Genomic DNA, 52503 nt, shown 5'->3' with positions numbered 1-52503 from the left:
TGTTGTGGAACTTAATCCGGAGAGCAAAAAAGAAGCAGCTTAACGGCTTAGGCGACAACTACCTTGAAAAACGCCGCTTTCATGGCGTAAAAGACGCCGACGGACATTGCTTCAACGATGAAGGCACGTCTGGCGTGATCGTCTTTGAACTGATCGGGAAATTGCGTGCGAATGGTGTCTTCTTCTTTGATGGCATCCGGTTCAAAGGCAACAAAAATTTCTTCCATCACCGGCGGCGCTTTCGGATTTAGCTCTTTGAGCAGATCGTAAATACGTCGTGAATAATCACCGCTGGCCGCAAACAATGCCCGGCTGTTTAGTGTGTCTGGTGGTTCTGCACCAAACGAAAACAGGTTTTTAAGCCTGGAATGGCTGCTGGGGGCGGTCATGGCATGAGGCATCATGGCGGCACCGTCTTTAATGATGTAGTAGCCAATATTCAGTATGTTTGAACAATAAATATTTCTCAAGGCTTCTCCCATGCCGGGTATGCCTTCATGTTCAGTGTCACTTTTGAGCTTATTCTTGTTATTTTTGAGCAGTTCAGTGAAAAATATTTGACCAGGATGAGGAATTTGTTCGGATTCCTGATGAATTTTCAAATTGATAATAGTTTTATCTTTGGAAATATTGCGCACTTCATAAGGCAATTCTTTTAGGGGGATTTGCCTGGTCATGCGCTGTAATTCCGGGAACGCCACATCCACAATCGAAAAGTTGACCCCTTCAAAGGTTTGTTTTAACTCGATACTCAAACCACTTGGAGAAACATCTTCGGTAACGCCTTCCAGTTCACGCTCGTTAAAGGTGACCACTACTTTTGAGCGCAACTGGTAGCGCGACTCGGCGCGTAAATTCTGGTATTTGAAGCGATACAGGGCGACCGGCTCTATCGTTTCGTTTTTATCATGGGCGAAGTTTTTAAGGGCCGGCAGGTGTTTATCTACCAGCTGTCGGCGTTGGTAGGCCTGGTTGCTCATGGAGTCCGTGATGTTGGTGATCAAAACCACATGACTGAGCTTATTCAGGGCTGACATCAATCTGGGGGCCGGCGGGGAGTTTTGCTCTTTTACACTTTCGCCCACCGAATCTGGCAGAGAAAGTGGACGGTAGCATTGTTCCGGATTCATGTGGGTCATCTGCACTTTAAACACCCGCCAACTGGCCTTTTTGGAGCCAAACGCAAAAAACACGTCCTGTAATGCTTTTTTCTGACGCAACTCAGTGTGAGTAGCAGAATAGAAAAACACCTGTCCCGATTCGTAGTGATTGAAGCTGTACAGGTAAGCTTCTTTCAACGGGCTTTCATAAATAGCCTTCAGTCTTTTGGGTGTCAGTGCCTGACTAATGAGAATTTGATTGCTGTCATCCACCCAATAAAACACATTATCTTTATTGTTGTCATTGGTGAGTACAAAGCGGCATTGCAACTTGTTGCCATGATTTTCAACAAATACCGGAATAGAGCAGAAATAGGGTACGTAGTATTGTTCAAAACTCTTGCTGCGGATAGCGTGCAGAGTATTGTCAATATTGACCTTATAGCGGCGTTTGTTGCCCTGGATAAAGCGACGCAGAAACTCATCAAATTGCACATCCGGAGAGCGGATATCGCGCTTCAAGGCGATATGATGCTCATGATCAATCTTCTCTGTTTTAACCACCTGATAACGAATTCCGTTTTTTCGGTCCAGGGCGAATTCGACTTCCAGGCCCCGGAAGAAAACGGCAAGCTGTTCTCCGGTTGTAAATTCGTGTTCGGTTACGGCTTTCACTTTGACACCGCTGACAGACATATCAACAGTGCTGGCTTTGATCACCTTTGGTCCGGCGTGCAATTCCACCCTGACCGCAAAGTTCATACGTTCTTCGCTGCGATGAGCGGAATTGGAAAACTGAAAAGCAGGTACCAGGTATTTGTCCGGAGAATCTTCCTCTTCCTCCTCGTAATAATCAGTCTCGCCAAAGGGATTGCTTTCACCGTTTGTGGCGGGGTCGGCGATGCTGTTTTTCTGGAAGCGCTCAACATCGTCCATGACAGCTTCATAAACACCCACACAATACTGACCAAAAGCCCGTATCTGGCGCTCAAATACATCCTGTGCAGAGGCACTGAGATAATGAATTATTTTTTCATTTTCAAAAGGCTGACATTCCGCCCCGGATATTTTGCGCATATCGATGGCAACTTTGCAGGGGCGCGCCTGGCGTTTTAATTCCAGTTTTAAAATATGCTTGTGAGGGCGGGGCAGGCCTTTTGCGGTTTCGTCGACGATCTGATTAAAGTCAGGCTCATAAACCACGGGTTTAAGTTGCTCAATGATGTCTTTAAAAGGCTCTAATTCACGACTCATTGTGCATCACCTTTAGCAAGGCTTCCCGATTAATCCAAACCCAGACGGATTTTCACTTCTTCTGTGATATCCAGCATGTCCGTAAAGCTCATGATTTGCCATACGTGATTTTGCAACGACTGGGCTTTGTGTGGGGCATACACCTTAATGTAGTTAAGCTCGGCACTGATGTTTTCCGGGTCCGGTTTACCGACCTTGACCATAAATAACTTGATGGCGTAAAACTGTTGCTCGCGATCTTCCAAAATGGAACGCACAAAAGCGATTTTTTGTTCCGTATTGGCAAAATCCACATCCGGCTTCACATTAAATGCTTCCGGACCTTCCAGTTTCGGGTTAAACCCGATATAGACTTCGTGTTGTTTGGGCTTATCTTTGGTTTTCAGATCCCGCATTTCACGGGTTAACCAGTTAGCATGGACATTCTCATGACCGAATAGCGGTAAAATATTGAATTCGCTGCGCTCCAATTCACCATGGGTAAACAAAGGCCAAAGTTGGTTGGGCACATCGCCGCACACCATAACATCGTGTTTCAGGTTCAGGCCATCTTTGGCATAGAACAGCGCCATGTTAAAGATATTGGCCGCAAAGATGTTGCGCAAAGCCTTGCTGTGGTTACTGGTATCTTCAGTAATTTTGGCTTCCAGTACATCGCGGTTCTGGCGGATCAAATCATTGAAAAACTGTTTACCCTGATGGGGTTTGGTTTCTTTGTCCCGATTTTCCAATATCTTTAAATGCAGGTGGTTACCGTGCTCGCTGACATTGACCAGTTGATAATTCATCCGGTCCAGCGTGTATTTGGTGGTCATGGACTGAAGTCCGGGCAAGGATACCTTAATCAATGCGCCTTTGCGGGCCGGAAACTCTTCGTCCATTTCTATCATCATGCCGCTGTATGAGATATCAATGGTGCGGCCATCATAGTAACCTTCGTTCCATTCCAGTCGCGCCTTTTCAGTCAAAAAGTACCGCTGTTCCAGGCGGTTATCGATATATTTATAGGGATGTATTGTCAGCGCGCTGGGTGTGGTTAATTTGGGATGAATCGCTTTGCTGACTCGCGGTAAATCGGCTTTATTCGGAGCGGTATTTTTAAATTGGTGTATCAGCTCAGTGGTGGTGATATCTGTTACCAGAGCCACAAATTTAAGGGTTTTTATATCAGCCATCACACGCGGTGCGGGCGGAGCATTGAGCTTTTTCACCTTCTCACTGACCGATTCAGGTATGGTCAGGGGCGCGTGAGCCTGCTGTGGATGCACATCCGATAGCTGTATTTTAAAGACTTTCCAACTTTCGCGTTTGGTACCTAACGCAAAAAAGGACTGTTGCAGGGTTGGTGTGGCGGCTAATTCTTCGATTGTGGCCGAGCAAAAGAACACCTTATTTTGCTTGATTTGTTTAAAGCAATACACCAGAAAATCACTGGTTTCTTTTTGCATCGCGGTTTTGATCCGCGATGCTGACAACAAATATTCGATACGCACCTGGTCAGCTTCATCTGTCCAGTATTGTACAAAATCTTTATTGGCATTGTTCGTCAGCAAAAACTTGGGGAACAATTTGCCTTGCCTGACTCCCAGAAAAACCGGCACAGATTCCATGTAAGGCGTGTAATATTGCTCGTATATCTTTGAGATGACCGCCTCTTCGGTGTTTTCCAGATTAATTTTATAGCGGCGTTTATATCCGTGAATAAATTTCTGCAAAAAGCTGTTTACTGAGGCGCTGGAGTTTTCAATGTCACGCTTGAAGTTGATTCGTTGTTCGTGACCTTCTTTTTCAATGCGCATGGCCTGAAATGGGATCGGGTTTTTTCTGTCCAGTGCGTATTCGGTTTCCAGGCCTCTGAGGAATACACCGTACTTTTTGTCTTTGAAAAAGGTGATGTCCTCATCGCATTTAACCCGCATACCGCCCACGGAGATATCCATGGTGGTGGCTTTGATTTTTTTGCCTTCTTCGGAAATTATCTCTACCGCAATCGCAAAGTTCATGCGTTCTTCTTTACGGCTTATCACATGAGAAAAGAGGATAGATTTGACAATGTGATCGGCTTTCTCCGTTGGAACGTCTTCATCGGACTTGTCTTCCACCACATCCTTGGTTTGCAGTATTGCTTCTTTTTCTTTTTTGTAAATTTGCTTAAAGGTATTTTCTGAGTTGTTTACCGATTCCCAGACACCCACGGTGTAGCCACCATAAGACATGGTTTCTTCTGCGAAAACGCGCTTGGCTGTCTCATCCAGAAAATGGGTAACACCTTCATATTCAAAGGGTTTACATTCACCGTCTACTTTACCTCGTAAATCGACGGGCTTTTTGGTAGGCTGCGCAAGGCGCTTGAGTTCCATCTTGATCAGGAACACTTTTTGTTTTGGCACACCAACGGCATGCTTGGTGACCATCTGCGCAAAGTTTGGTTTATTGACGAACGGCTTTAACTTATCAACAACTTCGCTGTATTCTTCGAGTACTTTATCCATTACGAAGAGTCGAAACCTCAGAGTTTTTTATTATATTACCCAATGTTTCGGCAAGAAGCGCTAAAACATTGAGGGGAATCGAAATTTTTATAATCCCATACTTTATTAAATGTACTGACATAAAACAATCTCCTCATTAAGGATTGTACGACATAAATCATGAAAAAAAACAAAACTGCTTACGTTTGCAACGATTGTGGCTCTGAATATTCAAAATGGCAGGGCCAATGCCATGATTGTGGTGCCTGGAATACCATAGTGGAAATGCGCATCCCGGGGGGCAGCAGTGCCTCAAAAGGGGGGTATTCTGGCCTGACCAAAGCAAAAGTCGAAGTATTGTCTGAAATTGACCTGCAAACGGTGCCGCGTTTTAGTTCTGGCTTTAAAGAACTGGACCGGGTTTTAGGCGGTGGCATTGTGCCTGGCTCCGCTATTCTTATTGGCGGTTCCCCGGGGGCAGGTAAAAGTACTTTGCTGCTTCAAACCATTTGTCACTTGTCTCAACATCAGAACGTGCTCTATGTGACCGGTGAAGAGTCATTGCAACAGGTGGCAATGCGGGCGCAACGACTGAGCTTACCAACCGCGAAAGTTAAGGTATTAGCGGAAACGGAAGTGGAAACCATTTGTCAACTGGCATTAACCGAGAAACCCGGGGTGATGGTGATCGATTCTATCCAGGTTATGCACATGGGGGATATTCAGTCGGCGCCGGGCAGTGTGTCACAGGTGCGTGAATGTGCCGCCTACCTGACCCGCTTTGCCAAACAGCACAATGTGGCCATGTTTATCGTGGGGCATGTTACCAAAGAAGGCTCTATCGCTGGCCCTAAAGTACTGGAACACTGTATCGATTGTTCATTGATGCTGGACGGAGACGCCGACGGGCGTTATCGCACCTTGCGGGGCCATAAAAACCGCTTTGGCGCGGTGAATGAATTGGGGGTGTTTGGCATGACCGAATCGGGTCTTAAAGAAGTAAAAAATCCTTCGGCCATTTTCCTCAATCGCAGTGAAGAGGCCGCCCCTGGTAGTGCTGTGATGGTTGTGTGGGAAGGGACTCGTCCTCTGTTGGTGGAAATCCAGGGGCTGGTGGATTACAGCCAGACCGGCAATCCGAGACGGGTAGCGGTGGGACTGGAGCAGAATCGCCTGACCATGCTGCTGGCGGTGTTGCATCGCCACGGTAGTGTGCAGATGAACGATCAGGATGTGTTTGTCAATGTGGTGGGCGGTATTCGGGTAACGGAAACCAGCGCCGACCTGGCGTTGTTAATCGCATTGCTCTCCAGCTTTCGCAACAAAACCTTGCCACGAGATTTGATTGTTTTTGGCGAAGTGGGCTTATCCGGTGAAATTCGACCGGTTAACAACGGCAGTGAGCGCATATCCGAAGCCAAAAAACACGGCTTTACCCGGGCTATTGTGCCCAATGCTAATGTACCTAAAAACCCGCAAGGGATAACGGTTGTGGGGGTGAAAAACCTGCAAGAGGCATTAGAGGCGATTTAGCGTTTTGAGTTTCCAGTTCGAAGTTTAATCGAAGTGTCCAAAATTCCCTATTACGCGACTTAATCAGTGGTTACGCGGAAAAGGGTAACTTCTCCATTCTTCCAGCTTAGTCTCTGACAACTAAAAAAGGCCACACAGCTTGCGCTGGTGGCCTTATAAATTCCTAAACTTTTTGTAAGCTTACTTAGTAATCTTCTTGTATTTCAGGCGGTGCGGCTCTACCACATCTTTACCGAAGTTGTCTTTCAGCCAGGCTTCGTAATCGGTGTAGTTGCCTTCGTAGAAGTTGATCTTACCTTCGTCACGGTAATCCAGAATATGTGTGGCTACACGGTCCAGGAACCAACGGTCATGCGAGATAACCATGGCGCAACCGGGGAATTCCAGTATCGCGTTTTCCAGGGCACGTAAAGTTTCTACGTCCAAATCGTTGGTGGGCTCATCCAGCAGTAATACGTTGCCGCCTGCTTTTAACAGCTTTGCCAGATGCACCCGGTTGCGCTCACCACCGGATAAGTCTTTAACAAACTTTTGTTGATCATTGCCTTTGAAGTTAAAACGGCTGCAGTAGGCGCGGCTGTTGATTTCAAAGTTGTTGATGCGAATGATGTCCTGTTCGTCAGAGATTTCCTGCCAAACGGTGCGGCTGTCATCCATGTGGTCACGGAACTGCTCTACGCTGGCGATTTGTACGGAATCACCCAGCTTGATTTCACCACTATCCGGTTGTTCCTGTCCGGTGAGCATTCTGAACAGTGTGGATTTACCTGCGCCGTTAGGACCGATGATACCTACAATCGCACCTTTGGGGATTGAGAAACTCAGATCGTCAATCAGCATCCGGCCGTCATAACTCTTTGTCAGATTGGTGACATCGATAACCTGATCCCCCAGACGTTCACCTGGTGGAATAAATAATTCATTGGTTTCGTTACGCTTTTGGTAATCGGAGGTATTCATTTCTTCAAAACGGGTCATACGGGCTTTGCTTTTAGCCTGACGACCTTTGGGGTTGCTGCGCACCCATTCCAGCTCTTGTTTCATGGACTTTACGCGGGCATTTTCAGTGCGCTCTTCCTGCTCAAGACGTTTTTCTTTTTGCTCCAGCCAGGTCGAGTAGTTACCTTCCCACGGAATACCATGGCCGCGGTCAAGTTCCAGAATCCAGCCGGCAACATTGTCGAGGAAATAACGGTCGTGGGTAATGGCCACAACAGTGCCTTCATAATCGTGCAGGAAGCGTTCTAACCAGGCGACGGACTCGGCATCCAGGTGGTTGGTGGGTTCGTCCAGCAACAACATGTCAGGTTTTTCCAGCAACAACCGGCACAGGGCCACACGACGTCGCTCACCACCAGATAATTTGCTGACATCAGCATCCCAGGGCGGTAAACGCAGGGCATCAGCCGCTCGTTCCAGGGCGTTGTCCAGATTGTGGCCGTCTTTACTTTGAATAATGGCTTCCAGTTCACCTTGCTCTTTGGCCAGGGCATCAAAATCGGCGTCAGGCATTGCGTATTCAGCATAGACTTCGTCCAGACGCTTGAGGGCGTGCACCACATCGGCAACGGCTTCTTCGATATTGCCGCGCACGTCTTTGCTTTCGTCCAGTTTTGGCTCCTGCGGCAGATAGCCAACATTTAACCCAGGTTGCGGACGCGCTTCACCCTCAATATCAGTATCGATGCCCGCCATAATGCGTAACAGCGTAGATTTACCGGCACCGTTGAGGCCCAAAACACCGATTTTGGCGCCAGGGAAAAAGCTCAGTGAGATATCTTTCAGAATTTGTCGTTTTGGGGGCACGATTTTGCCAACCCGAGACATGGTATAAACGTATTGTGACATGTAAATACTTTTGGTCAGTTAGATTAGCGATATTGTAATCCAAACCGGGTTGATAAGTCAGGCCCAAATTTTAACTCCTGCATATCCGACCTGTCAGCTTATCTATGCGATTGCTGTATAACTCAGTGTATATTGATTCGGTACTGCATATGTACAAAAGCGGGAAAATCGCTATCATACCGAAACCCTTGAGGCGGGCGCTGGATATGTCATCCCCCCGGCTTTTCTTTTTCCTATTAACCTGAAGGAAGTGCGATGCTGTCCAAAGACATGAATATTGCTGATTTTGACCCAGAATTGTGGGATGCCATCCAGGCCGAAACGGTGCGCCAGGAGCACCATATTGAACTTATTGCCTCAGAAAACTATACCAGTCCACGCGTATTGCAGGCTCAGGGTTCGCAATTAACCAATAAATATGCTGAAGGTTACCCGGGTAAGCGTTATTACGGTGGCTGTGAACACGTTGATGTGGCAGAAGAGCTGGCCATTGAGCGTGCTAAACAATTATTCGGTGCTGATTACGCCAACGTTCAGCCGCATTCGGGATCTCAGGCGAACTCAGCGGTCTTCATGGCGTTGTTAGAGGCCAACGATACTGTATTAGGCATGAGCCTGGCCCACGGTGGTCACCTGACTCACGGCTCGCACGTTAACTTCTCAGGTAAGTTATACAAGGCTGTGCAATACGGATTGAACGAAGCAACCGGTGAAATCGATTACGAGCAGGTTAAAGCGTTAGCTGAAGAACACAAGCCGAAAATGATTATCGGTGGCTTCTCGGCTTACTCAGGTATTGTTGACTGGGCAAAATTCCGTGAAATTGCTGACAGTGTTGGCGCTTATTTATTAGTGGACATGGCTCACGTTGCAGGTTTGGTTGCCGCGGGCGTTTACCCGAATCCGCTACCACACGCTCACGTTGTTACTACAACTACTCACAAGACTTTAGCGGGTCCTCGTGGTGGTCTGATCTTATCAGCCTGCGGAGATGAAGCTATTTACAAGAAGCTAAACAGCGCAGTATTTCCGGGTGGCCAGGGCGGACCTTTGTGCCACGTTATTGCGGCTAAAGCGGTTGCTTTTAAAGAAGCCTTGCAGCCTGAGTTTAAAGTTTACCAACAGCAAGTTGTTAAAAACGCGAAAGCCATGTGCAAAGCGTTTCAGGATCGCGGTTATAAGATTGTTTCCGATGGTACCGACAATCACCTGTTCCTGTTGGATCTGATTGATAAAGACATCACAGGTAAAGATGCTGACGCGGCATTGGGTAAAGCTTATATTACGGTGAACAAAAATGCGGTACCAAACGATCCGCGTTCGCCCTTTGTGACCAGTGGTTTGCGTATCGGCACGCCAGCCATTACCCGTCGTGGTTTTGGTGACGAAGAAGCGGCTCAGGTAGCCAACTGGATTTGTGATGTTCTGGACAACATCGAAGACGAAGCCAACATTGCCAGCGTGAAAGAACAGGTAATGGCACTGTGTAAGCGATTCCCTGTTTACGCTTAAGTTGTAAACAAATCTTTCAAAAGCCAGCTTATGCTGGCTTTTTGTTAGCCTTTCTTTATTGCCTGCTATTTATTAAAATCCACGTCGTTTTCTAGTATTAACCAGGGAAAGGTCGTGAAAAAGTTAATCCTGTCTTTTATCTGCGCGTTGTTTTGCCTTAAAGCGATAGCTTCAGATTCATTAGTACCACTAGATATTTACGGCGCACTGCCGAATGTCAGCATGATGGAAGTATCACCCAGCGGTAAACTAATTGGTTATCGAATGGCCAAAGAAAATCGTGAAATGTACATCATTCATGATTTGGAAAATAACAAGATGCTGAGAGGGGTTGATATCTCCCGTATTCGTCCCAGCCACGCCTGGTTTGTGGACGATGACACCCTGATCCTGGTGGCCGTAGACAATACCCGTATCTTTGGCTTTCGCGGCCGACACGATATCAGTGCTGCCTATTCATTTAAAATCACTGAAAACCGGGTACGCCAGATACTGGTGTTAGGGGAAGGCATTTACAAAGGCCAATCGGATTTAGGCACCATTGTGGGGTTGAGCAGCGACGGTAAGTATGCCTACATGCCTGCCTGGCATACAGAGAGTGCCTATGCCCTGATGAAAGTGAAACTCTCTGGTCGGCGCACGCCACGACCGGTAAAAAGAGGCGTTCATGACGCTATCGATTATTTTATTCACAACGACAAAATGATTGCCAGAGAGCGTTACAATAACAAAACGAATCAGCATCGGGTCGATGTATTGATTGATGATGACTGGCAGAAAATTTTTCAGGAGGAAACCGAAGTTCGCACCCGATCTTTTGTGGGGCTTACCGCGGATTTAAACAGTCTGGTGATGTTAACCAAGGGCGAAAATGGTCGCCGCGCCTATTTCACGATGGCGCTAAAAGACGGCACTGTGTCAGGACCAATTTTTAATCCGGAAGACAAAGATGTGGGGTATGTGCTGACTGATCACAACCGCGTTGTACACGGTGTCAGTTATGCTGGGTTTAAGCCCAGTTATGATTTTTTTGATCCCACAGTGCAAAAAGTCGTGGATCAGGTCATTAAAGATTTACCGGACCATTCGGTCACTTTGGTGAGCTATTCATCTGACTGGCAACACATGATTTTTATGTTGGAGGGTATTGATAGCCCCGGGGATTACTATCTCTACAGCAAAGGCGAGTTTAAATTTATCGCTTCCGGTCGACCAGACTTACCGGTAAATCAAATTAATCAGGTTTTTCAGACGGAGATAAAAGCCAGAGATGGTCTGCGCCTACCTACTCTGTTAACGCTACCGGCGGTGGAGGAATTAAAGAACTTACCGGCGATTATGCTGCCACACGGTGGCCCTGAATCTTATGATCGCATTGAATTTGACTGGTTGGCTCAGTATTTTGCCAGTCGCGGTTACCTGGTGATGCAACCGCAGTTTCGCGGGTCCCGTGGTTTTGGCGCAGAGTTTACCCTGAAAGGACGCGGTGAGTGGGGTCGTAAAATGCAGGACGATTTAACTGATACAGTAAATACCCTGGTAAAATCCGGTTATGTTGACCCCAATCGGGTGTGTATTGTCGGTGGCAGTTACGGAGGCTATGCCGCCCTGGCCGGCGCGGCGTTTACACCGGATCTGTACCAATGCGCCGTATCCTTAAATGGCGTCGCAGACATCGAACGCATGTTGCGGGATGAACGCTATGACTATGGCAGCGATCACTGGGTGGTAGCCTACTGGCAAAAACTCATTTCTGAAGGTGACGTTGATGAAGACCATATCGAGGCAATTTCACCGATAAATCACGCAGATAAAATTAAAATTCCGGTGTTACTTATTCATGGTACGCAAGATGAGGTGGTACCGGATCACCAGTCTGAAAACATGTTTGATGAGCTGGAAGATGCCGATGTCGATGTAAAATATGTGGAGCTGGAAGAAGGGGATCATTACCTCAGCAAAGCAGAGCACCGTATGGCGGCCCTTAAGGCTATCGATGATTTTATCAATCGACATTTGCCGGTAACCCGCTGAGCAACAGAAGCAGAGCATGAAACTGTGGCGGACTGCCTTTTTAATCCAGCCCGATGCTAAAGCAATTTTGCAATTTACTCAGTTTCGGTTATGTTGTGTTAATAAGTTTGACAGTAAAACATTGATAGAATGACAGAAATAACAACCCTGCCGGAAGATCAGAAGCTACATGTGTTGTTTCGCGTTGAACCCGGTTGTATGGGACCGGCAGGTATTGATCATATTCAGGACTACTGTAAGTACGCGCAGCAAAGGGTGCAGTACCTGCATTCTGACTTCGTCAGATGGGAGATTGTTGCACGCATGAACAAGAAATTGCCGGAAATGCAGTTTCGGGCTCTGAATAAGAACCTGACACACGCACAGGCAGAAAAATACCTGGCGATATTCGGACAAAATCTCGAGGAATTTGAAGAACATCTGCACGATATGTTGGCGATATTAGTGGATGAGTTTTGGGAAAAGGACGTCAAACGGGGGCTTTAATATGCAAGGCAGAGAGCGTCAGAATTTGCTTTGCTGAACGCTGGTTTTAAGCTTCCATCACTACCTGCTGTGCCCGGGACTACACGGGTCTGACAAAATCGCCGTTAAGCATTCACATTCGGTATAAATAGTCTGTTCGTTTGAGCCTTGAAAAAAGCGTTTTTACACCTATATCAGAACCGCGTTTATTGTTAGTTAATCAGGATCACGCCAGCATGATTTGCCCGTTTTGTATGACCCAGGAAACAAAAGTGATTGATTCCCGACTCGTCTCCGAAGGCCACCAGGTGCGCCGTCGTCGGGAATGCACAAATTGTCATGAGCGTTATACCACGTTTGAGATAGCCGAATTAGTGATGCCTCGCATTGTTAAGCGCGATGGTAAACGCGAGCCCTTTAATGAAGATAAGCTCAGAGCGGGGATGCAACGGGCACTGGAAAAGCGTCCGGTGAATACCGAAAAAATTGAACAAAGCATCCACCGCATTAAATCCCATTTACGTGGTACCGGCGAAAGAGAAATCAGCAGTGAGCTGGTGGGAAATCTGATAATGGCCGAGCTGATCGAACTGGACAAGGTGGCCTATGTACGGTTTGCCTCTGTGTATCGCTCCTTTGAAGATATCAAAGAGTTTGGTGAAGAAATCGCTCGCCTCGGAGATTAGTATGTTTTCTCAGATCGACGCCAGACACATGGCCAGCGCCCTGAAATTAGCGGAACAGGGCCGCTATACTACTTCTCCCAATCCCAATGTCGGCTGTGTTCTGGTGGCAGAAAACGGTGACATTATTTCAGAAGGCTTTCATTTAAAAGCCGGTGGCCCCCACGCCGAAGCAGAAGCACTAAACAAGGCGAATAACCGCGCCCGGGGGGCAACCGCTTATGTAACCCTGGAACCCTGTTCCCATCATGGGCGCACGCCGCCTTGCTCTGATGCGCTGATAAAGGCGGGGGTGCGACGGGTTGTAGTGGCAATGCAGGACCCGAATCCCAAAGTGGCCGGAAACGGCATTAAAAAGATGCGTGACGCGGGTATTCAGGTGGACATTGGTTTAATGGAAACTCAGGCTACCGCGTTAAATAAGGGGTTCTTCAAGCGACAGTTGCAGGGCTTACCCAGAGTCACATTAAAGATGGCCGCGTCTTTGGACGCAAAAACCGCCCTGTCCAATGGCGTTAGTCAGTGGATTACCGGCACCGCGGCACGTCGTGATGTGCAGGAACACAGAGCGCGCAGTTGCGCCATTGTGAGTGGGTCGGGTACGGTGTTGGCGGATAACCCGGCTCTGACGATCAGGGCTGACGAACTTCCCGGATCAGTGCAACAACAATACCCCGGTGATATCCGCCAGCCATTGCGGGTGATTCTGGATGGCCGTAATCAGCTGCACCCGGCACTTAAGGTCTTCGCCGATAACCGTGTTTTGGTGGTTAACCGCCAGCCGAATCCGTTGCTAACCCAGGCCGGAATCGAGCAGTGGCAAGCGCCAACGTCAGCGGATAAGATTGATTTACAAGCAGTTTTAACCTGTCTGGCGCAGCGACAAATTAATGATGTTTGGCTGGAAGTGGGCAGTCGTCTTGGGGGGGCATTTGTGCAGGCCAATTTAGTGGATGAGCTGATTGTCTATTTAGCACCGAAGCTAATGGGCAGTGCAGGCTTTAGTCTGTTGCAATTACCCGAATTTAAATCAATGGATCAGGTGCCGGAAATGCGTTTTTCAGACACCCGAATGGTGGGCGAAGATTTGAAAATCACCGCCCACTTTGTATAAACAAAAATCAGAGGAGTCACCGTGTTTACCGGAATCATCGAATCTGTTGGCAGTATTGCTTCAATGCAGGCCCGGGGGAGTGATATGCGAGTCAGCATTAATGTTGGCAAGCTGGATATGGCTGATGTGCAATTAGGTGATAGCATTGCCACCAATGGTGTGTGTCTGACGGTTGTGGAGTTCTCCGCGCAACACTATGTTGCTGATGTATCCATGGAAACCATCAAGCGCACCGGATTTGCGGCGTATCAGCAAGGTATGGCTGTGAATCTGGAAAAGGCCCTGATGGCAACATCCCGGCTGGGCGGACATATCGTCAGTGGTCATGTCGATGGCGTGGGCGAAATTGCCAGTATCGAGAACACCGGTCAGACCTGGGAGATTTGGGTGAAAGCGCCGGGTAATCTGGCGCGCTACATCGCTGAGAAAGGCTCGATTACTGTCGATGGAGTCAGTCTGACCGTCAATGATGTGCAGGGCGCTAAGTTTAAGCTGACACTGGTACCGCACACATTGCAGGAAACCATCATCCAACATTATCAAACCGGCACCCGGGTTAATTTGGAAGTGGATGTGATCGCCCGCTATCTGGAACGGCTAATGTTGGGCGATAAAGCGGCCGAGAGCACAGGAAATGCGATTAATCTGTCGTTTTTAGCTGAAAATGGTTATCTACGATAGTACAATTCGCCACCGCAATTGTTCGCAATAAAAATCTGGCTGGTGAATGCAGACGCACTACATTCACTGTGCCATCAACCCTACAGTAAATTAAATTATGTCATTACACAGCACAGAAGAAATCCTCGAAGATATTCGCAACGGTAAAATGGTCATCCTGATGGATGACGAAGATCGTGAAAATGAAGGCGATATTATCATGGCCGCAGAACATGTTACGCCGGAAGCGATTAATTTTATGGTAACTCATGCCAGAGGACTGGTGTGCTTACCTATGACCCAGGAGCGCTGTAAAAAGTTAAAATTACCATTAATGGTGGAAAACAATGGCGCTCAGTTTTCCACTAATTTTACCGTATCGATTGAAGCCGCTGAAGGGGTGGTTACCGGGATTTCAGCCGCTGATCGGGCCCGAACCATTTTGGCTGCCGTTGCGCCCGACGCGGTGGCGACAGATATTGTCCAGCCAGGCCACATATTCCCGCTGATTGCCAAAGAAGGCGGGGTGCTCAACCGGGCCGGTCATACTGAAGCAGCGGTAGATTTGGCGCGTTTGGCGGGCTGTGAACCGGCTGGCGTGATCGTGGAAGTGCTCAACGACGATGGCACCATGGCGCGCCGCCCGGAGTTGGAAGCCTTTGCCAAAAAACACGATCTGAAACTGGGCACAATTGCCGATCTCATCGAATACCGCAATATCAACGAAGCTACAGTCGAGCAGGTGGCCACCTGCAAATTGCCCACCGAACACGGGGAATTTGAACTGGCTACCTTTAAAGACACTATCGACAATCAGGTGCACTTCGCGTTGTGTAAAGGCAATATCACACCGGAAGAGCCCACCCTGGTAAGGGTTCACTTGCGCAATACCTTCAGTGATGTGCTGGGTTCAGGCCGTTCTATTGATCGCTCCATGGATTTACCGCAAGCCATGAAACGCATTGCTGCTGACGGTGGCGTATTGTTGATCTTAGGCCGTGAAGAAACCAGTGACGAGCTGGTACACGTGGTACAGCAATTTGAAGCTGAAGACAAAGGCGAGAAAGCGGTCACTAATTTGTGGAAGGGCACTTCCAGAACCGTTGGTGTCGGTTGTCAGATTTTAAAAACACTGGGTGTGCAGAAGATGCGATTGCTCAGTAAACCGGTTAAATATCATGCCTTGTCCGGGTATGGTTTAGAAGTGGTAGAAACGCTTTCTGACTAAAGATTGAAGACCCGGCAGGGTCTGATGAAATAATACAAAAAATCCGGTGAATAGCGGGCAGGTGTGGTAGAATCCGCGCCAGCCAAATTCCGGACCAATTATTGAGGCAAGATTATATGAACATTGTGGAAGGTAATATCAGAGCCACAGGCAAAAAATTCGCCATTGTGGTGTCGCGTTTTAACAGCTTTGTTGTTGACCATCTGGTCGAAGGTGCGATTGACACCCTGGACAGAGCAGGTGAAGTGAATGAGCAAGATATTACAGTCATTAAAGTACCGGGTGCGTACGAATTACCCCTGGTGGCTAAAAAGGCCGCAGAAAGTGGTAAGTTTGACGCCATTATTGCCATTGGTGCGGTGATCCGTGGTGGCACTCCCCATTTTGATTTTGTTGCCGGAGAATGTAATAAAGGCCTGGCACAGGTGTCTTTAGAGTTCGGCATTCCGGTTGCCTTTGGTGTGATCACCACAGACAGTATTGAGCAGGCGATTGAGCGCTCAGGTACTAAAGCAGGCAACAAAGGTGCAGAAGCGGCGCATTCCGCCCTGGAAATGGTCAACGTTATTGACCAGTTGGCTGGAGTATAAGTCGTGAAAGTAGCCGGACGTAAAAAAGCCAGAGAACTGGCGATGCAAGCCATCTATTCCTGGCAGATGACGGGTAACCCGGTTTCTGAAATCGAGTTAAATGTCGCCACACAACAAGATATGAATAAAGTGGACATGAGCTTCTTTCAGGAAGCATTGCGCTATGTCGCTGAGCATGTAGATGAGTTGGACGACAGCTATAAACTGTATGTGACAGACCGTCCAATAAGCGAGATTGACCCGATTGAAAAGGCTATTTTACGCCTTGCTGCCTTCGAACTGACACAACGCCTCGACGTACCCTACAAAGTGGTTATCAATGAAGCCATTGAGTTGGGTAAACAGTTTGGTGCGGCTGACAGCCACAAGTTTATCAACGGGGTACTAGACAAAGCCGTCCGCCTGTTGCGCAAGGATGAAGTTAAGCGCTAATCCGGTGAAAATGTGAAAGAATTTGATATTATCAAAAGCTACTTCCTGTCTAAAAGCTATCAGCGCCGGGATGTTCAGCTTGGCATAGGCGACGACTGTGCGCTCACAACAGTTCCCGAAGGGCAACAGTTAGTGACCACTACAGATACGCTGGCCGAGAGTGTGCACTTTCCGAAAAATACCTCTGGCAGGGCCGTAGCTCATAAGGCACTATCGGTAAATCTGAGCGATCTGGCGGCCATGGGCGCCGAACCGGCCTGGATCAGTTTGTCGTTGTCCATTCCGCAATACGATGAAACCTGGCTCAGGGATTTTTCCTTGTGCCTGCAGGAACTCACTGATTACTACTCTATTCAGTTGATTGGCGGTGATACGGTGCAGGGGCCTTTGTCCATCACCATTACTGCACAAGGTTTTATTCCTGAAGGTCAGGCGTTAATGCGCTCCCGGGCAAAACCCGGCGACTGGATTTATGTTACCGGCACGCTGGGGGATGCAGGACTTGGCCTGGATCTGTTGCAAAACCTGAAACCGGCAGAGCCGATACATCGCAATTTTCTGATCGACCGGCTTAACTTTCCGACACCACGATTGCTGGTAGGCACAACACTGAGACGCATCGCGACATCCTGTATCGATTTGTCAGACGGGCTAAAATCTGATCTGCAACATATATTGTTTGCTTCCCAAACTGGTGCTCAGGTGGACGTAACGCGTTTACCCTTGTCAGAAGCGATGCTGGCTACAGTCGGTCAGGAAGAAGGGATTCGATACGCCCTGACATCGGGTGATGATTATGAGTTACTGTTCACAGTAGCGGATGAGCAAAAAGGCAGCCTGGAAACCGCGCTGGCCAATTGCAACGTTTCGGCAACCTGTATCGGACGCATAAACGGCGTTGCTGAAAAAATGGAACTCACCAAAGGTGACAAACCCTTTCATTTGCCGGAAAACGGTTTTCAACACTTTAATCACTAACGTCAGGAGTTGCCGCTGACATGGATCGCGCCACTAAAAAAACGGCTCTGAAAAAGCTCAGGCTGAGCAATCCATGGCACTTTCTGGCGCTGGGCTTTGGCAGTGGACTGGCGCCATTTATGCCGGGCACTTTCGGCACCTTAGCGGCGCTGCCTTTCGTCTTTTTATTACCCTTGTTGCCGGTGTCGGGTCAGGTGGCCCTGGTGTTGGCGGTTTCACTGATTGGTATTTACATTTGTGAAGTCGCTTCAAGAGACATGGGCGTTCACGATCATTCTGCAATCGTCTGGGATGAAGTGGCTGGTATGATGATCACCATGATTGCCATACCGCTGAGCATCACCAATCTCGCAGTTGGTTTTGTGGTATTTCGTTTATTCGATATCCTGAAACCCTGGCCTATCAGTTACTTTGACAGGCAGGTTCATGGCGGACTGGGCATAATGTTGGACGATATTATTGCTGGCGTATTGTCGTTACTGACCATGCAGGCTCTGTTACATTACGGCTTGCTGAGCGTCTGAAACAAGGCATAACCCTTTGCAGAGGCGCTGAGTTATGCGCCCAGCGTTTGCAAGAATGACTGCACTTTATGGGTAATGCCCTGGGTATCCAAACCTAACTCCTGATACATTTCTTCCTGCGTGCCCTGCATAATAAATTCATCCGGTATGCCGAGGTGCAGCACTTTTACCATCTGCGGCTGGCTGTTAATGTATTCTGCAACAGCACTTCCAGCACCACCAGCAATGGCATTGTCTTCCAGGGTCACAATCAGACTGTGAGTTTTGATCACTTCCTGAATGGCATTCTCATCTAAAGGCTTAACGAATCGCATGTCTACCAAGGTGGCGTTAAGTGCGTCTGCGGCCGCTTCGGCATAGGGCAATAAGGTGCCGAAGTTCAACAGGGCAACCTTCTCGCCATCCTTCAGTTTACGCGACTTACCGATGGCCAATTGGTTCATGGTGGCACTGACCTCAATACCTTTACCCGCACCTCTGGGGTAACGCACCGCAGCCGGTTGTTGCAACAGGTGGCCGGTATACAACATATCGCGGCACTCCTGTTCATCGCCAGGTGTCATAATCACCATATTAGGAATGCAGCGCAAATAAGAAATATCAAAAGCCCCCTGATGGGTGGGGCCATCAGCGCCCACTATGCCAGCTCTGTCTATGGCAAACAGCACCGGCAGGTTCTGTAAAGCAACATCGTGGATCAGCTGGTCATACGCCCGCTGTAAAAAGGTAGAATAAATAGCCACTACGGGGTTTAAGCCATCAATGGCCAGTCCGGCTGCAAGGGTCACAGCGTGTTGCTCGGCAATCGCCACGTCAAAATATTGCTCTGGATATTGCTGTGAAAACTGCACCAGTCCTGAGCCTTCCCGCATGGCCGGTGTTATGCCCATGAGTTTTTTGTCCTGAGCGGCCATGTCGCAAATCCAGTCACCAAACACCTTGCTGAAGGTGGGGGCACTGCCACTGGACTTGGGTAAGGCATTTTCCGCCGGATTAAATTTTGGTACAGCGTGAAATTTAATCGGATCTTTTTCTGCTTCTTCGTAACCCTTGCCCTTTTTGGTGACCACATGCAGTATCTGTGGGCCTTTGAGGTTGCGCATATTAGTGAGGGTATCCACCACGCCGTTAACATCGTGACCATCAATTGGCCCGATATAGTTAAACCCCAATTCTTCAAAAATAGTGCCCGGTACCACCATGCCTTTGATGTGCTCTTCTGCACGGCTGGCAAATTCTTTGATGGGTGGGACATTTGACAGCAGTTTTTTGCCTCCGTCGCGGATGGAGTTAAAGAAACTCCCGGTCAGCAGACGGGCAAGATGGCTGTTCAGAGCGCCCACGTTTTCCGAAATGGACATTTCATTGTCATTTAGGATAACCAGCATGTCTTTGCTGATGTCACCACCGTGGTTAAGCGCTTCAAATGCCATACCGGCGGTCATAGCGCCGTCACCGATTACGGCAACAACTTTGCGACCTTTTTGCTCTTTTTCCGCGGCGATAGCCATGCCCAGAGCAGCGGAAATGGAGGTGGAGGAGTGACCCACTGCAAAGGTGTCGAATTCACTTTCCGGTGGCCAGGGAAACGGATGCAGCCCGCCCTTTTTACGGATACTGGTAATGCGATCGCGCCGCCCGGTTAAAATCTTATGTGGATAAGCCTGATGACCTACATCCCACAACAAGCGGTCAAAAGGCGTGTTATAGGCATAATGTAACGCCACAGTCAGCTCAACGGTACCTAATCCAGAGGCAAAATGACCACTACTTTGACTGACGCTGGCTAACAGGTAAGCTCTTAATTCATCGGCCACCTGCTTCAGGTCTTCTTTGGGTAAAAGCCTTAAATCTTCAGGGCTATGAATCTTAGCCAGTAAAGGGTAATGAGAAATATCCAGGGTCATGTTAGGTAAAGAGTGCCTTAGTGGTTACGACTAAACAGGTAATCGGTGAATGATAGCAAAATTTCTGTGTTGTAAGGTAGTGCTAACAAGGCCTGTTTAGCTTCGTCGTGTAGTTGTTGTAAGTATTGTTTAGCGCCAGCCATGCCCATTAATGCCGGATAGGTGTTTTTATCAGCACTAATATCTGAACCCTGAGGTTTACCCAGTTGCTCGGTACTGCCTTCAATATCCAAAATATCATCCTGGACCTGAAAGCCCAGGCCAATTGCCTGGCTAAATTTATGCAACAATTCGTTTTCGTGAGCTGGTAGCCCCGCCAACTGGGTTGGAAAACGGATGCTGGCATTTATCAGTGCACCGGTTTTCAGGCGGTGCATCAATTCCAAATCTTGTTGGGCGATGGACTTTCCTGCCTGAAACAAATCCACCGATTGCCCCCCACACATGCCCTGTAACCCGGAGGCAGAGCTCAGTATCCGAATCGCGCTGATGGCTTCACTGGCAGTCAATTGAGGTGCCTGACTAATTATCTCAAACGCCATGGTCTGCAACGCATCGCCGGCTAAAATTGCAATATCTTCGCCATACACAATGTGGCAGGTGGGTTTACCGCGGCGCAGGTCGTCATTATCCATAGCGGGCAGGTCATCATGGATCAGTGAGTAGGTGTGAATACATTCAACTGCGGCTGCAAAATGCAGCATTTTTTCATGTGGCAGGTGCAACATTTCCGCGCTGGCAAGTGCCAGGAAAGACCTGACCCGTTTACCGCCGGAAAACAAACTATAGCCCATAGCCTTTTGTAGTTCACCGGGTAGCATCGGGTATTCACCCAAGACCTTTTCCAGTAAATGCGTGATTTCTTCGGCGTAGCGCGACGCGGCGGTTTTCCATTTCATAGCGGTCAGTTTTGATCCGGGGATTCTTCAAACGATTGCAGGGTCATGTCATCACCCGTTTGGGTCAGTATCCTGACACGTTGCTCTGCTGATTTTAACTTTTCCTCGCAGTCCCGTACCAATTTTATGCCCTGCTCAAAAGAACTCAATGCCTCTTCCAGGGACAATTCGCCTTGCTCCATTGCGCTCACTATTTTTTCCAGTGACTGCAAGGATTGCTCGAAACTGGTATCGGTATTCCTGTTGTCGGTCGTCATTTCGTTCGCTCTGCCAGAATGTGAAGGCGCAAGATACATAAGCAAAAACCAGGGGTCAATTAAAATTCTGGCGCCGTTGCAGGGACCAGAATACCAGCATTCCTGAAATAAAATGATTTTATTCCTCTGGAAAAATGTCACTTTGCCGATAGAATGGTTGTTAAGTCAGCAACTTAATGCATGAAGTAAAGCAATAAAATGCGCCAGAGGTTGGTGTTGTTGACCATCAGATAATAATTATTCGGGGAGGACAGTGTGGATCTGGCAACGCTAATAGGCATGATAGGCGCCATTGGTTTTGTAGTGATGTCCATGGTGATGAGTGGCGAGATGGGCATGTTTATCAATGTTCCATCATTACTTATCGTATTTGGAGGCACTATTTTTGTCGTACTGTCGCAGGTAACCTTAGGGCAATTTTTTGGCGCAGGTAAAATTGCTGCAAAAGCTTTTATGTTTAAAATTGAAGCCCCGGATGAGTTAATTCAGAAAATTGTTGAAATGGCTGATGCCGCCAGAAAGGGGGGCTTTTTGGCGCTTGAAGAAGCGGAAATCGAAAATTCATTTATGCAAAAGGGCGTAGATATGCTGGTGGACGGTCACGATATCGATGTTGTGCGCACCACGTTGCACAAAGATATTTCGTTAACTACTGAAAGGCATGAATTTGGCGCCACTATATTCAAAGGCATGGGTGATGTTGCGCCTGCGATGGGTATGATCGGCACACTAATAGGTTTGGTGGCCATGTTATCTAATATGGATGACCCTAAAGCCATTGGGCCGGCGATGGCGGTGGCACTTCTGACCACACTGTATGGGGCGTTTTTTGCCAACGTTATTTGTTTACCGGTAGCCACTAAACTGAAAAACCGCAAAGACGAAGAGAAGGTAAATCAAAGTCTGGTATTAGATGGCATTATTGGTATTGCCGATGGGCAAAACCCCAGAGTTATCGAAGGTATTCTGAAAAGTTACCTTGCTTCCACAAAACGCGGTGCGGCTAAGCCCGAAGATTAATTGAGTAAAGTCAATGAGTGAAGAAGCTGAAGAATGTCCCAAATGCCCCCCCGAAGGCCTGCCCGCCTGGATGGGAACATTCGCTGATCTGATGTCACTGTTAATGTGCTTCTTTGTACTGTTGTTGGCGTTCTCAGAAATGGATGTACTCAAGTTTAAGCAAATTGCCGGTTCTATGAAATTTGCGTTTGGTGTGCAAAACAAGATAGAAGTTAAAGATATCCCAAAAGGCACCAGTGTTATTGCCATGGAATTCCGTCCTGGCAGACCTGATCCCACTCCCATAGAAAATATCCAACAGCAAACCATTGAAATGACCCAGCAAATGCTGGAGTTTCAGGCTGGCGATGAAGACTCAGCTGGTGGCCGTCAGAAACAGCGGGGACAGGAGCGAGGTGGTCAGGCGCAGCAAACGGCTACCGATTCATCCTCTTCTTCGCCTACGCAACCTCAGAGTCAGGAACAGATCAACGAAAACATGAAAAAAGTTGCTGAAAAGCTGCAACAGGAAATTGTGGACGGCTCCATCGAGATGGAATCCCTGGGTCAGCAAATCGTAATACGCATTCGGGAAAAAGGGTCCTTCTCAGCGGGTTCGGCGTTTTTACAGCCGCAATTTATTCCGGTGATTCAAAAAGTCGGTGCCCTGTTGGTGGATATGCCCGGTGAAATTGCGGTGTCAGGTCACAGCGACAGCCAGCATATTTCTAATGAGTTATATCGTTCTAATTGGGATCTGTCTTCGCAGCGGGCGGTCGCAGTGGCCGAAGTCCTCAGATTAGTGCCAGGGTTCGACGAAGGTCGCATGGAAGTCGTGGGACGAGCCGACACCCAACCGCTGGAAATGCCCGGTCAGGAGTCTGATGACAACCGCAACCGTCGGGTTGAGATCGCCATTAATCAGGGCAAGCCTAAATTCTCTGAACCTATCTCGATATCAGAAGAAGAATCCTAAGCCAATCAACGGGTTTTCCGGGACCGGACAATATAAGGTTTACTGGGATTGCGATGAGAGTATAATCGGCGCTTTTTTCGGCCGGAGAGAGACGTGAGATTCCTGGTAAAGCTACATCCTGAGATCACCATCAAAAGTAAAGATGTGCGAAAGCGCTTTATTCGTTTACTGGAATCCAATATACGTCTAATCCTCGGACAAAACCACATTCCCTGTGCGATTCAGAATCAGTGGGATAAAATTCTGGTCAATATCAAATCGGATGCCGCCCGCTTTGGTGAACGGGCAGAATACCTGTTGGCCCGGATACCCGGTATTGACCAATGTCTGGTGGTTCAGGAATCTGAATATACCGATATGGATGACATTTACCAGCAGGTAAAAGCGGTTTGGCAGCATCAATTAAAAGGCAAGACCTTTGCCGTGCGGGTGAAACGCAAAGGCGATCAGCCTTTCTCCTCAACGGAAGTGGCAGCTTACGTTGGTGGCGGAATCAATCAGTTTTGTGAAACCGGCGGCGTCAAATTAAAGCACCCGGATGTCACCATTAACCTGGAAATCGATCGCAACAAACTCATTCTGGTAGAACGCAAATTTAAGGGCCTTGGCGGTATGCCATTGCCCAGCCAGGAAGATGTATTGTCACTGATGTCCGGCGGATTCGATTCCGGTGTTGCCAGTTACCAGATGATACGGCGCGGTGCGAAAACGCATTTTTGTTTTTTTAACCTGGGTGGCAGAGAGCATGAAATTGGCGTGCGGGAAGTCAGCCATTATTTGTGGAAAAACTACAGCCCATCTCATCGGGTAAAATTTATTGCGGTGGACTTTGAACCCATTGTTGCTGATATTCTGCAGAATGTGGAAAACGGCTACATGGGGGTGGTTTTAAAACGCATGATGCTAAGAGCAGCCAGCATTGTGGCCGATAATTTGCAAATCAATGGTCTGGTAACCGGTGAGTGTCTGGGTCAGGTATCCAGTCAAACGTTAAGTAATTTGTATGTCATTGATCAGGCCACCAGTAAACTGGTAGTGCGGCCGCTGATTTGTTCAGATAAAAGCGACATCATCGATGTTGCCCGTAAAATCGGTACCGAAGATTTTGCCAAATCTATGCCGGAATACTGTGGTGTAATCTCCATCAAACCCAATGTCAGAGCGCCTCTGGACAAGGTTTTGGAAGAAGAAACCAAATGTGATCTAAGCTTGATTGACAAGGTGGTTGCCGACGCGAATGTTGAAGATATTAAAAATCTGGGTGAAAAAAGTGAGCAACAAATCGTTGCTGTTGAATCCAGTAATCAGCTGGCCCCCGGCGACGTGTTGCTGGATATTCGCGCCCCTGCTGAGCGAGATCACAACCCTCTGCAAATCGAACACTGCAGCATGGCACACATTCCTTTTTACAAGTTGTCGTCAGAGTACAGTGAGCTGGACCAGACAAATACCTATTACCTCTACTGCGATCGCGGTGTGATGAGCAAAATGCAGGCGTTGGTGTTAAAAGAACGTGGCTTTGACAACGTGAAAGTTTATCGGCCCTGATTATTGCCTATACAGATTCCAGTTGTCGGATCTGAGCATACAACGCCTGGTGTGCCGTCAGGGTGATACCGTGGTTGGCCGCTACCTGCAGCAAGTAGCCATTGATGTAATCAATTTCCGTTGGACGTTTAAAATGTATGTCCTGATGCATGGATGAATAGTTTTCGGCAGTCATTGCAATGACCTGGCTCACATTGTGCTCTAAATCGGATTTTTCGAATATTAGCTTTTCTGCCTGAGCAACAAGCAGAAACTCGTCCAGTAGTTGCGCAATAAGTTGCTGATAGTGTGGCGATTGTAAGCCACCGTTTGCAATATTATGGATCGCGGTCAGCGGATTGATAACACAGTTGATTGCCAGTTTATTCCACAGCGGGATGCGAATATCTCGATGCCATTCACATGGGGATAACAACCGGTTGAACAGCGCTTCAGTTTCTTGTTTAATCTTATCGCCAGGCGTTCGCAACCAGCCAGCCTGACTGTCTCCATACCCGGTTTCCAGTACGGTATTCTGTTGCTTTTTGGCTGCCCGGTTGGTGGTGAGTCTTACCAACGGATTGTCGGGGAAAGCATTCAGAGCCAGCGTTTCTGTGCCAATACCATTGTGCAACAGTGCTATGCAACAGCTTGTGGGAATATGTTCAGCAAACTCATCTAACGCCGGGGCTATTTGCCAGGCTTTCAGGGGCAAAATCAAGATATCGGGAGCCTGACCTTTTCCCTGCTGGAACTGGTGCTGTTTTCCGTCTTTCATTGTGATAGACAAAGGTGTAGTCACCGCGTCTCGCCACCACATTTGAAAAGCAATATTCTGTTCGATGCATCTGGCAGCCAGCAAGGTGCCTATTGCTCCACGCCCCACAATGGTCAGATTAAGCACCGCTGCCACCGCCGATACGTTTGAGTTTGCTGTCGGGCCAGCTGAAGTGTTCCGCAACCGGTGAGATAGCGCTGACTTTGTGTAAAAATTCAGGAGTCTGGAAGTGTTCTCCCGAATCGGGCAAACAGTGAAAGTGGAAATCTTCGCCGCTCAGTGAAAAACCGATTTGCCAGGCGTGCAGGTAGGTTCGGTCTGCTTGCAGGCCGCCGTAGTGACTGTCGCCCAATATTGTACTGCCTAAACTATTGAGTACCACCCGCAATTGATGGGTTTGTCCGGTGTAGGGCTTTAAAACTTGCAGGCGCAGCCCATTGCCAATGCCCGTATCATAAAAGTGGGTTACGGAAGGGTTTACCTGACTTCGCGTTAGTGTCCATTTGCCTGAGCGGACTTTCTTTAAATCGCCAATGACCGAGCCCTGGCGTTTTTTCGGGCGTTTATCACACAAGGCAAGATAATACTTGGTAATTTCACGTCGCTCGAACTGTGCCCCTAACTGACTGGCAGTGGGTTTATTGCGGGCAACAATCAAACAACCCGAGGTGACCTGATCCAAACGGTGCACCAGCCACAGCGAATCAGTATCTAATTGGGCTTTTAACAAGGTCATCAGGCCGTTGATGTCACCTTGCTGATGCACAGATATCCCGGCGGGTTTGTGAACGATAAAAAAATCCCGGTGTTCAGCTAACATCGGGATTTCAGCATTGACTAAATGTGACACAAAATCAGCATCAATTATTTAATAACTCAATGGCGGTAGGGTAGTCCAGGTCACTGATTGCCTGCGTTAATTCGGCTTGTTTGGCGGTGTCTATGCCCGCATCGGCCATTAGCCGGGCCAGCTTTTCGGCATCGATGAACTCAAAGTTCTCTAACAAGCTTTGTAGTTCCGCTTTGGCGTCATTGTCTGTGGCGCTGCCGGAGTCTGCTGCCGGAGCCTCATCGGTGTCTATAGGGTCACCTGACTTAAATCTTTCCAGAGCTGCAAATGTGTCAGTCATCACCGTGGAAAACTCCGCCAAACAGGCATCAAAATTCGCGTCAGAAGCTTTGAACATTTCCTCCAGGTCTTTGCTGGCGTGATGCAGTTTCCACAACCCCAGATTACCTGCCACACCTTTGATAGTGTGTGCTTTGGCCTTGCCGGTTGCCATATCCTGCTGCTGAATAGCGTCACTCAACTCCTGGCTGACGGATGCGTAATCTGAACTAAATCGATCTAACATTTTGATCAGCAACTCTCTGTTGCCGCTTAATTGGTTTAACCCAAACTCGGTGTCAAATAATGTGTTTTTGTCCTGATTCATAAAACGCCTCTGCAGAAATCCGTGCTGTCCAATTTCGTCATTTTTGAGCTTTGTGACGAAAATTGCAACCTGTTTAGTTGTTTGCTGCACCGCAAACCGGCATTGCCACGCCATCCATATTGAACCCGGTGAGATTATTGTCGACGCCTAAACGCAGAGAATGTTACATATTGGCGGTTCTCAGCTACCGTGACAGATGTCATTATTAGCAGTAGTAAATATAAGGATTGATGAATGTCGTTGAAATACACCCCGTTATTGGTACTAACTGTACTGTTTCTGGCAGCCTGTCAACACGCAGGCTCTTACCGTTCACAACAAGCCCCGCAAGATGCCATACCCGCCGGCATCTCATTGCTCGCAGACAACAGCGAGGTTTCAGGGGATTACCGCATTCCCTACAAGAAATTCCAGCTTGATAATGGCTTAATTGTATTGTTGCATCAGGACGCTTCAGATCCGTTGGTTCATGTGGATGTCACCTATCATGTGGGGTCTTCACGGGAAGCGCCAGGAAAGTCCGGTTTTGCTCATTTCTTCGAACATATGATGTTTCAGGGGTCGGAAAACGTTGCGGATGAACAACACTTTGAGCTGATCACCGAAGCCGGTGGTGATATGAATGGCACCACCAATTCCGATCGCACCAATTACTATCAAACAGTGCCGGCTAATCAACTGGAAAAGGTACTCTGGTTAGAAGCAGACCGCATGGGATTTTTGCTAAACGCCGTTACCCAGCAAAAATTCGAAGTACAGCGTGAAACGGTTAAAAATGAACGGGCTCAACGGGTGGATAACCAGCCTTATGGGTTGCGCTCGGAAAAAATAGCCGAGGCACTTTATCCCGCGCAGCATCCTTACAATTGGCCGGTGATTGGTTACATCGAAGATCTGAATCGCGTTGATGTGAATGATCTCAAAGCTTTCTTTCAGCGTTGGTATGGTCCCAATAATGCGGTTTTGAGCATTGGTGGCGACATAGATGAAGCGCAGGTTCTGAGTTGGGTCAGTAAATACTTTGGCAGTATTCCCCGTGGGCAGGAAGTGGAAAAGCTCGCTAAGATGCCGGTGACATTGCAGGAAGAACGCTATGTAACCATTGAAGACGATGTGCACTTGCCACTACTACAAATGACCTTTCCCACTGTGCATGTGCGCCATGAAGATGAAGCCCCACTGGATGTGCTGTCAGATATTCTGGGGGGCGGTAAAACCTCGCTGTTTTACAAAAATCTGGTTAAAGGCGGTTGGGCTGTACATGCCGGGGTAGGGCACCCATGTCGGGAACTGGCCTGTGAATTTGAATTGATTGCCTTACCTAACCCACAACGCGTGGCGTCGTTAGCTGAATTGCAAAAGATCATGCAGGACACTTTACTGGAGTTTGAGCAGCGCGGTGTCAGTCAGGACGATCTGCAGCGCACTAAAGCCGCCATCAAATCCGGCACTGTGTTCGGGTTGCAAAGTGTCGCTGGTAAAGTCAGCACTCTGGCGTCCAATCAGATCTTTGAGAATGAGCCTGACATGGTGGCATACGATCTGGAGCGATATAGTCAGGTAACTGAAGAAGATGTGATGCGGGTATATCGGCAGTATCTGAAAAATAAAGCCAGTGTGATTTTAAGTATTGTTCCCCGTGGGCAAATTGCAATGCAGGCCAGTGTGCCATCGTTTGAACCCGGAGCCCGGGAAATTGCCCAACCGTCTGCCTCTGAATTTAGTGCAGCCAAAGCCCCCAAAGATGACTTTGACCGCGCTATTGTGCCGCGACCTGGCCCAAATCCCGCTGTTAAGGTACCAGATTTCTGGCAATCCACGCTGGCCAACGGCATCAGTCTGATGGCGCATGAATCGCATGAAACACCTACGCTGACCCTGGTACTCAATCTGGAAGGTGGCCCGCTTTTGGACCCAATTGATAAAGCCGGACTGGCCAGTGTTACCGCGATGATGATGTCAGAAGCGACGCAAAACTTCAGTAATGAAGATATGGCCAATGAATTAGCAAAACTGGGCAGTAGTATCAGCTTTTCAGCGGGTGGCCGGTTTACTTCTGTAGTGGTTAATAGTTTGCAGGAAAACGTCCCGGCAACGCTGGCATTGCTGGAGGAAAAGCTTTTTCGTCCGGCCTTTAACGAAGATGATTTTCAGCGTCTTCAGGCACGCTTAATACAGTCTTTACAGCAGGCAGATAAAAATCCCGAAACACTGGCTGCCAAAGCGGTTTCGAAAGTACTTTACGGTGAAAATAATCGCATTAGTTTGCCCGACAGCGGCACAGTTACTACCATCAGCAATATTACTCTGGCGGATGTGCAGCAGTTTTACCAGCAATATTACAATGGCCACATGGCCAGTGTGGTTGCGGTAGGCAGCCTGGCGAAAAAGTCTTTGTTAGCGAGTTTGCAGTTTTTGGCCGGGTGGCGCACTGAGCCTTATCAAATTCCGGATTATGAGCCTTTCCCTGGATTACAGGACAAAGCGGTTTATCTGGTCAATGATCCTGACGCGGCACAATCAATTGTGTCCATTGTTAAGCCGTTCCTGGCCTATGATGCCACAGGCGAACACTTTAAAACTAACCTGATGAACTTTCCGCTGGGAGGCATGTTTAACAGTCGTATTAATCTTAACCTCAGAGAAGATAAAGGTTACACCTACGGCGCCCGCAGCGCTTTTGCCGGAGGTAAAACTCTTGGCCAGTTTAAGGCCGGTGGGGCAATTAACAAGGAACACACAGTCGCGGCACTGGAGGAATTGTTTGCCGAAATCGACACGTATCGACACAACGGGATGACCGGGTCCGAATTGCAATTCTTGCGTCGTGCCTATACCCAGGGCGACGCGCTAAAGTATGAAACTCCGGGCAGCAAGGCGGGTTTTTTACGACATATGTCGGTGTATGGACTGGATAAATCCTACCCTGAGCAGCAAAATAACATTATCGCCAGTATCTCTTTGCAGGAACTCAATGCTCTTGCAGATAAACATCTGGACAGCGATAGTATGCAGGTGGTGCTGGTGGCTGATGTCGCCACCCTGGGCGAACAAATTACGCAGTGGGCCAAAACCCGAAACAGAAAAATCATACATCTGGAAATTTAATTACGGGTATACATATCCTTGTATTGGGGTGGAACTGATGCCCGGGCCTGTGGCATTGCGCTGCCAGTGACGTTTCTGTTTTATAACGAAATGTGCCGGGCAATGAATAACAGGCCCTGGTAAGCCCTTGAAATAACCGATATGCTCCGCATATCAGGTTTGCCGTAGAAAAGCCGCAATGATACGCGGTGAGATTATAGGAACTGGTTTTGCAGAGCACAGATAAAGCATTTTTTAAACGGTTAACAATTTTACAGCAGCCGCATGTAGCATCCACGTTGAGAGATATTCAGCATGGTATTGAACGGGAGAGTCTGCGCATCAATGCTGATGGCAGTCTTGCCACCAGTGATCACCCTGCAACATTGGGCTCAGCGTTAACCCACCATTTCATTACAACGGATTTTTCAGAATCGTTAATGGAATTTATCACGCCACCGGAACGCGATACCTATAAAACCCTGGAGCAATTGCAAGACATCCATAAGTTTGTAGTACAGAACATTGGTGATGAAATGCTCTGGCCTATGAGTATGCCTTGCTTTATCAAAAACGAAGATGAAATTCGTCTTGCCTACTACGGCGAATCCAATGTCGGGCGAATGAAGACACTTTATCGTCAGGGGCTGAAAAATCGCTACGGCAGCATGATGCAGGCCATTGCCGGGGTTCATTTTAATTTTTCTATGCCTTGTCATTTCTGGACCCCCTATTTGTCTGAAGCCATGGGGCAAAGCTGTACTCAGGAAAATATTTCTGCGGCGTACCTTGGGATGGTGCGCAATTATCGTCGTATTTGCTGGTTGATCCCTTATTTGTATGGTTCCTCGCCGGCACTGTGTGGATCGTTTTTAGCCGGTAAGCATTCAGCATTGCCGTTTGAGCAAATTGGCAAAGGCTCAGTGTATCTCAAAGGAGCGACATCGCTGCGCATGAGTGATCTGGGTTATACCAACAACGCCCAGTCGGGCTTACAGATTTGTTATAACGAACTGGATGAATATGTTGCCTCGTTGCGCAAAGCTATTCAAACCCCCTCTGCGAAATTTGAAAAATTCAGTGGCAAACTGAACGGCAAGTTTCAGCAATTGAACAGCAATGTCTTGCAGATAGAAAATGAGCTTTATTCACCTATCCGACCGAAGCAGCCCACGTGCAGTTTGGAAAAACCAACAGATGCCCTGCGGGACCGCGGTATCAGTTATATTGAAGTGAGAGCGTTAGACGTCAATCCCTTCTCTCCGGTTGGTGTTGAAGCGCAACAATTGCACTTTTTAGACGTGTTCTTATTGCATTGTTTATTGCGACCCAGTGCGCCGTTTGCGGACGGTGATTTCGAGGAGTCCGAAGCGAATATTAAAGTGGCCGTGGAAACCGGGCGTAGTCCACAAGCGACCCTGAGCCGTGAAGGTCAGCCTGTGTTATTACGTGACTGGGCGAAACAACTGGTAGCTGAGATGCAACCAATCGCCGAGTTACTGGATAGCGTTAACCGTTGTAAAGATTATACCCAGGCTTTAGCGGCAGAAATGGAAAAGATTCTGGAGCCAGATCTGACGTTATCGGGGCGCATTCTGACTCTGCTCAGAGACGATAAAATGGATAATGGTGATTTAGCCATACATCTGGCACAGCAACATAAACAGACCCTGAAAGATACACCTTATAAGGTTCATGACGATGAGTTTTTCCGTCAGCAGGCGGTGTTATCGGATCAGGCGCGTGCCAAAATAGAAGCCAATGACAAGGTGGATTTTGATACCTTTATGCAGCAACAGTTTGGTGTATAACGGATACAGAGGATATTTTCCGGAACTAAACGCAAAAAAAAACGCCTGACAGCAAGGTCAGGCGTAAGTTACTTCCAGGGAAAACACAATAACTAGAACACACATGAATTAGGACGTCGTAAGTGAGCAAAAAGTTCCTGAAAGATGCAAAAAAAATTAAAAAAAATTTTATTGTGTTCCTGATTACACTTTTGTGTGTGGCCTGCAGCACAACACCGCCGAAAAACAAAAATGACCTGTGTAAGATCTTCGAAGAGAAAGACGACTGGTATGACGCCGCCGTCGACATGAAGGAAAAGTGGGGCGTACCCATTCACGTTCCCATGGCCATGATGTATCAGGAAAGCTCTTTTCGGGATGATGCCAGGCCGCCCCGTGACTATGTCTTTTTTGGGTTGATCCCATGGGGCAGGGTCAGCTCTGCGTACGGCTATTCACAGGCAAAAACGCCCACCTGGGCTGACTATATTCGCGAAACAGGCAACTCCGGCGCAGACCGTGATGATTTTGAAGACGCCATTGATTTTATGGGTTGGTTTATCAGTAAAACTTATAAAATCAACGGTATATCCAAGTGGGATGCGTATGCCCAATATCTTAATTACCACGAAGGATGGGGGGGATATAAACGCAAATCCTATCTGAAAAAAGCCTGGTTGGTGGATGTCTCAAAGAAGGTTAAAGCACGTTCGTTGCGCTATGCAAAACAACTTAAGAGTTGTGAAGAGGAATTAAACAGCGGCTGGTTCTTTGGCATTTTTTAATCGTTAGGGGGGGGGATACAAATTGGTGTGAGAGCATGAATGCTTATATCTTGAGCATAATGTTTTGAAACCAGGTTCGTAAATATCAAGTTAAAGCCAGACTGACTATTTTTGGCTTCGGTTAAGTCGAAAATTGTCAGAAGTGCTGACCCCGGCGTTTATGTTTTTGCGCGTCAGGGGCTGCGGGGGATTCTTAAGGGGTCACTTCACAGCAGCCCGGTCACCTTAAGGCGCCGTCGGCGCCCCGACAATGATTGCAATCAAATGATAGTGGTTGATTGAAATTTCTGTATCGAAATAAATTTCGACTTACCAAAATAATTCATTAACGGCCTGCAGGCAGGTTAAAAAGCGCATTAGTGCAAAGCCAAACTCTATTATCTGGACCGCCACTCACCGGATTCCTGATCCTGAACATCCAGTAAAATTAACAGAGCGCCTTTACCGCCCCATTCCAGTGGCGCCTGGTGAAACCCCAATACATCCGGGTGTTGTACTAACCAGTTGGGTATTTGCTGCTTTAACACCCGACTGCCTATGCCATGTACGATACACACACAATAATGATGATATTTTTTAGCGGTGTGAATAAATTCGGCAATCTCCCATTTGGCATCTTCTTTATTGTAACCGTGTAAATCCAGAGTCAGATCCGGCGGATATTCGCCGCGACGTAGTCGCTTTACCTCACCGGATAAGGTTTTCGAGCGGGAGAACTTAACCGGTTGGGCGGGATCAAACCAGGCTTCATAGCCGTCGGAAAATTGAAAACTGGCCCGCACCCGACGCTGTTCCAGGCTACTACGCTGTTGTTTTTGTTTAGCGCGGCTAACGGGCGTTGGTTTGGTCTGATGAACCACTTTGTCCTGGGCTAATGGCGCAATGCCTTGTACCGCCTGCTGGAATAATTGCCAGTCATCGTTATCGGTTTTTTTGCCGGGTTTATGCATTGCTGTCAGCTTAATGGGGTTTGCTTGTTAATAGTTTCGCTAGTTTACCAAAATCAAGCGGATTTTTGGTGTCGGTTGTGCAATTAACTTCGGCTTCTCAGTGAAACTGGGGTAAACTTCAGGTTTTTCCAATAGCGACTGGGAGTAGATGTGTCAGGCGAATATCAATTAACAGAGCAGCACATTAATGAAGTTCAACAGGATCTGAAAACCGTTTTGGATTTTGCCCGCTGGACGATGACCCAATTCAATCTGGCCAACATTTATTTTGGTCATGGTACTGATAACGCCTGGGATGAGTCTCTGAGCCTGATTGCGCAGGTTTTACAGTTGCCGCAACCTTTGCATCATGACTTCTTTAATGCCCGTTTAACGGCCTCTGAGAAATTACAGGTAATGGACCTGGTCAAGATCCGTATTGAAAAGCGCATCCCTTTGGCCTATCTGACGCATCAGGCCTGGTTTGCCGGACTACCGTTTTACGTTGATGAACGGGTACTGGTACCTCGCTCACCGTTTGCCGAATTGTTAGCAAATGGGTTTAGTTCCTGGTACGAAACTGCACCGCAAAACATTCTGGATATGTGTACCGGTAGCGCCTGTATCGCAATCGCAGCGGCCTATGTATTCCCTGAGGCATCTGTAGACGCCGTGGACATCAGCGAAGATGCGCTGGAAGTCGCGGAGATCAACATTCAGGAACATCAGCTGAGTGAACGCGTTTTTCCTATTCAGTCGGATTTGTTCAGCAACCTGCAAGGACAGGAATACGACTTAATTATTTGTAATCCTCCCTACGTAGACGCTGAAGATATGTCAGATCTGCCGGAAGAGTTCCATCACGAACCAGAGTTGGGCCTGGCCGCGGGTAATTTTGGTCTGGATTTGGTGGACAACATCCTTAAAACTGCTGCACAACACCTAAGTCATAACGGTTGGTTATTTGTCGAAGTGGGTAATTCTCTGGTACATATTCCCGCAGTCTATCCTGATTTACCTTTGCATTGGGTTAACCTGGAGCAAGGGGGAGACGGGATTTTTGCCATTAACAAAGCAAGTTTAGAAGCCTGGAATAACGGAGAAAAGAGCGAATAATGTCGGGAAATACCTTTGGAAAATTATTTACAGTCAGTACTTTTGGCGAAAGTCACGGCATAGCCATTGGCGGAGTAGTGGATGGTTGCCCTCCGGGCCTGGAACTCAGTGAAGCTGATTTACAGCCCGATCTGGATCGTCGCAAACCCGGTACATCCCGCTATACAACGGCTCGTCGAGAAGAAGATGAAGTGCAGATCCTGTCTGGCGTTTTTGAAGGTAAAACCACCGGGACATCCATTGGCTTACTGATAAAAAATACCGATCAGCGCTCAAAAGATTATTCCAAAATCAAAGATATTTTCCGACCTGGCCACGCTGATTACACCTATCAGCACAAATACGGCGCCCGGGATTACCGTGGGGGTGGGCGTTCATCAGCCCGCGAGACTGCGGTCAGAGTGGCTGCCGGTGGTATTGCCAAAAAGTACCTCAGGCAGGTACACAATATTGAAATCTATGGTTATTTGTCGCAGTTAGGGCCGGTTAAAATAGACTCAGTTGACAAAGAAATTATCAACGATAATCCGTTTTTCTGTCCTGATGCCAGCAAGCTGGAAGCGCTGGACAGTTACATGCGGGATCTGAAAAAAGAAGGCGATTCCGTTGGTGCTAAGGTGTCCGTTGTGGCCAGTAATGTGCCGGTCGGGCTGGGTGAGCCGGTATTCGATCGCATTGACGCAGAAATTGCCCATGCATTGATGGGCATCAACGCGGTTAAAGGCGTCGAAATCGGTGACGGGTTTGACGTGGTGACGCAAAAAGGCAGCGAGCATCGCGACACTTTAACACCCAAAGGTTTTACCTCGAATCGTTCCGGTGGCGTGTTAGGTGGCATCTCCACCGGTCAGGACATCGTCGCTCATATGGCGCTAAAACCGACCTCCAGCATCAGCGTACCTGGTGAAACGATTGATGTTCAGGGGCAAAGTGCAGAAATTATCACAAAGGGGCGCCACGATCCGTGTGTAGGTATCAGAGCTGTTCCTATTGCAGAGGCCATGTTGGCACTGGTGTTGATGGATCATCTGCTGCGCCATCGCGCGCAAAATGCCCATGTGCACTGCACCACGCCTGCAATACCAGGACAGGCATCTGAATAATCCACCGTCAGCGCACTCAGCCACCAGAGCCACAGGGCAAAATTTGCTGTTGTTGGCTCTGACTTACTTTTGTTATTTCGGCTATTTTGGCGTTACCGTTCCCTTTCTCGGTGTATTTCTCGATGGTCGTGGTTTTACTTCTGTGCAAATTGGCGAGCTCATTGCCGTAATCACGTTTGTGCGTATTTTGGGACCCAATCTGTGGGCTATCATTGCTGATAAATCCGGGAAAACCCTGCGAGTGATGCAGGCGGGCTGCCTGATAACGCTGCTGAGTTACTTGTTGTTGTTTAAGGTACAGGATTTCTGGGGCATAAGTTTAGCTTTTGGATTAGTGATGATGTTCTGGACAGCCATCGCACCGCAAATGGAAACCATCACCTTAAACGCCGTGGAAGGAGATGCGAAGCGCTACAGCAATATTCGCCTGTGGGGCAGCGTCGGATTTATTGTTGCCTCAATTGTGGCCGGCATCTTCGTAGATCACAGTGGCTCAGAAAGCATACTGTTACTGAATACAGTAATACTGACAGGGTTGTTTGTGATGAGCCTGCTTATCCGGGACGGTAAAAGCAACATAGTATCGGAACAGGTTACCCGCTCCATCTGGCAGGCTGCTCTGCACCCTGCGTTTGTCATCTTTATTGTCGCCTCCGTGTTATTACAACTGAGCTTTGCGCCATACTATGGATTTTTTGCGCTGTATATGCGGGATATGGGCTATGACGCGCAGCAAATTGGCTGGCTAGTATCGTTAGGGGTTGCTGCTGAAGTCATCATCTTTTTGTTGGCCGGTAAACTGATCAATCGCATGGGGGTTAAATACACCCTGATATTTTGTCTGTTGATCACCGGATTGCGCTGGTGGGCGCTGGCGCTGTTCGCAGACCAACCGGTTATTTTACTGTTAAGTCAGTGTATTCATGCCTTTAGTTTTGGATTGGCACATGCCGCTGCCATGCAGTTTATTCATCATCATTTTGGTGAGAACCAAAAAAGCCGTGGCCAGGCGATTTATGTCAGTGTGTCTTTTGGGCTCGGCGGTTCTTTAGGCAGTTACCTGGCTGGTCACTTGTGGCAACAAGGCACTGGCGCCGGGCTGACTTTTTTCATCGCTGCCGCCGCATCGGTGTTCGGAGCATTGTTATTAGGGCTGGTAAAGTCAGCGGATATGCGCAGGTCAACAGCGCCCGGCTAAGAAGAGCGGGCAAACAGATGCAGGCTGTTTTCATCCTGGTCGATTAAAAACCGAAACGCCCGTAAAAAATTCATGCCTAACAAGCCATCGGCTTGCAACTCTTCCAGCGGCAGCACCACCATTGCAATGTTGCTAACCCGATTGCCTTCGATACTCAAGCTTTTGAAACGGTAAACCGGAGCCCGCACCCGGCCATTGGCGGTATTTACTGAATACCTGCCAAGGTACTCTGTATCCAGGCTGTGATTTATCGCGCGAAACAATTCCCGGCTGATCACCGTGGTCGATGCGCCGGTATCTATCATCAATACGGCTTCGAACCGGTCCTGAATGAGTGTGCGAACCAGGTAGTGGTCTCCAATCTTATCCAAAGCGATGCCGCTGTCAGTGGTGCTGGCCACTTCTTCTTTGGCTAATTGCTTGTCTCTGAACTGTCGCAACCGGGCTATTTCGGCATCTTGTTGAGGTAAATAGGACAGAACGTTTTCCATTAAACTAAATTGTCCTGATTGCGCATAGGCATAGGCAAGGTTAACCAGAATTTCACGGTTGTTCTGATCATAGGCCATCAGGGTTTCCAGCGATGTGGCTAAAATATCCCAGGCGCCTACTTCGGCAAGCTGAGTCATCATGGCATTCAGGTCTTGCTTAATCTTACCGGCGATAAGCCCCTCAAGGTGTTCATTGATATCGCTCTGGAGCAGGGTATAAAGGCTTACCAGCAGATCAGTCGGGGCTTCGTTGTGTTGGTTGTTGAGAATTTCCAGATACAGAAACTCGCTGTCATAGGGCCAAAGTTTGAGGTAATCCTGAATAAACAGGCTGTAGGGGTGCGTAGATTCACTGGATTGTGACTGCCTAATCGCCGAATGGATACGTTCAAACCATTGCTGTTTGATTTGCTCAGCCTGCTCGGGAGACGTCTGCGCTAACGTTTCATACAGGGACAGGACAGTATCAAAATCAAATTCGCTGAATGCAATTTCCAATGGTGAAGGCGCGTTAATGGTTTGCGGTACGCTTCGGGGCGCGGACAGATCAGCGCGTTGAGTTTTATATTCACTCTGCTCCTGACTAAAATCGCCCAGCGTGAGTTGTGCAAAGAAATATACGTTTAACGCAATGGACAGGGCCAGTAGTCCACTTAGCAGAACAACAACAAGTCTCACGATTGGGGCATTAATTTAGTCAATAATAGGCTAATGTTAGCGCTATTCTTGTCAGAAGAACAATATCTTATGCTGTTATTTTTGCCGTAGTTGTCCGGTCTTTCATTGAGACGCGAAGCAATCAAAGGAATTTAATCATGTTGAAATGCGATTTACACGACTATCTGGAAATCATTTGCATGTTTCATTATAGCGTTAAGGTTATAACCAAAAAGGGCGCCAGCCACTCAGGTCTTGCAGAGGATGTTTTGCTATCAGATAAACGACAGGAAGTACTGCGCATTAAAACGGTAGATCAAGATCAGATTGAAGTTGTTACAGAAGAGATTGAGGAAATTCAGGTTATTACTCCAAATGCCCGATTTCAGACGGTGCGCTTTTAATCTGAAGTAAACGTTCGCATCCTTGCGTAAAGCACTCCATCGCTTTCCCTTCTTGAATTCCTGAGAAGATGGCAACAATGTTAACGCCAGTGGCGTTTTAAACAAGTGGAAAAAATGATAGCTGGTTCACAATTTACTACTTATTAGCAGGTTTAGCAGGAAAGCGATCACCATGACTTGGCGGGGTAGACGTGACTGTAAAAATCAGTGCTTCATCCTGTTGATTGCTGAGTTGGTGCGGAATTCCGGCGCTGATATGCATACCCTGTTGGGGGGCGAGGGTATACACGGTGTTATCTACTTCCAGGGTTGCAATGCCCGACACTACAAAAAAGAATTGTTCTGCATGTCGATGGAAGTGACGCTGCTCACCAGCGCCCGGTGGGACGCGTTCCTGAATCACACTGAGCTGTTGGGTTTTTACCAGATGCCACCCATCACATACGTCACCCCAGCGATAGTGTTCGGCATTCGCCATGGAAATCGGCTTGCTTTTAGTCGTCACCTGATGCGCTTGCCTGTAGTGCTATTGTTCATTTGGGAGATAGAGCCTTTCAGTGGCCTTTGCTAATTGCGCTGAAGGTAAATACTGGTCGGAAATCGTCATGATGGCGTGCAAGTTGTTTCTCAGTTTATCCTGCGATAACGCTTGCGGTGACATTGCCGTTTGCAGCAAATGCAGAGCCATATCTGCCAGTAACAAGCGCTGTTTTTCAGGCCAACTGGCATCGCCTTTTTTGGCTTGATGCTCAAGGTAGGCTTTTTCTACTGCTTCATGCAGCTCCCAGCTTGTGTCAATAATGTGTTGTTTTTGTTCAGGTGTCATTGTTTTTTCCGCCAGACTTCGTATTCTACCCGCACTGCGTCTTCCCATCGTGATGTGCGCCAGTAGTCGCCTTCCAGTTCGTAATCGAAAACATATTGTTGGCCTTTAGGAGCCTGGTAAGAGGTAAAAATCGGTGTTTCAATGTACTGAGTGCCAGTATCTTCAAAGGTGCCCGTTCCCGATCCCCAAAACGTTTCTCCGGACAAGGTAACAAAGCTAAAGTGCTGTTGATTTATGATTTTGATGGCCTTGAGGTTGAGTTCACTATAGGCCACCAGTTTACCCTTGTGATCCCGGTATTCACCGGACACCAGCTCCCAAACACCCTCTAAATGTGTAGCGTAACAGGTGCCGGTGACAAATAGCGTAATAACTGTGATTATTGATTTTAAACAGTGCAAAAGCGCTCTCCTGAGTGCTGCTTTATAGTTGTGTTGCATCAAGGATTAATCAGTTTGAGTCTTTTTCCAGTCATCGGTGAGCATACCGGCATAACCCCAGTCCTGCTCGTCAATTTCCTGAATAACCACGTGGGTGTATTCTGGCTTTTTGCCCAACACCCGGTTCAGCGACGCAGTGATATCTTTCACCAGTTCAGCTTTTTGAGCTCTGCTGGCTCCTTTCGTGATTTGTACATTTACGTATGGCATAAGCGATGTTCCTTTATAATCAGTGTGTGAATGATTTAGCCTTTCATGGCAACCCAAAAGCCACTGCCCAGCAACAAAGAGCCAGCCCCGAAGCGCAAAAAGGGTTTGTCAGAGGCTGATGACAATGATGCCTGGGCTTTATGGGTCGCCAATACATAGCACAGCATCACACCCCCAACGGCGATCGCTGCGATGACATATAATGCCGCCGTCTCGATAAGTGTAATGTCGGCAAGATCCACAAAAGCCGGGAAAAAGCTCAGATAAAACAAAATGGCCTTGGGGTTGCCCAGCGTGGTAAACAGTCCGGCGGCAAAGCTCAATCCGTATCGGGAGGATGCAACCGGCGTTACCCTGGTGCGTTTGTTTTTTACCAGCATCAGGGAGACACCCAGCCAGACAAGGTAAGCTGCCCCCAGGTATTTTACCAGGGTAAAAAAGGTTCCCATCACTTCAGACAGGGCCGCCAGACCGAGCAGGGCTAAAGTAATAAACACAAAATCCCCGACAACGATACCTATTGATGCCACAACGCCATGACGATACCCGGAAGCAAGGGTGCGGGCGACAACAGCAAAAATTCCCGGGCCAGGAATAACGGCCAGGATTACCAAAGCGCCAAATAAGGCGAACGCTGATAGCAGTGTCATAACCTATCCTGAATTTGTATTCACAGCGATAAATTATCATCGCCGGTGATTTGGAGACAAGGGGGCAGTGTGTCTGCCCATGAATACCGAGAGTGTCTGTTAAAAACTGGCAAAAAACAACGTTGTTTCACACGCTCATTCACACGAACCGTCTGTATATTCACGCTCCCAAACAGCTCCGGTTAAGCATGAAGGAACAAGCATGAGCAAACACAAGATGAGTGAAAACTACTTTACTCAGGCCGTAAAGTCACTGGCCGCGCGAATAGAGCAATATTCTGGAAAGCAAAGTTCGCTATACAAACACGCTTCTTTATTATTTGAATCTCATCAAATAGAGCATCAGGCAATCCAGAATAAACAATCAAATCTGGGTGCTGATAATTTAGCCAGAGGCAATCCTTATGGCCCATATCATCGCAATTTCTTAAAAGAAAAACTCGAAGAAAAACTGCAGGATAACTATGCAGAATGGTGTGCCGTATGCGAGGAGATTTATACCCTGGTCGGGGCCGCAAGTCCGGAGCGCCGGCAGCAAAAGTGTGCCCGTCTAATGAGTACTATTTTGTTGTTAAGTCGCTGGGAAAGAGACAAGCCAATGTTTCAGGCCGGGCGACATTTGTATCGCGCAACGTTAAGTATATTGCTGTTAGATCATATGCTCAGCCAGGGATTGATTAAAAATAGCTATGTTCTGAAATACGCTGAGCAACGAATAGAAGGGCCCAAAACATACAGCGATAACAATGACAATGATGACATTGTTGATGCAACCTGTCCCTTTAAAACCCATATTCAGATACCGATGATTATGGCTTCGTTACTGCAGGAAGTGGGGACCATTCACCCGGAAATAAGGGCACTGAACAAGGCACTGGAGCAAGAGACTGACTTGTGCCCAACAAAACGCAGAAAAATGACAGTGCGCATAGACCAGGAAGCGTATGGTTTTACCCTGAATTATCTCGCTGAGGGGATTGAAGCGGGCAACCAACCACTAAACAGATTGTGTCGCAAACAACATCAACAGGCCGAAGAAAACAAAGAAAAATTCAAATTCATCCGAACATTATTACATTGTGCGGCATTTAAACCCGGTACAGTTGGCGATTTGTTGCGTTTGCCGCAAATGTATACCAACTTATTGATGTCTCCGGCCTGCCACTATGACAACATTCCCAAAATTACCCGTGTCATTTGCGATCGAGCCAGGCGTGGATTAGTCGGAAAAGATGCCGTGACAAGTCTGGAAACCATCCTGGGGTACTTTCCGCCTGGCTATGGCATCGCTTATATTCCGAAATGTGGGGAAGAAAAGGACCAGGACCGGTATGAATTCGCCATTGTGACCAGCCTGTATCCGGCTTCACCAAAGCATCCGCGCTGTCGGGCCGTCACCCGCAACCTGACATACTCCGCCGTTGGGCAAGATATGATCATTGCTAAAGAGAACAACCTGTATTTCCGGTTTGCCCGAAAGAAGTTAGAAAGAGTGCCGGAAAAACGATTACGGGAAATACTGGCTCTGTTGTACTTCGATGCTTCGCGACGAATGATGGTTAGCAGTTTAATCCCCAGTTTTTGGTTGCCCTATGAGTACTTTGCTTATTCCCGTCATCAAAATTTATGGGGCAATACGCTCAATGAACTCACCGCCGCCTGATTTGTTTCCTGTGATGAATGCGTAGTTTCGCTTACGGGATTTTTTATGTTGACCTGCTGCTCATCCGACGAGCGGCAAGTAAATCAACCAAAATACAACGCTAATTACCACGAAAAGATCCACGGGGGTACTCTAACCTCAGTGAAATTTCAGTTTTATCTGGTTACACAGCAATCAGGCATAAGTTCACGGGAAAGCTTGATGTTAGTTGCGAGGAGCGCCTTTCCATGAAAATTCGTCATCAAATCCTGTTTATATCCTGCATGGTGACGTCAGTAGTGCTGGGAAACATTGCCGCGCTGTATTTCAGCACAGCAATCATGGGTAATAGCATCGACACTATCTCAAAAAAATACCTGGTTGCCGTTCAGGCAGTTTTATCGGCGGAAGCTAACCTTAACCGGGCGATATCTACAGAGCGGACTATTATCCTTGTTGATCCGGCTAAACCGCTTTTTTCTGGCCTTAAAACCTATCATGAAACCAATATTTCCTCTGCAATCAGGTTATTGAATGAGGTGAGAGCATTGCAATTAGATGATGTCGATGAGGATCTGATCCAGGCTGCGGAAAACGCTTTGAACAAGTGGAGTGAGATCTCTTTCAGGGTGTTTTTACTGCGGGAGCAAAATAGTCGCGAAAGTCGTCGTCAGGCACTTGAGCTTACCATGAAAGACGCCAACTTCGAATTTGCCCTGTTAAAAGACACGATGAGCGGTCTGATTCAACAAATCAATGCAGGTGCCAGGCAGGTTGTAACTGACTCGGAACACAGTCAACGCAAACTCCAACTGGCCATTTCAGGCATTGCCGTACTTTCAACGGGTATGGTGATCCTGGTTTGCTTTTTGCTCTCCCGTTCCATTGTTACTCCCATCAATAAATTAAAAAAGCAATTTGACGTCATTGCCTCCGGACAGGGAGATCTCACCACCCGGTTACCTGTTCAGGGGGACAGTGAATTTACGGATCTGGCGTTGGCATTTAACCGGTTTTGTAAAAATCAAAGTGCCTTAATCAGTGACATCAAAGGCACCTTGCAGCAGGTCAATATCAGCTGTGCAAATGTTATGAGCAGCATGCAGGCGTCTCAGTCGAATGCTGATGATACAACCTCTAACAGCGAACGGGTCAACAATGACATGGTAATGATGGTTAACTCTATTGAGTGCATCCAAACAAGCACGAATACTGCGCTCACCCTTGCAGAACAGGCCCGGGTCTTAGTCAATGACGCTGACGATTCTCTGATACTGGCCAGCGAAACTATCGGCAACATGAGCCAGGAAGTGGAGCGTATCGCCTCTGCTATCAAGGCTTTGTCGGGCTGTACCAAAGATATTGAACAAGTGACCGGTGCTATCAACGAGATTGCTGAACAAACCAATTTATTGTCTCTTAATGCCGCTATTGAAGCGGCCCGGGCGCAGCAACACGGGCGGGGGTTTGCGGTGGTCGCAGGGGAGGTGAGAAACCTGTCGAAGGTAACTCAAAAGCTGACCCAGGATATTGGCAAAAATTTGCAAATGCTACTTGAAGCATCGCGTCATGCTGATTGTGTCATGGTGCAAAGCCTGGAACACTCCCGTCAATTAAGCGAGCGAGCCACCAACATTCGCCGCTTAATGTCGCACATCAATGACGCCAGTGAAGAACAACTGGTTGCCAATCAATCGGTATCCCTGCAAGTCAAAGAGCAGCAGCAGATTGTGGTTACCACAACAACCAGGGTTAGTGGTCTTAAGTCGCTGGCAGATGACGCAAAAACCTTGTCGTCTGAGGTCAGCGAAAAAATGCAAATGTTGAAAAATAATGCATTGAGTCTTCAGCATTTGCTAAATCAGTTCAAAACAGAGTGAGGTTAACACATTGATTTATTTTAAATTTATTTTATCCGGGATACTGCTTAGTTTATCTTCCCAGATTTATGCAGTGCAAATTACCGTAAAGGACGCCAATGACAAACCCCTTAAAAATGTGCTGGTGGTGCTGCCTGGTGATAATCAGAGCGCGAAACCGGTAACCCTGCAACAGGCCAAAATGTCGCAACGGGACAAGCAGTTCACGCCTCACATCCTGGCGGTGCAGCAGGGCACACCTGTGGTCTTTCCAAATGAGGACGACATTGCCCATCACGTTTATTCATTTTCAGAGGCGAAACAGTTTGAAAAGAAGATTTATCGCGGCGATGACCAGACACCTGTGGTCTTTGAAAACGCCGGTATTGTAAAACTCGGCTGTAACGTGCATGACTGGATGTTGGGCTATATTTTTGTGGTGGATTCGCCGTTTTTTGCACTCACTGATGAAAATGGCAACGCAACGCTTGATGGTCTGCACAGTGGCGTAAAATCCGTTAAACTTTGGCATCCTCTGTTGCACGATGGTGAAATTACAGAGCGGGAAATTGCGCTGCAGGAGCACAACGCAATACAGCTTGAAACAACCCTTATCGAAGCCGATGATTTCGATATTGATGACCTGGGAACTTACTAATGACTTTATCAAAACAAGCAAAAAAAGTATTTAGGTGTCCATCGCTGCTATTGACGGCGTTGTGTTGTGGTATGTCACATCAGGCTGGTGCCGCTTTCAACTTCGAAGCATTGCTTCAGCTCAACCTGGTGCACAGTGAAGGAACTCAAAGTTGGTTGCAACGACAAACCGGGCAGACCCGATACGACGAGGATGACAGCCTGGAATTGGGGCAGGCTTTGGCCGCTTTATCCTACGATATCAACAGCTATACAAGTTTACACAGCGTAGTGCATTACCAGACTGAGCAGGACGCCGGATTTGGCACCAGTCAATTGTATCTGAAGTACAAGCCTATATGGTCAGCAACCTACCGACCGACCTTTAAAGTGGGCGTTTTTTATCCGGAAATGTCGTTTGAAAACACCGATATGGGCTGGCTTTCGCCCTATACCTATAGCTTTTCAGCCATCAACAGCTGGATCGCTGAGGAACAACGCACCGGTGGTATTGAAGCTAAACTGGATATCGTTAATCAAGGCTCTGCGCACAAATTCAGTGTTACCGGGGCATTGTACAAGGGAAATGATACCCTGGGTTCTATGCTCGGTTGGCGCGGTTGGGCAATACACAATAAACAAAGTGTACTCAACGAGATTATCTTCTTTGACAGGTATCCCTCGCTTGGGCCAGAAGGGGAACTTGCCGCACAAGCAGCCTGGGCAGAACCCAGCAGAGAAATTGACGGTCGCATTGGCTTCTACGTCGGTGGTGAGTGGAATTATCGCGGCAAAAGCCGGCTTCGCTATTTTTATTATGACAATAATGGCGACATTCATGCCCCCAGGGCTGATGGCGGTCAGTTCGCATGGGACACCCGTTATCACAGCCTCGCCTGGCAGTACCGATTTAACAAGTCGTGGCGTCTCATCGCTCAATCCATGGTGGGCAATAGCGAAATGTGGAATGGTAAATTAAACATCGACTTTGCCTCATATTACCTGTTACTGAACTACACCCACGAGCAACATCGGGTGTCATTACGGCTCGACAAATTTGAAACCAAAGATATCGATCACATCAGCTCGGATGACAATGACGGGCACGGCAATGGGATCACATTGAGCTACAAATACAAAATTAATGATGCCTGGCAAGTGGGTGCTGAATATCTCTATCTGGACGGGTTTCGCGCAAGCCGTTTACAGTTCCCTGATCAGCAAGCCGATGTCAGTCAAAATCAACTCATGGGTGCGCTGGAATATCGATTCTGACCCTGAACTGGCGGTTAATCGCCCCCGCACTGGCGGGGGCATGTAAAGCGTAATAATGAGCCTGAAAGTGCGGCATTAACTATAGGCGCATGCCGTGAAGCATAGGCGCACATTATCGTGACACTATTATCTTTTTCATCTCAATGAGCCGACAAAGCAGGCCGCTGTCTGATGTCCGGCACTGACTGTGGCACCCCCTTACTTTGATCTAAACTGCTCAAGAATCACTGTTGAATCAGGCATTAATTGATTAAGATGTGCCAGAGTTTGTCAGGGCTTTCGTGACCATTAATGGACGGTTGTTTAGGAATAATAGGGTAAATAAGGCGTAATTATGAGCATCTCCATGAGTGTTTTAGGCGAGCTTAAAGTTCTTCGAAATGGACAGGCTATGCCATTGCCGACGTCTAAGCGCACGCGCGCGCTGTTGGCATTTCTGGCCATCACCGCCCGTCCACATCGCCGGGATCGTCTGTGTGAAATCTTCTGGGAATCTCCCAGCGATCCGCGCGGAGCATTAAGATGGTCGCTCAGCAAACTAAGGTCGGTGGTCAACTTCGAGACAGAATACCTCAAAGCAGACCGGGAACGGGTACGCCTCGATGTCGCTGATATCGATCTGGATATTAAGCGACTCCGTGAAGCTGCGGACAAGCAATCACTGACGGTTGATTCGCTTAAAGCATTGGCTGATAAATTCGATTTGCCGGTACTCAGTGGGTTAGATTTGCCAGATCAGGCACTTTACCAAAAGTGGTTAGTGGCCGAGCGCAACGAATGGCTTAAAACGCGGGCAAAAGTGCTTTCCCGGCTGGTCAATAGTGGTGAGCTGTCCTATCTGGAGAGGTTACAATGGGCCAGAGAATGGGAAAAAGCCGACCCGTTTAACCCCAAAGCTGCGACCAGCCTTGTAACGCTGCTGGAGTTGATGAATTTCCCTGTTGAAGTTGCCAGTCTGACGCGGGAGTTTAAGAAGCGATTTATGAATGCGGGTATTGGCTGGTCCTCAGAAGCCCGCACACAGTTTGCCGCTTCCGGGCAGCCAGTGGCGCAACCTGAAGTCGCAGATATTCCCACCCTGCCCGAACCCAGCGACAGGGAACTGTTGTTTCGTCAACGTATCCAGTTTTGCAGAGCATACGATGGCGTGCGATTAGCGTACGCCAGTATTGGCAAAGGAAAACCCATAGTCAAAGCTGCCAACTGGCTGAGCCACCTGGAATACGATTGGGATGCGCCTATCTGGAGTCCCTTGTACCGGGAGCTGGCGAAAGATTTTCGGTTTATCCGCTATGATGAACGCGGCAATGGGTTGTCCGACTGGGAAGTTGATGACATCTCATTTACGTCTTTTGTGACGGATCTCGAAACGGTTGTAGCATCCGCCTGCGATGAAAAGTTTGCCCTGCTGGGAATTTCTCAGGGCGCGGCGGTTTCGATTGATTATGCCGTGCGCAATCCGGATAAAGTGTCCCACCTGATCTTGTTCGGTGGATACGCCGCAGGCTGGCGACACAATGCAACAGAGGCAATAGTGCGGGAGCGGGAAGCAGTGATGACGCTGACAGAAGTGGGGTGGGGGCAGGACAACTCTGCTTATCGACACATCTTTAGTTCCACCTTTATGCCCGACGCAACACCTGATGAGCTAACCTGGTTTAATGACTTTCAACGGTTAACCACATCACCTCAAAATGCAGTCAGATTTCTGGAGGTATTCAGCCGCATAAATGTGCTGCAACAATTGTCTAAAATCACGGTGCCGACACTGGTGATCCATTCCATGGGAGACCGGAGAATCCCGGTCGAAGTTGGCCGAGAATTGGCTGCTTCTATTCCCAATGCTGAGTTTGTCGGGTTGGAAAGCAATGGTCATTTGCTGCTCGGCAGAGAGCCGGCTTCTGCTAAATTCCTCGCCACTATCCGAGACTTCCTCAACAGTTAGCAATCGTGAAATGAGCCTGTAAAGTGGTTATTGCCATAAAAAAGTTTCAGGAAAGCTTTCCAGATAATGAAGTCAACATTCTTGATGTTGCCAGTGATGATCCGTCAATCCGCTTACGCGGTATCTACCTGGACTCCCCAAACAGCGATGACATGATACTGTTTTTACGCCAGAGTTGTCAGTCAGACTGTTTGAAGCCAGTCAGTCAAAAAACAAGCAATTAATGATGATTGCAGGTGCCACACACGGCAATATGCTCAAAGATGCGGCCGATCAGGCGCGATATCGCACATGCAAAACCGCACATTGATAATCCAATAACGATATCCGCTGTGCGGTGAATAATGGCAAACACGGGCGCTTCCAGTGCAACATGGCTAATACTCTTGGCAAGAAAGTCGAAGCCGGGAATAATCACACCAATACCGATGTTGATGATTGATACAAGCCAAATCAGATGCGCTTGTTTTATCAGCCAGTAATCCAATTGTTTCATCAGTTTGTTTGTTTCCGAAATCTGGGTAATCACCCGAACAATACCGTAGCGCGTCAAAATAACCAATCCCAATGAGCGAAGCAAGGGACACGCACGTTATTCACGTCGGTAACTCAGGATTCTGTAAAAAAAAACAGGGTTATAATTTTGACCAGCTCTCATTTTATGGTAATAATTCATCCATTGATGGGGGAAAAGTGAGCATTGTTATGTCTAATCGACCGGCCAATATCAGGCATCAGACTCCTGAGCAACGGGTGGATACCTACCGACGGGCCCAGGCGAAGAGTCTTGGAAACGAATACAGTCGTCGAAACGCTGAAAACGAAGTAAAGCGACAACAAAATCCATCTCCCGGATTGCAGCGACTGGCGAATCGCCGGGCCCCGTCACAAACCGTGTTAGTCGAAGCTCGGCAGGCCAAGTTTTCGCAACAATCCGTTACTGCAAATTTTTCAATGGGGCCCACGCATTCCCGCAACAATATCGACCAGATGGCCAACTCGATGCAGCAATCCGGGTTTGACAGACGCCACGGCAGTATGAAAGGAAGTCTGGTAAAAAATGAAATGGTATCCCATGACAACAGGCGATTGGTGGCCGCAAAAACCGCCGACATATGGGTACCCATGAAACTGGAACACCCGTCTGTTCAGAACATCGACATGAGTAGTCAGGAAAAATCAGCCAGCAGTGCCCAGCGTCCGGGAAATACTGTGAACAACTTCCTGATTGAGCGAACTTCGCCCTCTAAACGTGAACCCGCCGATCCACAAACCGTACAACGCGGCTATTCTCAGGGATTTGATCAGGTGCATATAAAATCAGGTTTTGCCTATGAAGGGGGCGCCAGTAATAAATCTCAGGGTATGAAACAGCGACGCAAAGTTGCCGAGGATGCCCTTATTGGGCGTCATCAAAGCATTGCCGGAAAGCGCTAGTAAGCGTATTGAGGCAATTGTTCTCAAGACCGGCAAGACCTGAAATAGTCGTGCGCCAGGCGCACGACTAAAGCCAATGTCAGTCTGATGATGGTTGTCAGCCGGGCGAGGCTATTTTTAAACCAACTATCCCCACTAATATCAATAACAAGCTTATTATTTTGATTAGCGACAATGATTCATTAAGCACAACTACACCAAAAATAACGGCACCCACCATACCAATGCCTACCCAAACGGCATAAGCCACACTGAGTGGTAAAGTGCGTAATGCAATACTTAAAAAATAAATACTCGCAGCCATTGCGATAATTGTCAGAACAGACGGCAGGGGTTTGCTGAAACCATCGGTATATTTAAGGCCCACAGCCCAACCCATTTCCAGTAACCCGGCAAGCAAAAGAATTAACCAGCTCATAGCAACACCTTGTAATGGGGTCGTCCCCGCCAGTTAAAGGATTCAAAGGGTCGTCCCCCAGAATTACGCGAAAAGATAGCACGCGCCAATTCTGTTGGCAATGCTCTGGATTTACGTAGTGGCAAGCACCATATTGCCCACCAAACCAAGTAAAAAGCCCGCAACCGCACCTAATGCTGGTATGCCACCGTTAACCGCCTTTGATTCAGGTGCAACGTCCTGAAATACCAGATAGAGGATACCGGCTCCTGCAAACAGCATTATACCTGCCACAAATTCATGAGCATCAGCGAGCAAAAAATAGCCGGTTAACGCGCAAAGTGGGCCGACAATCGCCAGGCAGAAAAAGGCACCCAGCACCTTATTCCCGGATAGGTTTGCCGAGTCGACTAATTCTTCGTAAGCGTTAAAGCCTTCCGGTAAATTTTGTAAAACCATTAATAATGCCAGGATTAAACCTGTGCTCTCACCCACCGCAAATGCTGCCCCAAGCGCAATAGCCTCGGGAATAAAGTCTGACAGCATAGCGGCCAGTTGACCTGCAGAGCTTTTTAACTTGCTCAGCGCGCTATCCAGAAAGTAAAAGACAATACCACCACCGGCAAAACACAATACAGCGGGTAAAACCGACAGTTTTTTCGCACCTTCGGGAACCAGAACCAGAGCAACGGCGGAGATCAGCGCACCTCCGCCAAAAGCAACAATAAACTGCCTTGCCTGACGGGTAAGAAACGCGGGGTGGAGCAAGTCAAGACGTGCCAGCAAAGCACCTGCGGGCATCGCTGCCCCGGCGAAAAGTGATAACAGCACGACATTGAGGTACTCTGGCATAAGTTTTCTTTTTAACCGCCTTGATTTCGTATTAGCTCTTTTAAAGTGAGAGATTTCCAATTTCCACAAAAAGACAAGCTGGTACCTTTAGCATCACCGTAATTGTATGAACCAATAATTCCAACAGACTCGAAGTAATCATTATTAATCACTACTTCCGATACAACAAATCCATCCACTTGCATGCATTCCATATTCATCAGTTGGTCGTTTCAAAGTGAAGCCCGCACAAAAGGCCATTTAGGAGTAAGGTTTATACTTGGAATAGTTGGTGAAGCGAACGCTATTTGTTAGCCCCCGAGCCTGTCGATCCAGTATTCAGGTTTACGAAGTAGATTCGCTACAGCTATGATAACTATTGAGTTATTGTTTACAGTATAAATTAAACCGAATGGAAAGTTGTGAAGTAAACACCTTCTCGTTCTCTTAGTGATCTTCTGCCAAGAAGTGGGATGTGATAAAACTCGTTGAAGTCCAGCATTTACCTCTGAAATGAACCGAGTGCCCAGACCTACAGCTGAGATTCGTAAAATTCGAATGCGTCATCTAGCTCCAGTTGAGCAAGTTTTGTGAATTCAACCTTTTTTGGCATACTTTCCCAACACATCCTTGGCTGGAATTGTTTCTAAAACCCCTGAATTTAGAGCATCTACTCTAGATTCAACTTCTTTAGCCCAAATATTCTCAAATTCAGTGGTTGGTGCATCCAAACTTTTTAAGAGGCTTTCTACAAGTTCTATTCGAGCCTCAGAGGGAAGTGACAAAGCTGCATTAGTAATATCAGATTGTTGATTTTTCATTGAATACCCACTAACTGAATAGATTTGCTAAAGATACCACTCTTCAGAAAAAGTACAAAATTAGAGTGAGGGGCTAACGCCCACAGCAGCGGTTTATCCGCTGCCTTTGCTTGTTAGCTGTCGCTTATTCTGCGCAAAATGAACTCAACTCTTTCTTCAACTGAAAACTTTGGAACTTCAATCAGTTCATAGCCAAACTCTTCGTAAGCTCTCACCATTTCATCATAAGTTGCAATAGCCTCATTGAAGTCTTGTTTTCGCTCCATATCGTTTTCGTAAATCGATTCCCATGGGGGAAAAATAAATGCATCTCGGTTATAAGCCAATTCATGGCAGTTCTTTAGCAAAATCTCGGATATTGGGATTCGCTCAAGTTTACTGTATCCATATGAGTCAATTATGCCGCGGTCAAAGAAGGTGAGAACAGAGTCACCCAGGTGTTAACGCCCGTTTTCGATTCCACCTTCTCAGACAACAGCTTTGGGTTCAGGCCACACCGAAACGGGCAACAGGCGGTGAAACAGGTCCGAGACATTATCAAAACGGGACGCCGTTTTGCTGTGGATGTCGACCTGTCAAAATTCTTTGACCGTGTTAATCATGATTTACTCATGACGTGCCTTGGCTACAAAGTGAAGGACAAGCGTCTGCTTAAACTGATAAAACGTTACCTGCGAGCTGGGGTTATCGATAACCCCCCTGTGTCAGGATAGTTGTCGCCTCAGTTTTTCGTATTGTTAGACAGGGGGTGGATGACAGGTTTGAGTGA

51 protein-coding genes and 1 pseudogene are annotated in these 52503 nt (G+C 47.7%); 30 read left to right on the top strand and 22 right to left on the bottom strand.

Annotated features, from left to right (window positions below):
- Nucleotides 1-47: 47 nt before the first annotated feature.
- Nucleotides 48-2354, bottom strand: a complete 2307-nt coding sequence (locus AC0J20_RS18005) for a PilZ domain-containing protein (RefSeq protein ID WP_473022776.1) — start codon at nt 2352-2354, stop codon at nt 48-50.
- A gap of 29 nt (nt 2355-2383) precedes the next feature.
- Nucleotides 2384-4846 (bottom strand): PilZ domain-containing protein, encoded by a 2463-nt coding sequence (locus tag AC0J20_RS18000; RefSeq protein WP_473022775.1) that lies wholly within the window; start codon nt 4844-4846, stop codon nt 2384-2386.
- Nucleotides 4847-5005: 159 nt separating this feature from the next.
- Between AC0J20_RS18000 and radA the strand changes: the two genes are divergently transcribed.
- Nucleotides 5006-6358: a DNA repair protein RadA gene (radA, locus tag AC0J20_RS17995; RefSeq protein WP_473022774.1), complete on the top strand. Its 1353-nt coding sequence runs from the start codon at nt 5006-5008 to the stop codon at nt 6356-6358.
- Nucleotides 6359-6538: 180 nt separating this feature from the next.
- On the opposite strand, the gene ettA is transcribed toward radA, so the two are convergent.
- On the bottom strand, nt 6539-8206 hold the full coding sequence (gene ettA, locus AC0J20_RS17990; RefSeq protein ID WP_229529264.1) for an energy-dependent translational throttle protein EttA: 1668 nt from the start codon (nt 8204-8206) through the stop codon (nt 6539-6541).
- A 255-nt stretch (nt 8207-8461) separates the two neighbouring features.
- Between ettA and glyA the strand changes: the two genes are divergently transcribed.
- The 11 genes from glyA (at nt 8462) to AC0J20_RS17935 (ending at nt 18426) form a co-directional block, all read left to right on the top strand.
- Nucleotides 8462-9718, top strand: a complete 1257-nt coding sequence (gene glyA, locus AC0J20_RS17985) for a serine hydroxymethyltransferase (RefSeq protein ID WP_229529263.1) — start codon at nt 8462-8464, stop codon at nt 9716-9718.
- 114 nt (nt 9719-9832) lie between these two features.
- Nucleotides 9833-11752 carry an alpha/beta hydrolase family protein gene (locus AC0J20_RS17980; protein WP_473022773.1) on the top strand — a complete coding sequence of 640 codons (1920 nt, stop codon included), beginning with the start codon at nt 9833-9835 and terminating at the stop codon, nt 11750-11752.
- A gap of 129 nt (nt 11753-11881) precedes the next feature.
- Complete coding sequence (locus tag AC0J20_RS17975) at nt 11882-12238, top strand: hypothetical protein (RefSeq protein WP_473022772.1); 357 nt, start codon at nt 11882-11884, stop codon at nt 12236-12238.
- Between the two features lie 215 nt (nt 12239-12453).
- On the top strand, nt 12454-12903 hold the full coding sequence (gene nrdR, locus AC0J20_RS17970) for a transcriptional regulator NrdR (protein WP_473022779.1): 450 nt from the start codon (nt 12454-12456) through the stop codon (nt 12901-12903).
- Nucleotides 12899-14014: a bifunctional diaminohydroxyphosphoribosylaminopyrimidine deaminase/5-amino-6-(5-phosphoribosylamino)uracil reductase RibD gene (ribD, locus tag AC0J20_RS17965; protein WP_473022778.1), complete on the top strand. Its 1116-nt coding sequence runs from the start codon at nt 12899-12901 to the stop codon at nt 14012-14014. The genes nrdR and ribD overlap by 5 nt, the downstream gene beginning before the upstream one ends.
- Before the next feature lie 21 nt (nt 14015-14035).
- Nucleotides 14036-14695, top strand: coding sequence for a riboflavin synthase (locus AC0J20_RS17960; protein WP_473022771.1), 660 nt, complete (start codon nt 14036-14038; stop codon nt 14693-14695).
- A 97-nt stretch (nt 14696-14792) separates the two neighbouring features.
- Nucleotides 14793-15902: a bifunctional 3,4-dihydroxy-2-butanone-4-phosphate synthase/GTP cyclohydrolase II gene (gene ribBA, locus AC0J20_RS17955; protein WP_229529258.1), complete on the top strand. Its 1110-nt coding sequence runs from the start codon at nt 14793-14795 to the stop codon at nt 15900-15902.
- A gap of 116 nt (nt 15903-16018) precedes the next feature.
- Nucleotides 16019-16492 (top strand): 6,7-dimethyl-8-ribityllumazine synthase, encoded by a 474-nt coding sequence (gene ribH / locus AC0J20_RS17950; protein WP_473022770.1) that lies wholly within the window; start codon nt 16019-16021, stop codon nt 16490-16492.
- 3 nt (nt 16493-16495) lie between these two features.
- Nucleotides 16496-16924, top strand: a complete 429-nt coding sequence (nusB, locus tag AC0J20_RS17945) for a transcription antitermination factor NusB (protein ID WP_229529256.1) — start codon at nt 16496-16498, stop codon at nt 16922-16924.
- A gap of 12 nt (nt 16925-16936) precedes the next feature.
- A complete protein-coding gene (thiL, locus tag AC0J20_RS17940) occupies nt 16937-17902 on the top strand; it encodes a thiamine-phosphate kinase (protein ID WP_229529255.1) in 966 nt (321 codons plus the stop codon).
- A 20-nt stretch (nt 17903-17922) separates the two neighbouring features.
- A complete protein-coding gene (locus AC0J20_RS17935) occupies nt 17923-18426 on the top strand; it encodes a phosphatidylglycerophosphatase A family protein (RefSeq protein ID WP_473022768.1) in 504 nt (167 codons plus the stop codon).
- A gap of 32 nt (nt 18427-18458) precedes the next feature.
- Here the strand turns inward: AC0J20_RS17935 and dxs are convergent, their stop codons facing one another.
- Genes dxs through AC0J20_RS17920 form a run of 3 tightly spaced genes read right to left on the bottom strand, consistent with a single transcriptional unit; the run spans nt 18459 to nt 21489 of the window.
- Complete coding sequence (gene dxs, locus AC0J20_RS17930) at nt 18459-20333, bottom strand: 1-deoxy-D-xylulose-5-phosphate synthase (RefSeq protein ID WP_229529253.1); 1875 nt, start codon at nt 20331-20333, stop codon at nt 18459-18461.
- A gap of 17 nt (nt 20334-20350) precedes the next feature.
- On the bottom strand, nt 20351-21232 hold the full coding sequence (locus tag AC0J20_RS17925; RefSeq protein WP_473022767.1) for a polyprenyl synthetase family protein: 882 nt from the start codon (nt 21230-21232) through the stop codon (nt 20351-20353).
- Nucleotides 21233-21237: 5 nt separating this feature from the next.
- Nucleotides 21238-21489 carry an exodeoxyribonuclease VII small subunit gene (locus AC0J20_RS17920; protein ID WP_473022766.1) on the bottom strand — a complete coding sequence of 84 codons (252 nt, stop codon included), beginning with the start codon at nt 21487-21489 and terminating at the stop codon, nt 21238-21240.
- A 255-nt stretch (nt 21490-21744) separates the two neighbouring features.
- Between AC0J20_RS17920 and pomA the strand changes: the two genes are divergently transcribed.
- The 3 genes from pomA to thiI all read left to right on the top strand — a co-directional run bounded on the left by pomA (nt 21745) and on the right by thiI (nt 25012).
- Nucleotides 21745-22509: a flagellar motor protein PomA gene (pomA, locus tag AC0J20_RS17915; protein ID WP_473022764.1), complete on the top strand. Its 765-nt coding sequence runs from the start codon at nt 21745-21747 to the stop codon at nt 22507-22509.
- 13 nt (nt 22510-22522) lie between these two features.
- Nucleotides 22523-23464 (top strand): flagellar motor protein MotB, encoded by a 942-nt coding sequence (locus AC0J20_RS17910; protein ID WP_229529250.1) that lies wholly within the window; start codon nt 22523-22525, stop codon nt 23462-23464.
- 93 nt (nt 23465-23557) lie between these two features.
- Nucleotides 23558-25012 (top strand): tRNA uracil 4-sulfurtransferase ThiI, encoded by a 1455-nt coding sequence (gene thiI / locus AC0J20_RS17905; protein WP_473022763.1) that lies wholly within the window; start codon nt 23558-23560, stop codon nt 25010-25012.
- Between the two features lie 7 nt (nt 25013-25019).
- Here the strand turns inward: thiI and AC0J20_RS17900 are convergent, their stop codons facing one another.
- From AC0J20_RS17900 to AC0J20_RS17890, 3 genes are read right to left on the bottom strand one after another with little or no spacing between them, the layout of a single operon-like run.
- Nucleotides 25020-25895, bottom strand: coding sequence for a ketopantoate reductase family protein (locus AC0J20_RS17900; protein WP_473022762.1), 876 nt, complete (start codon nt 25893-25895; stop codon nt 25020-25022).
- Nucleotides 25888-26619, bottom strand: a complete 732-nt coding sequence (locus AC0J20_RS17895; RefSeq protein WP_473022761.1) for a TIGR01621 family pseudouridine synthase — start codon at nt 26617-26619, stop codon at nt 25888-25890. Before AC0J20_RS17895 ends, AC0J20_RS17900 begins: the two co-directional genes overlap by 8 nt.
- Nucleotides 26620-26629: 10 nt before the next feature.
- Nucleotides 26630-27205: an Hpt domain-containing protein gene (locus AC0J20_RS17890; protein WP_473022760.1), complete on the bottom strand. Its 576-nt coding sequence runs from the start codon at nt 27203-27205 to the stop codon at nt 26630-26632.
- A 234-nt stretch (nt 27206-27439) separates the two neighbouring features.
- Between AC0J20_RS17890 and AC0J20_RS17885 the strand changes: the two genes are divergently transcribed.
- The 3 genes from AC0J20_RS17885 to AC0J20_RS17875 all read left to right on the top strand — a co-directional run bounded on the left by AC0J20_RS17885 (nt 27440) and on the right by AC0J20_RS17875 (nt 32867).
- Nucleotides 27440-30313 carry a M16 family metallopeptidase gene (locus AC0J20_RS17885; protein WP_473022759.1) on the top strand — a complete coding sequence of 958 codons (2874 nt, stop codon included), beginning with the start codon at nt 27440-27442 and terminating at the stop codon, nt 30311-30313.
- 209 nt (nt 30314-30522) lie between these two features.
- Entirely contained in the window at nt 30523-32103 is a 1581-nt protein-coding gene (gene gshA / locus AC0J20_RS17880) for a glutamate--cysteine ligase (RefSeq protein WP_473022758.1), read from the top strand.
- Between the two features lie 155 nt (nt 32104-32258).
- The gene (locus AC0J20_RS17875; RefSeq protein ID WP_229529639.1) at nt 32259-32867 is read left to right on the top strand and encodes a transglycosylase SLT domain-containing protein; all 609 of its coding nucleotides are present in this window, start codon (nt 32259-32261) and stop codon (nt 32865-32867) included.
- A 377-nt stretch (nt 32868-33244) separates the two neighbouring features.
- On the opposite strand, the gene smrB is transcribed toward AC0J20_RS17875, so the two are convergent.
- Nucleotides 33245-33817, bottom strand: a complete 573-nt coding sequence (gene smrB, locus AC0J20_RS17870) for an endonuclease SmrB (protein WP_229529243.1) — start codon at nt 33815-33817, stop codon at nt 33245-33247.
- Nucleotides 33818-33967: 150 nt separating this feature from the next.
- Between smrB and prmB the strand changes: the two genes are divergently transcribed.
- The 3 genes from prmB to AC0J20_RS17855 are packed head-to-tail and all read left to right on the top strand — an operon-like array spanning nt 33968 to nt 37213.
- Nucleotides 33968-34912 carry a 50S ribosomal protein L3 N(5)-glutamine methyltransferase gene (gene prmB, locus AC0J20_RS17865; protein WP_473022757.1) on the top strand — a complete coding sequence of 315 codons (945 nt, stop codon included), beginning with the start codon at nt 33968-33970 and terminating at the stop codon, nt 34910-34912.
- The gene (gene aroC / locus AC0J20_RS17860) at nt 34912-36015 is read left to right on the top strand and encodes a chorismate synthase (protein WP_473022756.1); all 1104 of its coding nucleotides are present in this window, start codon (nt 34912-34914) and stop codon (nt 36013-36015) included. The genes prmB and aroC overlap by 1 nt, the downstream gene beginning before the upstream one ends.
- On the top strand, nt 35969-37213 hold the full coding sequence (locus tag AC0J20_RS17855) for an MFS transporter (protein ID WP_473022755.1): 1245 nt from the start codon (nt 35969-35971) through the stop codon (nt 37211-37213). The genes aroC and AC0J20_RS17855 overlap by 47 nt, the downstream gene beginning before the upstream one ends.
- Here the strand turns inward: AC0J20_RS17855 and AC0J20_RS17850 are convergent.
- Nucleotides 37210-38382: a retropepsin-like aspartic protease family protein gene (locus tag AC0J20_RS17850; protein ID WP_473022754.1), complete on the bottom strand. Its 1173-nt coding sequence runs from the start codon at nt 38380-38382 to the stop codon at nt 37210-37212. The two genes, AC0J20_RS17855 and AC0J20_RS17850, sit on opposite strands and share 4 nt — an antisense overlap.
- Before the next feature lie 137 nt (nt 38383-38519).
- Here AC0J20_RS17850 and AC0J20_RS17845 point away from each other — a divergent pair, with 137 nt between their 5' ends.
- On the top strand, nt 38520-38765 hold the full coding sequence (locus AC0J20_RS17845; protein WP_473022753.1) for a Rho-binding antiterminator: 246 nt from the start codon (nt 38520-38522) through the stop codon (nt 38763-38765).
- A gap of 136 nt (nt 38766-38901) precedes the next feature.
- Here the strand turns inward: AC0J20_RS17845 and AC0J20_RS17840 are convergent, their stop codons facing one another.
- Genes AC0J20_RS17840 through AC0J20_RS17820 form a run of 5 tightly spaced genes read right to left on the bottom strand, consistent with a single transcriptional unit; the run spans nt 38902 to nt 40891 of the window.
- Nucleotides 38902-39270 carry a cupin domain-containing protein gene (locus tag AC0J20_RS17840; protein WP_229529237.1) on the bottom strand — a complete coding sequence of 123 codons (369 nt, stop codon included), beginning with the start codon at nt 39268-39270 and terminating at the stop codon, nt 38902-38904.
- 21 nt (nt 39271-39291) lie between these two features.
- A complete protein-coding gene (locus tag AC0J20_RS17835; RefSeq protein ID WP_229529236.1) occupies nt 39292-39591 on the bottom strand; it encodes a hypothetical protein in 300 nt (99 codons plus the stop codon).
- Nucleotides 39588-39992, bottom strand: a complete 405-nt coding sequence (locus AC0J20_RS17830) for a hypothetical protein (RefSeq protein WP_473022752.1) — start codon at nt 39990-39992, stop codon at nt 39588-39590. Before AC0J20_RS17830 ends, AC0J20_RS17835 begins: the two co-directional genes overlap by 4 nt.
- A 45-nt stretch (nt 39993-40037) precedes the next feature.
- The gene (locus AC0J20_RS17825; protein WP_229529234.1) at nt 40038-40241 is read right to left on the bottom strand and encodes a tautomerase family protein; all 204 of its coding nucleotides are present in this window, start codon (nt 40239-40241) and stop codon (nt 40038-40040) included.
- 35 nt (nt 40242-40276) lie between these two features.
- Nucleotides 40277-40891, bottom strand: coding sequence for a LysE family translocator (locus tag AC0J20_RS17820; protein ID WP_473022751.1), 615 nt, complete (start codon nt 40889-40891; stop codon nt 40277-40279).
- Between the two features lie 202 nt (nt 40892-41093).
- Here AC0J20_RS17820 and AC0J20_RS17815 point away from each other — a divergent pair, with 202 nt between their 5' ends.
- From AC0J20_RS17815 to AC0J20_RS17790, 6 genes are all read left to right on the top strand, one after another.
- Nucleotides 41094-42554: a hypothetical protein gene (locus tag AC0J20_RS17815; protein WP_473022750.1), complete on the top strand. Its 1461-nt coding sequence runs from the start codon at nt 41094-41096 to the stop codon at nt 42552-42554.
- A 227-nt stretch (nt 42555-42781) separates the two neighbouring features.
- A complete protein-coding gene (locus tag AC0J20_RS17810) occupies nt 42782-44413 on the top strand; it encodes a methyl-accepting chemotaxis protein (RefSeq protein WP_473022749.1) in 1632 nt (543 codons plus the stop codon).
- A 10-nt stretch (nt 44414-44423) separates the two neighbouring features.
- Complete coding sequence (locus AC0J20_RS17805) at nt 44424-45050, top strand: methylamine utilization protein (RefSeq protein ID WP_473022748.1); 627 nt, start codon at nt 44424-44426, stop codon at nt 45048-45050.
- The gene (locus tag AC0J20_RS17800; protein WP_473022747.1) at nt 45050-46303 is read left to right on the top strand and encodes a hypothetical protein; all 1254 of its coding nucleotides are present in this window, start codon (nt 45050-45052) and stop codon (nt 46301-46303) included. The genes AC0J20_RS17805 and AC0J20_RS17800 overlap by 1 nt, the downstream gene beginning before the upstream one ends.
- Before the next feature lie 334 nt (nt 46304-46637).
- A complete protein-coding gene (locus AC0J20_RS17795) occupies nt 46638-48248 on the top strand; it encodes a bifunctional AfsR/SARP family transcriptional regulator/alpha/beta hydrolase (protein ID WP_473022746.1) in 1611 nt (536 codons plus the stop codon).
- Nucleotides 48249-48271: 23 nt separating this feature from the next.
- Complete coding sequence (locus AC0J20_RS17790) at nt 48272-48472, top strand: hypothetical protein (RefSeq protein WP_229529227.1); 201 nt, start codon at nt 48272-48274, stop codon at nt 48470-48472.
- Here AC0J20_RS17790 and AC0J20_RS17785 read toward each other — a convergent pair.
- Nucleotides 48469-48744, bottom strand: a complete 276-nt coding sequence (locus AC0J20_RS17785; RefSeq protein WP_473022745.1) for a hypothetical protein — start codon at nt 48742-48744, stop codon at nt 48469-48471. The two genes, AC0J20_RS17790 and AC0J20_RS17785, sit on opposite strands and share 4 nt — an antisense overlap.
- Nucleotides 48745-48953: 209 nt before the next feature.
- Between AC0J20_RS17785 and AC0J20_RS17780 the strand changes: the two genes are divergently transcribed.
- The gene (locus AC0J20_RS17780) at nt 48954-49685 is read left to right on the top strand and encodes a hypothetical protein (RefSeq protein ID WP_473022744.1); all 732 of its coding nucleotides are present in this window, start codon (nt 48954-48956) and stop codon (nt 49683-49685) included.
- A gap of 97 nt (nt 49686-49782) precedes the next feature.
- Here AC0J20_RS17780 and AC0J20_RS17775 read toward each other — a convergent pair whose 3' ends face one another.
- The 5 genes from AC0J20_RS17775 to AC0J20_RS17755 all read right to left on the bottom strand — a co-directional run bounded on the left by AC0J20_RS17775 (nt 49783) and on the right by AC0J20_RS17755 (nt 52099).
- Nucleotides 49783-50103: a DMT family transporter gene (locus AC0J20_RS17775; protein ID WP_229529224.1), complete on the bottom strand. Its 321-nt coding sequence runs from the start codon at nt 50101-50103 to the stop codon at nt 49783-49785.
- A 111-nt stretch (nt 50104-50214) separates the two neighbouring features.
- Complete coding sequence (locus AC0J20_RS17770; protein ID WP_473022743.1) at nt 50215-50934, bottom strand: ZIP family metal transporter; 720 nt, start codon at nt 50932-50934, stop codon at nt 50215-50217.
- 11 nt (nt 50935-50945) lie between these two features.
- The gene (locus tag AC0J20_RS17765; protein ID WP_473022742.1) at nt 50946-51119 is read right to left on the bottom strand and encodes a hypothetical protein; all 174 of its coding nucleotides are present in this window, start codon (nt 51117-51119) and stop codon (nt 50946-50948) included.
- Nucleotides 51120-51509: 390 nt separating this feature from the next.
- A complete protein-coding gene (locus AC0J20_RS17760; protein WP_229529222.1) occupies nt 51510-51734 on the bottom strand; it encodes an addiction module protein in 225 nt (74 codons plus the stop codon).
- A gap of 113 nt (nt 51735-51847) precedes the next feature.
- Nucleotides 51848-52099 (bottom strand): AAA family ATPase, encoded by a 252-nt coding sequence (locus tag AC0J20_RS17755; protein ID WP_473022777.1) that lies wholly within the window; start codon nt 52097-52099, stop codon nt 51848-51850.
- Between the two features lie 69 nt (nt 52100-52168).
- Here AC0J20_RS17755 and AC0J20_RS17750 point away from each other — a divergent pair.
- Nucleotides 52169-52447: pseudogene (locus AC0J20_RS17750) on the top strand (reverse transcriptase domain-containing protein); the annotation flags it as partial.
- Nucleotides 52448-52503 lie beyond the last annotated feature (56 nt).

It is taken from the genome of Planctobacterium sp. R6 (assembly GCF_055755215.1).
This window is presented reverse-complemented; position numbering and strand designations above follow the sequence as displayed.

Coding starts and splice junctions, on each gene's coding strand:
- ribBA (WP_229529258.1), top strand. CDS start 14,793: ATGTCATTACACAGCACAGAAGAAATCCTCGAAGATATTCGCAACGGT.
- aroC (WP_473022756.1), top strand. CDS start 34,912: ATGTCGGGAAATACCTTTGGAAAATTATTTACAGTCAGTACTTTTGGC.
- AC0J20_RS17975 (WP_473022772.1), top strand. CDS start 11,882: ATGACAGAAATAACAACCCTGCCGGAAGATCAGAAGCTACATGTGTTG.
- AC0J20_RS17920 (WP_473022766.1), bottom strand. CDS start 21,489: ATGACGACCGACAACAGGAATACCGATACCAGTTTCGAGCAATCCTTG.
- AC0J20_RS17780 (WP_473022744.1), top strand. CDS start 48,954: ATGTCTAATCGACCGGCCAATATCAGGCATCAGACTCCTGAGCAACGG.
- AC0J20_RS17835 (WP_229529236.1), bottom strand. CDS start 39,591: ATGACACCTGAACAAAAACAACACATTATTGACACAAGCTGGGAGCTG.
- dxs (WP_229529253.1), bottom strand. CDS start 20,333: ATGACCCTGGATATTTCTCATTACCCTTTACTGGCTAAGATTCATAGC.
- AC0J20_RS18005 (WP_473022776.1), bottom strand. CDS start 2,354: ATGAGTCGTGAATTAGAGCCTTTTAAAGACATCATTGAGCAACTTAAA.
- AC0J20_RS17825 (WP_229529234.1), bottom strand. CDS start 40,241: ATGCCATACGTAAATGTACAAATCACGAAAGGAGCCAGCAGAGCTCAA.
- AC0J20_RS17775 (WP_229529224.1), bottom strand. CDS start 50,103: ATGAGCTGGTTAATTCTTTTGCTTGCCGGGTTACTGGAAATGGGTTGG.
- AC0J20_RS17800 (WP_473022747.1), top strand. CDS start 45,050: ATGACTTTATCAAAACAAGCAAAAAAAGTATTTAGGTGTCCATCGCTG.
- AC0J20_RS17810 (WP_473022749.1), top strand. CDS start 42,782: ATGAAAATTCGTCATCAAATCCTGTTTATATCCTGCATGGTGACGTCA.
- AC0J20_RS17815 (WP_473022750.1), top strand. CDS start 41,094: ATGAGCAAACACAAGATGAGTGAAAACTACTTTACTCAGGCCGTAAAG.
- AC0J20_RS17935 (WP_473022768.1), top strand. CDS start 17,923: ATGGATCGCGCCACTAAAAAAACGGCTCTGAAAAAGCTCAGGCTGAGC.
- AC0J20_RS17820 (WP_473022751.1), bottom strand. CDS start 40,891: ATGACACTGCTATCAGCGTTCGCCTTATTTGGCGCTTTGGTAATCCTG.
- nrdR (WP_473022779.1), top strand. CDS start 12,454: ATGATTTGCCCGTTTTGTATGACCCAGGAAACAAAAGTGATTGATTCC.
- smrB (WP_229529243.1), bottom strand. CDS start 33,817: ATGCATAAACCCGGCAAAAAAACCGATAACGATGACTGGCAATTATTC.
- AC0J20_RS18000 (WP_473022775.1), bottom strand. CDS start 4,846: ATGGATAAAGTACTCGAAGAATACAGCGAAGTTGTTGATAAGTTAAAG.
- glyA (WP_229529263.1), top strand. CDS start 8,462: ATGCTGTCCAAAGACATGAATATTGCTGATTTTGACCCAGAATTGTGG.
- radA (WP_473022774.1), top strand. CDS start 5,006: ATGAAAAAAAACAAAACTGCTTACGTTTGCAACGATTGTGGCTCTGAA.
- AC0J20_RS17845 (WP_473022753.1), top strand. CDS start 38,520: ATGTTGAAATGCGATTTACACGACTATCTGGAAATCATTTGCATGTTT.
- ribH (WP_473022770.1), top strand. CDS start 16,019: ATGAACATTGTGGAAGGTAATATCAGAGCCACAGGCAAAAAATTCGCC.
- AC0J20_RS17795 (WP_473022746.1), top strand. CDS start 46,638: ATGAGCATCTCCATGAGTGTTTTAGGCGAGCTTAAAGTTCTTCGAAAT.
- ettA (WP_229529264.1), bottom strand. CDS start 8,206: ATGTCACAATACGTTTATACCATGTCTCGGGTTGGCAAAATCGTGCCC.
- AC0J20_RS17910 (WP_229529250.1), top strand. CDS start 22,523: ATGAGTGAAGAAGCTGAAGAATGTCCCAAATGCCCCCCCGAAGGCCTG.
- AC0J20_RS17890 (WP_473022760.1), bottom strand. CDS start 27,205: ATGAATCAGGACAAAAACACATTATTTGACACCGAGTTTGGGTTAAAC.
- AC0J20_RS17885 (WP_473022759.1), top strand. CDS start 27,440: ATGTCGTTGAAATACACCCCGTTATTGGTACTAACTGTACTGTTTCTG.
- AC0J20_RS17760 (WP_229529222.1), bottom strand. CDS start 51,734: ATGAAAAATCAACAATCTGATATTACTAATGCAGCTTTGTCACTTCCC.
- AC0J20_RS17785 (WP_473022745.1), bottom strand. CDS start 48,744: ATGAAACAATTGGATTACTGGCTGATAAAACAAGCGCATCTGATTTGG.
- AC0J20_RS17855 (WP_473022755.1), top strand. CDS start 35,969: ATGTGCACTGCACCACGCCTGCAATACCAGGACAGGCATCTGAATAAT.
- AC0J20_RS17765 (WP_473022742.1), bottom strand. CDS start 51,119: ATGCAAGTGGATGGATTTGTTGTATCGGAAGTAGTGATTAATAATGAT.
- AC0J20_RS17925 (WP_473022767.1), bottom strand. CDS start 21,232: ATGAAATGGAAAACCGCCGCGTCGCGCTACGCCGAAGAAATCACGCAT.
- AC0J20_RS17770 (WP_473022743.1), bottom strand. CDS start 50,934: ATGCCAGAGTACCTCAATGTCGTGCTGTTATCACTTTTCGCCGGGGCA.